Here is a 57,671-nt window from a genome sequence, read left to right on the forward strand (position 1 = left end):
AACTATCGCCGTTGCCACTCCGCCTCGAACCACTTGCCGCCTGCGCTGTTCGAGCAACAGGCGGCTTAATCCTCCTACGGGATGGTTTAAAAAAACTGAACCACTACACCGCAGGCTGCGATCTTTTCAATCAGGCGACGCTGTTTTTACGACCCAAAACAGTGGTCCAACGCTCCGAAAGAATCACCCCACCCAGCGTCAGCACGCCCCCCACCAGGTGATACATCGCCAGCTGCTCATGTAATACCACCGCCGCAATCAGCGCAGTGATCAACGGCAGCAGATTGAAAAACAGCGTGGTCCGGCTCGGGCCGAGACGCACAATCGCCTGCATCCACGCCAGTGGCGCCACCATCGACGCGAGCAGGCAGGCGTACAGCACCAGCGGGATGTTCTGCAGGGTCGGGCCGACCTTCGGCGAGGCGATGAACAACGGAAACAACACAATCACCGCCACCAGTACCTGCAAGTACAGCAACACCAGCGGTGGCAGGCGCAGCTGCCATTTTTTCAGCAACGTGCTGTAGATCGCATAGGCCAGGGTGGCGATCAACATCATCGCATCGCCCAGGTTCACGCCGTGTTCCAGCAATGCCGCCAGGCTACCGGACGACACCACCACCAGCACGCCGGCAAATGACAGTACCGCGCCGGTCAATGCGCCTGCGGTCAGGCGCTGGCCGAGGCTGGCAATCGCCATGGCGAGGGACATCAAGGGCATCAGCGACAAAATGATGCCCATGTTGGTGGCCGAGGTCAGGGTCGCGGCGAAGTAGGCCAGGCTCTGATAAACCGCCATGCCGAGCACGCCAAGGATAAAAATCTTGCCCAGATTGGGACGGATCAACGACCAATGGGCGATCACCGGTTTGAGCATGAACGGCGTGAACAGCAAGCCCGCCAGCAGCCAGCGATAGAAACCGATCTCGGCAGGAAAGATCGCCCCAACGGCGAGCTTGTTGATCACGGTGTTGCCGGCCCAGATAAAAATGGCGAGCAGGGGATAAGCGTATTGCATCAGGAACAACCAGAACGTTAATGAGGGACAATTATCGTCTGTCTGGATGAAAGCTTATACTTCGATCCAGACAACGGGCCCTTGATGACGGACAGCATGACCAGTAAACACATCGACTTGCTGGATTTCAGCGAATTGCCGTCTCCGGTCTACTTCCGGTATGCCGACTTCGACACGCACGAATATGCCGCGCCCCATCGTCATCCGTGGGGCACGCTCGAGTATTCGGCCAATGGCGTGCTGCACATGGAAATCGGCAGTAGCCGGTTCATGTCACCCCCGCAGTATGCGGTGTGGGTGCCGCCGCACATCGAACACAGCTTCTACAGCAATCAACCGGTCAACTACCGTGCGGTCTGCCTTGCGCCTTCGTTGTGCCTCGACCTGCCCACGCAGGCTTGCACGCTGGCGATCAGTGAAATACTCAAGGCGATCCTCAAGGATTTCGCCGCGAGGGACGTGAAGATTCCCGAAAACGCGGCGGACCAGCGCCTGGCCCAGGTGCTGGTCGATCAGCTGCAACAAGCGCCTGTCCATGAGTGCTATTTACCCTACGCCAGCAGTGCCGGGCTGCTCGCGATTCTTGAAGCGTTGCAGGCCGAGCCTGGGGATAACCGCCCGCTGTCAGCCTGGGCTGCGCAAATCCATGTCAGCGAGCGCACGTTGGCGCGGCAGTTCGTGCGTGAGTTGGGCATGAGTTTCGGGGAGTGGCGTCAGCGCTTGCGCTTCCTCTCGGCGATCGAAGCACTGGACAGCCATCGCAGCATCCAGGACGTCGCATTCGACATGGGTTACAGCACTGGTTCTGCGTTTATCGCGATGTTTCAACGGCAGGCGGGGTGCACGCCGGAGCAGTATCGGCGTAGCCATCTTGAAAGCAGGAAGGCGTAACAGGCGTTGTCTACACTCCTGAACAAGGCCGCGTCCCTCGGTGCGGCGACCAGGAGAAAACTCCATGAAGATGTTGCGTGTCCCTTTGCTGATGATCGGTTTGCTGCTCTGCTCTCAAGGCTTCGCGGCCACGGCCCAACAGAACAAGATGACCACCTGTAACGCCGACGCGACGGCTAAAAGCCTCAAGGGCGATGAGCGCAAGATGTTCATGAGCACCTGCCTGAAGGCGGCGCCGGCGGCAAACGATGACGCTAAAGCATTGACCCCGCAGCAAGAGAAAATGAAAACCTGCAACGCCGACGCCGCGACTAAAGCGTTGAAGGGCGACGAGCGCAAAGCGTTCATGAGTGATTGCCTGAAGAAATAAAGATAGGGCATGAAGATGTGGGGGCATTGAGGGCCTCATCGCGGGCAAGCCCGCTCCCACATTTGTCAGGTGTGCACATAACCACTGTGGGAGCGGGCTTGCCCGCGATGAGGCCCGCAAGCACCCTGAAAATCTTTCGAGTCTCCGACCAAGGTCGCCCTACACATTCCCTAGTGCTGCCCTCGGAACGCTGGCAGACTGCCCATCCTTTTACGCCGTTCGTTTTGAGGCTGTATGCCAACGTTTTCTCAACGCCATGTCTTGCTGCTTATCAGTTGGGTCATCATTTTTGGTGGTTTGCTGTTGGTGATTCCTCTGCGGTTGCTGCCGAGCCTGCTGGCCGGATTGCTGGTGTTCGAACTGGTCAACATGCTCACCCCGCAGCTGCAACGTCTGATCGAAGGCCGGCGAGCGCGCTGGCTGGCGGTGGCCTTGCTGGGCACCTTGGTGGTGAGCGCGCTGGCGCTGATTTTTGCCGGGGCGATCAGCTTTCTGTTGCACGAAGCGGAAAACCCCGGCGCCTCCCTCGACAAATTCATGCACGTGGTCGACCGGGCGCGTGGGCAATTACCGCCATTCATCGACGCCTATCTGCCGGCCAGTGCCGCGGAGTTTCGGGTGGCCATTGGCGAGTGGATGAGCAAGCACCTCAGCGACCTTCAGCTCGTCGGCAAAGACGCGGCGCACATGTTCGTGACGTTGCTGATCGGCATGGTGCTGGGCGCGATCATCGCGTTGCAGCGTGTGCCGGACGTGACCAAGCGCAAACCACTGGCCGCTGCACTGTTCGATCGTCTGCATCTGCTGGTCCAGGCCTTTCGCAACATCGTGTTTGCCCAGATCAAGATTTCCCTGCTCAACACGTTCTTTACCGGGATTTTCCTGGCGGTGATCTTGCCGATGTTCGGCATCAAGTTACCGCTGACCAAGACCCTGATCGTGCTGACCTTCCTGCTTGGTTTGTTGCCGGTGATCGGTAACCTGATGTCGAACACGCTGATCACCATCGTCGGCTTGTCGCTGTCGATCTGGGTCGCCGTGGCGGCGCTGGGTTATCTGATCTTTATCCACAAGCTTGAGTACTTTCTCAACGCGCGCATCGTCGGCGGCCAGATCAGTGCGAAGTCGTGGGAGTTGCTGTTGGCAATGCTGGTGTTCGAGGCCGCGTTCGGCCTGCCGGGGGTGGTGGCGGGGCCGATTTACTACGCGTATCTGAAGAGCGAGTTGAAGCAGGTGGGGATGGTTTGATCGGGCAGATGTGTTGACTGATCTGACGCCATCGCTAGCAGGCTAGCTCCCACACTGGTTTTGTGAACACCGCAGATCCAATGTGGGAGCTAGCCTGCTAGCGATGGGGGCACCCTGGTTTCAGATCAGTCCATCGTGCCGTAGCGCTTGCTGGCCTCAATGGCCAAACCGCTACCGATGCTGCCAAAGATGTTCCCTTCTACATGCCGTGCGTTCGGCAACATGTCCGAAACGCTGTTACGCAATGCCGGAATTCCGCTCGAACCACCGGTAAAGAACACCGTGTCCACCTGATCAACCCGCACATTGGCGTCGTTCAGCATCTTGGTCACGCTGTTGCGCACACGCTCCAGCAGCGCCTCGATGGCGGACTCGAACAGCGCCCGACTCAACTCCACGCTCAACCCCGGCTCGATACGGTCCAGCGGAACATGGCGGCTGTCGGCGCGGGTGAGCTGGATCTTGGTTTCTTCCACTTCCATGGCCAGCCAGTGACCGGCGCGCTGGTCGATCAGCTTGAACAGACGGTCGATGCCACCGGTGTCCTCGATGTCGTAACGCATGCTGCCCAGGGCCAGGGTCGACTTCTGCGAGTACACCGAGTTGATGGTGTGCCAGGTCGCCAGGTTCATGTGGTGGCTGGTGGGCATGTACGCACCACTCTTCATGCGGCTGCCGTAGCCGAACAGCGGCATCAGGCCTTGCAGGCTCAGCTGCTTGTCGAAGTCGGTACCGCCGATGTGCACGCCGCCGGTGGCAAGGATGTCATCGTGACGGTTGTCATTGGCCCGGCGATCCGGCGACAGGCGCACCAGCGAGAAGTCGGACGTACCACCGCCGATGTCGACGATCAGCACCAGCTCTTCCTTTTCGATGGTCGACTCGTAATCGAACGCCGCGGCAATCGGCTCGTACTGGAACGACACATCTTTGAAGCCAATGGCGCGGGCCACGTCCACCAGGGTGTTTTCCGCTTCCTGGTCGGCCATTTCATCGTCATCGACGAAGAACACCGGGCGACCCAGTACCACCTCTTCGAACTCGCGACCGGCGGCAGCCTCGGCGCGCTTCTTCAGCTGGCCGATGAACAGCCCGAGCAGGTCCTTGAAGGGCATCGCGGTGCCGAGGACGCTGGTGTCGTGCTTGATCAGCTTGGAGCCCAGCAGGCTCTTGAGCGAGCGCATCAGGCGGCCTTCGTAGCCTTCCAGGTACTCGTGCAGCGCCAGGCGGCCGTAGACCGGGCGGCGCTCTTCCATATTGAAGAACACCACCGACGGCAGGGTGATCTTGTCATCCTCCAGCGCGATCAGCGTTTCCATGCCGGGGCGAATCCAGCCGACGGTGGAGTTGGACGTGCCAAAGTCGATACCACAGGCACGAGCTGGAGATGCGTTTTTCATGTCTTTCAGGTTCCGGTTAAAAAACGGCCGCGCAGTGTATGTCAGTGCGGCACAGATTCGAAGGCCGACTATCCGCTAAATCTCGGCTAATAGCGCCTTGAAAGACTATCCTTCGCCCCAACCTTGTCTGCATTGGGCCTGGCAGCGCATGCTGCAGGTGGCTGAGCGATTTTGATAACGGATGGTGATCCTTAGATGGACTTCAAAGACTATTACAAGATTCTCGGTGTGGAGCCGACGGCGGACGATAAGGCGATCAAAGCTGCCTATCGCAAGCTCGCGCGCAAATACCACCCGGACGTCAGCAAGGAAAAGGATGCCGAGGAAAAGTTCAAGGACGCCTCGGAAGCCTATGAAGCGCTGAAAAGTGCCGACAAGCGCGCCGAATACGACGATTTGCGCAAATACGGCCAGCACGGCCAACCGTTCCAGGGCCCGCCAGGTTGGCAGGGGCGTGGTGCGGGCGGTTTCGGTGGTGGTCAGGACACGGGCGATTTTTCGGACTTCTTCAGTTCGATCTTCGGCAACCGTGGTCCTGGTTTTGGGGGTGGACAGTCGGGCCGCAGCGCCGGACGTCGAGGGCAAGACGTGGAAATGGAATTACCGGTTTTTCTGGAAGAAACCCTCTCGAACGAATCGAAGAAGGTCAGCTTCCAGGTCCCGCAGTACAACGCTGCCGGGCAACATGTCAGCAACACCAGCAAAAGCCTGAACGTGAAAATTCCGGCGGGCGTGACCGACGGCGAGCGCATCCGCCTCAAGGGTCAAGGGGCCCCGGGTGTGGGTGGCGGCGCCAATGGCGACCTGTACCTGATCATTCGTTTTGCACCGCACCCGAAATACGATGTTGAAGGCGAAAACCTGATCATCACCTTGCCATTGGCCCCATGGGAGCTGGCGCTGGGGACGGAAGTCGCGGTGCCGACCCTGACCGGCAAGATCAACCTCAAGGTCCCTGCCGGCAGTCAGAACGGTCAACGTATGCGCGCCAAGGGCCACGGTTTGATGAACAAGGCCGGCGAGCGCGGTTACCTGTTTGTGCAGCTCAAGGCGGTGATGCCGAAAACAGCCAGTGACGAGGTCAAGGCGCTGTGGCAGGAACTGGCCGAGAAAGCTGCGTTCAACCCTAGAGAGAACTTCTGAATCCAGAATCGGAGTAGCCCGTCATGAGCACACCCCTGATCGTTCACCTGGACCTGGCCGAATTCTGCGAGGCGACTGATTTATCGGACGTTTACGTGATCGAAATCGTCGAACACGGCATCCTCGAACCTCAGGGCAAGCAGCCCAAGGACTGGCGTTTCAACGATTACGAGCTGGCATTGGCCAAGCGTGCCGCCAAACTGCGGCGCGACCTGGAACTGGAGTGGGAAGGCGTCGCCCTGGCGCTGGACCTGCTTGAAGAGGTCCAGCAGCTAAGGGCGGAGAACCGGATGTTGAAGCAGCGGTTGGGGCGGTTGGTAGTGGAGTAGATTCATTGGAACGCGCGGTCCGGACTTACTTTCTTCTCACTGTGGTACTGGCTTCTACGGGTGAATTAAGACGGAGTCTTAGACCAATTGTTTGACCCTCTGGGTGCACAGTTGGAGGGTTTGGCATACCGCCCAGAGTTTCTGCTGCCGGGCGGTTCAAACTTATTCGCAGCTGACCGTTTTGGCCCATTACCAAGGTATGCCCACTTGTAGGATCGTTGTTGCTCGAGCGGACAGTAGGGAGGGACACAGGTGCGTGTTCTCGAGGACGATGATGACGCTCGATCCATTGTTGAAAAGGCATCATCCCTTCCTGGGGAGGGCTTGAGGACAGTGACTGCCCATTTTGCTGTCCTGTCACTGATTGTCGGTAGGCTACGTCGATGTCTCGACGACTTACTGGACCAGGTTGAGCGTCTGCTGTTGCCCGTGGCAATCTGACCATTACGTGGGTAGGAGTGTTCGGCTGCGGCAATACGACCATTACGTGGGTAGGTGTGGTCGCCGGGACAGGTGTTGCATTTGTGCCTATGAGCGTGCTCGTGGAAGACGAAGGAGACTGGATTGAAGCGGTTCTTAGATTGGTGTCAGGCACGGTGAGTGATTTGCGAAACCTGGAAAAAATCCCTTTAGGCATATGCCCCGTCGGATCCGAAAAATTCACCGGATCCCCTACGCAATACATATACGCATTCAACCCACCTCCCCCAAACGGGCTCCAACTGTCGGGGCTATGAAAGCGCATCAATGTCGGGTTGTAAGCGCGATAGCCATTCCCCAGCAGATACCACCCAACCTGCCTTTCTCGTAGCGCGCCATTGAATCCGAGCCCTGTCGCCACACCCTCCTGAGCGGACTGCTGACCGTAAGCCGAGTAAGCAACAGGATTGAGCTTGCCCCCGTCGATTTCCGCGAGGATGGAGTTTTTATTGTCTGTCGCCAGCAGAAGGGTGCGTGACGTTCGAGAGGATTTGGGGGCATCTGCATGAGAGCGAGTCATAACGGGCTTCCTTGTCGAGGTCGTGGGGCTTTAAAAATACTCGGTTCGTCAGCCATCGGGTACTAGCAGATCTGATAGGTACAAACGTTCCTGTCTGAGGCTGTATTTATGTATTTTAACTATGTTGTTTCTCGACTGTTTTGCGTTTGATTAGATAATTAACGGACAGTTATTTGATCTTTTGTTTTTTGAGTGTGTGAATAATCTAGTGGGTTCAAAAAACTGATTTAAGGTTGTTGAACCATGTCTGATTCGCAAGGAAGCCACCTGCTTGAACTTACCTCTACGGCCGTTAGTGGTATTCATTATGATCGAGTAGTAAATACTATTCCCGACGCGGTGCGTAACGCCTCATTGGCACAGTTGAAATCGCTCGTTAATACCGAAACAAAGATGCCGGGATGGTACCTGAGCTCAAGCAGCGCCGATCGCCATCACCTCAAACAATTACTCAATGATCATTGGCGTCTGCAGAGCGCGGTAGATCAGCTTTTCGAGGGGTTGCAGCACGATATCGATACCTTTGCCGAACCATTGCTCAAGGTCGCGTTGAAAGCACATTTCGATATTGACGAAGACCCGAAAAGCCTGACTTTGCAACTGACGGTGCCGAGCAAGATTATTTTCGGAATCGACACCGGAGCCAGTGTTATCAGGAGCTCGTCGTTGCTCGCGGCAGCGTTGCACAACTTCGAGGAGGCGGAAACCCAGGAAGGAACCTTTCGCGCAGGCTCCGGTGTGTTCCGCAAAGATGCTCAAGACACCCCCGTGCGGGACACACGTATAACGGTGCAAAAATTTGCTTCGTTATGTCGCACACTGGACATCGGTGCGCAATACCAGACCCACCTTAAAGAGCAACTACTGCCAGAGGACCTCAATGCCAGGCGCACACTGGCGCAGCGCTCGATCGCCAGTGAGAAAGCAGCATTCAGGTATTCAGCGTTGGTATCGCGCCTGAAACGGGACATCAGTACGGACGCCTATGACAGCCTTCAACATATTGTCGAGGGCAAGCGAAGTGTCAAGTTGTATGGCCGCCCACTGCTCAATCATCGTTTGTCGCTGATGGGTTTCAAACTGACGGGAATTACACTGTTCAGTGCCTTGAGCGAACCCTCGGAAATAAAGAAAGCGATCGAGGAGCTCACACCGCAAAGTTTATCTTTCTGGCTTGACTGGTCCCGCCGGATACCGGTGTTGTCGGGAAACCTGTATGAACGATACAAGTTACTGCAGAACTTCTTTGCCAACGGACCACAAGGCGTCCTCGATGAAACTCTGCGCAACGAAGATATTTACAATCAGAGTCGCTTGAACGGTCCGGTGATCGCTTATATCCCCGACGATCCAGAGCATCCGCTGAAGGAATACGCTTCGTTGACGGATTTCATGGCAACGTTGATCGGCCGCTTGTGCACCCCGGAGTATCAGGAGTTTTTCAGCCGGTTCGTGGAGCAGAAGGACAAAGGGCGATTTTTTACTCGCGTTAACGAACGTCTCAAGACCTTTACCTTGCAACAACCTGAACCATTGGACATGGGGCCATGGTGGCGGGAAACCGCAATAGAGAACCCTAATGCAGAGCCGATCACCAACCTGATAACAGGTGATCTGTGGGGCACACTTTTCCAGCAGCGACGGGACAAGGCAATCGCGGATGCCCGAAAAATTGCAGTGCCGACCGGCGATGAAGACGCGGCAGCCCGTTGGAAACGTCTGACCAGCATTCTGGAGATCGGATGGAATGTGTTCAATTTCGGCGCGTTGCTGGTCCCGGGACTCGGTGAAGCGGTGCTGGGAGTGATGGTGGCGCAGATGCTCGCGGACCTGGCTGAAGGCATTGAGGACTGGAGTAACGGCGATAAGGAGGAGGCATCGGGATACATCAATGGCGCCCTCATCAACTTTGCACAGCTGGCGCTGATGGGGGCGGGGCACTTACTGCCGACAAACGTCATTGCGATCAAACCGTCTTCTTTCGTCGATCAACTCAAACCGGTGCAAATCAACGGCGCAGAAAAGCTCTGGAATCCCGATTTGACCGCCTACGAACGCCCATCGGTATTGCCTGAGTCAGCCCATGCAAACGGGTTGGGTATCTACCAACATGAAGGTCAGCATTTTCTGCCGCTTGATGACAAGCATTTCGCGCTCGCCCAGGACGCTGAAACCGGGCAGCACCGTTTGCAGCATCCAACTCGACCGCAAGCCTATCAACCTGTGGTTGAGCATAACGGTGCAGGAGCCTGGAAGACCGAAGTCGACCAACCGTTGACCTGGAGCAAGGAGCGTTTGTTACGGCGACTGGGCACTTCAGTGAACGACTGGTCAACTGAAAAACTTGAACAAATCTGCACTGTGGCGGGTATTTCGGAAGGCGAGCTGCGTCGGCTGCATGTCGAACTCGACCCGCCGCCAATCATGCTCAGCGATTCGATCAAACGTTTCAGGCTGTATGCCGAAGCGGGCGAAACAGGTCGGCAAATAATTGCCAATCAGGTTTCCGAGCGTTTGGCGGACAATGTCACGCGCCTCATGACCGACTTGCCCCGCTGGCCGGAAGGCAGGGCCGTAGAAATTTTTGAGAGCCCTGATTTGAACGGCCCTTCAACGATCATCGGCAACATTGATGCAACCAGTGCCCGACGGATCAAGTTGAGCCGAGCCGAACTCCGTGCAGGAAAATTGCCACAGCGCACTGTGGAAACCCTTGATGAGCGGGAAGTCCATGAACTGCTTGGGCAATCAATTTCCAGTAAAAGGGAGCTGCGCGTTCAGGCTCTGAAGGAACAGTTGGCGAGCGAGGCGACCAAAAAACACAAGCAGCTGTTTGAAGCCCTGTACAAACAACACGAGGAAGCCGGCGCGGCCCAGGTCCATCTGATAACCGATGCCTATCCGCAATTGCCGAATGCTGTGGCCGAACGCCTGTTGCAGGATGCCACTGCAGCCGACCTCAAGCACCTGTCAGAGAAGCAGACCCTTCCCTTGCGCTTGCGCGAACAGGCACGCCAGGCTCAGCAACGGGTGCGCGTCAGTCGAGCCTATGAGGGGCTTTACCTTGAGGCGCTGGAGAACAACGATACGCGACGGTTGGAGCTGGCGTCGTTGGCTACATTGCCGGGTTGGTCGAACGATGTGCGTATCGAAATCCGCGAGTTTTCGTTTAACGGCAAGCTTTACGCCAGCATAGGCCCTGAAGAGGCCCCCATTCGCAAAGTGTTGATTCTTGAAGATGAGGGGGGCTATCAGGCGCGTGACGAGAGCAATCAGCATTTGCACGGGAATGATAATTTCTTTGCTTCGTTGTTGCGCGCATTGCCAGACAAAGAGCGACGGGCGCTGGGGTATGACATTTTCGAGGGGGAGCGACTCAAGCTTGACCTGCAACGCTCACCGCTTGATCGCGAGCAATTCGAATCGGTTTTAAGCGAGCACCCGGAGCGTAAACCGGCTTATGACCCTGAAACAATGCGTCTTCGTGGCGGCATGCCGGGGTATCGCGGGATCGCCGATGACCCGTTGTTGCGGCGTCGGGTCAGTACTCTTTATCCGGAGTATTCCGACGAACAGATTGCAGCCGTACTGGGACCCGTGTCCGGTGCAGCGCAAGCGCGAGTCATCGCCTTGGAGAACGAATTCAACGAGCTCAACGGCACGCTACAACGCTGGATGAACTCTCCGACCGTGTCCTTTCGCTTCAGTCCCGCCGGAGTGGCGGAATGGGAATCGCGAAACAGGCTCTACCGGGCGATCAGGCAATGTTGGCAAAGGACAGGGCCGGCGGGGGTCGATGCCCCTGGCATCGTTCGCGCGCAGCACCTTAATCTGGACGGTATGGCGATGAGCCGGCATCTTTCGAGCTTTCCCAGACTGAACGCCAATTTTGACCACGTTACGAGCCTGAGTATGCGCGAAGCCAGCATGCTCAGTAGCCAAGGAGAGTTTCTCGAGCATTTTCCCGGGCTTCGCACGCTGGATCTGGGCAGCAATACGTTAAACCGGTTGCCGCCGATAATCGGTGACCTGCGACATCTGACCAGTTTGTGCATGGATAACAATCAAATCGTATTGACCCGTCAGGCGGTGGCGCGACTGCGAGGCTTGACCCGGTTAGAGCTTCTTTCATTGCCTGGAAATCCATTAGGACTGGTGCCTGACATCAGCCAGATGCCAAGACTGGCGGTTCTCAATCTTGAGAGCACCGGCATCAAAGAATGGCCCATCGGACTGTTCGGCAAATCCCGATCGCGTCATATTCATCTGAATCTGAAATTCAACCGATTGACAGAGATCCCCGATATTGCACCGGGTTCGTTCCGCGCGGAGCTGCTCGCCCGCACCTTCGTCAGTCGTGAACCCGAGTGGATGCCGGCTGATGTCCTGGAAAAGCTCAAACGGTATACCGAATCTGTGGGCATGGACCCGGAGCGCCCTTACCCACCCCGAGGTTTGCTGGACAGCCTTAAATGGGCGCAGGGCATGCCTGATGCGGTGTTCAGGGAAAGGTTGATTCTTTGGGACGAGCTTGAGGATGAGTCAGGGTCCGAACAATTTTTCGATGTCATACGCCGGCTGACAGAATCGGCTGATTTCAGCTCTCCTGAAACGACCTATCGCAGCGCACTGACGGCCAAGGTCTGGCGACTGCTGGAGGCCATGTACGAGGATGCTGAATTGCGTGAGACGGCGTTCTCCGAATCGATTGTCGTGACTGAGTGTTCTGATGGGGCAAGTCAATTGTTCAACGCCCTGGGCGTCAAGGTGCTGGTCAAGGAGGCTTACGCTCTACAGAGCCCCGCCCTTGTCGAGGCCGAACTGGTGGAACTGGCCAGAGGCAAGTCCCGACTGGATGAGATCGGCGCGATTGCACGTCGGCGCATTGCCGATCGCTTGGCGAACGGAGAGACATTCAGGCGAGCAGGTCCCGACGGCACTGTTATCGGGACGATCGATGAAGTGGAAGTTCAGCTGGCCTACATGACTGATTTGGCCGAAAGCCTGGATCTGCCGTGGCAATCGCGTGGCATGCTGTTCAGGACAATGGCTGGCGTTGAGCCGGAAATGATCACCGCTGCTCGTCTCCATGTGTTGGGCCTGGAGCAGGGGGAGCTGCTTGCGGAGAGCATACTTGAGCAGCCTTTCTGGAGGTCGTACCTGGAAACAACGTATCGCAGTGATTTCGACGCGTTGAAACTGGCCATGCAGGATGCGGATGAAATGGACCAATTTATCGCAATCAAGAACCTGGAAAAGTCCTTGACCGAGCAAGCCATCGAGCGTGCAAAGCTGCGAAGGACGGAGATACCGTTTACGGTCCAGTCTGCCAGTTGATTGATGTTTGACGGGCCCCGAATGCGATGCTGCATTCGGGGCTTTTTACGTTCAGCGTCCGTTAGAACAGGAAGTAACGTTGTGCCATGGGCAAGGTTTCAGCCGGCTCGCACCACAACAAAACCCCGTCGGCTTTCACCTGATAGGTCTGCGGGTCGACATCGATCTGTGGCAGGTAATCATTGTGGATCAGGTCGGTTTTCTGCACGTCGCGACAGCCTTTGACCACGGCGATTTTCTTCTTCAACCCCAAGGCTTCCGGCAAGCCGGCCTCCTGCGCTGCCTGGCTGATAAAGGTCAGGCTGGTGGCATGCAGCGAGCCGCCGTAACTGGCGAACATCGGACGGTAGTGCACCGGTTGCGGTGTCGGTATCGACGCGTTGGCATCGCCCATCAGGCTGGCTGCAATCGCGCCACCCTTGAGAATCAGCGAGGGTTTTACGCCAAAAAATGCCGGACGCCACAGCACCAGATCTGCCCATTTCCCCACTTCGACCGAGCCCACTTCGTGGCTGATACCGTGAGTGATCGCGGGGTTGATGGTGTACTTTGCGATGTAGCGTTTGGCGCGGAAATTGTCGTTGCCTTCACCGTCACCCGGCAGTGGGCCGCGCTGCTTTTTCATCTTGTCGGCAGTCTGCCAGGTGCGCGTGATGACTTCGCCGACGCGCCCCATGGCCTGGCTGTCGGAGCTGATCATCGAGAACGCGCCGAGGTCGTGGAGGATGTCTTCGGCGGCAATGGTTTCCCGACGGATGCGGCTCTCGGCGAAAGCCACGTCTTCGGCAATACTCGGGTCCAGGTGGTGGCAGACCATCAGCATGTCGAGGTGTTCGTCGATGGTGTTGCGGGTGAACGGCCGGGTCGGGTTGGTCGAGCTTGGCAGCACGTTGGGGAAGCCGCAAGCTTTGATGATGTCCGGCGCATGGCCGCCACCGGCGCCTTCGGTGTGGTAGGTGTGAATGGTGCGCCCCTTGAACGCGGCGAGGGTGGTTTCGACGAAGCCCGATTCATTAAGCGTGTCGGTGTGAATCGCCACCTGAACATCGTATTGGTCGGCAACGGTCAGGCAATTGTCGATGCTCGCCGGCGTGGTGCCCCAGTCTTCGTGCAACTTCAGGCCGATGGCACCGGCCTTGACCTGCTCGATCAGCGGCTCCGGCAGGCTCGCGTTGCCTTTGCCGGTGAGGCCGATGTTCATCGGGAAGGCATCGGCGGCCTGAAGCATGCGTGCCAGGTGCCAAGGGCCGGAGGTGCAGGTGGTGGCGTTGGTGCCGGTCGCGGGACCGGTTCCGCCGCCGATCATGGTGGTGACACCGCTCATCAATGCCTCTTCGATCTGCTGTGGGCAGATGAAGTGGATGTGGGTGTCGATGCCGCCCGCGGTGAGGATCATGCCTTCACCGGCAATCACTTCGGTGCTGGCGCCGATCGCAATACTGACGTTCGGCTGCACGTCCGGGTTGCCAGCCTTGCCGATCCCGGCAATGCGCCCGTCTTTGAGGCCGACGTCGGCTTTGACCACGCCCCAATGGTCGATGATCAGTGCGTTGGTGATCACAGTGTCGACCACTTCGGCGGCGAGCAATTGGCTCTGGCCCTGGCCGTCGCGGATAACTTTTCCGCCACCGAATTTCACTTCTTCGCCGTAGGTGGTGAAGTCCTTTTCCACTTCGATCCACAGTTCGGTATCGGCCAGGCGGACCTTGTCGCCGACGGTGGGGCCGAACATGTCGGCGTAGGCTTGACGGGAAATCTTCATCGTAATTCCTTGCACAAATGTATTGTGGCGAGGGGATTTATCCCCGTTCGGCCGCGCAGCGGTCGTAAAACCTGGCACTCCGATCTCTCTGCAATAACGCATTCGCCAGATTGCGGGTTCTTTGCACCCGAACGGGGATAAATCCCCTCGCCACAGTCAGTCGAGGTCACCCATGATCCGCCCGGCAAACCCGAACACCCGGCGATGCCCGGCCAGGTCCACCAACTCGACTTCGCGGCTTTGCCCCGGCTCGAAGCGCACGGCGGTACCGGCGGGGATATTCAGGCGCATGCCGCGGCTGGCGGCGCGGTCAAATGTCAGGGCATCGTTGGTTTCGAAAAAGTGATAGTGCGAGCCGACCTGGATCGGCCGGTCGCCGCTGTTGGCCACTTTCAGGCTGACCGTGCGACGGCCGACATTGAGTTCGATGTCGCCGGGCTGGATCTGGTATTCACCGGGAATCATCAATGGGCTCCTTGCAGGATCTTGTAGTAGAGGGCGGTCGGTTTGTACTGGCCGCTCGGGTCGCAGGCGAAGTCGGGGATCTGGCCGGCGCGGGTGTAACCCAGGGCCTTGTAGAAGTCCTCTGCGGGTGAGCCGGCCTCTGTGTCGAGGTACAGCATGCCGCGCTTATGCTGAAGGGCGGCGGTTTCCAGAGCGCTCATCAATTGCTGGCCCAGGCCGCGCCGACGCGCGTGTTCACGCACCAGCAGTTTTTGCACTTGCGCGCGGTTCAGCCCATTGGCTTTCTGGCACAAGCTCAGTTGCACGCTTGCTTGAACCTGTTCGTCCTTGACCACCACCCAGAGCAGCACGTTGCCTTTGTTGAGGTCCTCCTGGACGTCATCGAAATAGGCGCGTGCCTGGGTAGTGTCCAGGTCAGCCATGAAGCCGACACTCGCGCCATAACCCACCGCGTCGAGCAGCAGGTCAATCAGCCCCTGACGGTAGTGCGCAAAACTGTCGACATTGACGCGACGCAGTTGGGCGGCATTCATCGGGTGTCACTCCTTGTGGGCGAGCGGTGGTGGCGCGCCAGGATTGAGGGTCAGTTGCATGAAGGTCAGGTCCAGCCAGCGACCGAACTTGGTGCCGACCTGGGGCATCTGTCCGGTCGTCACAAACCCGGCTCGTTCATGCAAACGAATGGAGGCGGCGTTACCACTCTCGATGGCGGCAACCATGATGTGCTTGTCACAGCTTTTGGCGCGTTCGATCAGCATCGTCATCAGTTGCGGTCCGAGGCCATTGCCACGCTGATCGCTGCGCACGTAGACCGAGTGTTCGACCGTGTGGCGAAAGCCATCGAACGGCCGCCAGTCGCCGAACGAAGCGTAGCCCAGTACGGTGTTATCACCGTCGACGATTACGAGGATGGGATACCCCTGGGACTGTCGCGCGCTGAACCAGGCCTGGCGGTTGCCCAGGTCGACGGCCTGCTCGTTCCAGATGGCCGTGGTATTGAGTACGGCATCGTTGTAGATATCGCGAATCGCCGGCAGGTCGGCGTGCAAGGCATCGCGGATGCGGTAAGTCATGGCGCTTCCTCAGGCGATGGGTTGATGGACGGTCACCAGTTTGGTGCCGTCGGGAAACGTCGCTTCGACCTGGATCTCCGGGATCATTTCCGGGATGCCTTCCATCACGTGTTCACGGGTGAGCAGGGTGGTGCCGAAGTGCATCAGTTCGGCCACGGTCCGACCGTCACGGGCGCCTTCAAGCAACGCTGCGGAGATGTAGGCCATGGCCTCGGGGTAATTAAGTTTCACGCCGCGAGCCAAACGCCGCTCGGCCACGAGGCCGGCGGTGAAGATCAGCAGCTTGTCTTTTTCACGTGGGGTCAGGTCCATCGCTTGGAATCCATCTGGGCAGATAAAAAGGTATTCGGATCTGTAAACACAAAACCCTGTAGGAGTGAGCCTGCTCGCGATAGCGTCGGCACATTCAACACATAAGTTGCCTGACACACCGCCATCGCGAGCAGGCTCACTCCTACAGGGGAGCGTGTTTCAGGTGCTCCATATTCTGGGTTGGACGGCTTCCCGGCCGAGCAACGCAGGGCGCAGCAACCGCCATAAATCGATCAACCAACCGCGTGCCAACAACGCTTCACTGGCCAGGCATCGTGCAACCAGCAGCCCCGGCAATTGCGTCAGATCGCCGCGCACGTCATGGGGCAGCGAGCGGCATTGCTCCAGCAAGTCACTATCGATTTCGCCCGTCACCAGCAACGTCGCAAACACCGGTTGGCCATCCAGACCTATTGGCGAATCAAGCAAACCATCAGCCCCGACAATGCGCTGACGTTCGTGCCAGAGCAACTGGCCATCGCGGCGGATGTCGAGCCGGGACTGAAAATGCCCGAGGTCGAAGCGTTCGCCGCTAGCCGGGCGCCCCAGTGCCACCACGTCCCAGTAGAACAGCCGGGCATCACCTTCAAGGTCGATGGCGGTGCTGAGTTCGGCCTGTGCTGCACTGAAAATGATCGTCTCCTGGGGCAACCATTCCAGGGTCGCACCGGCGGCCACGTTCAGTTGCAGCTGCTGATAGGCAGGCCCGGCTGCGCGGTACCACTTGGCCGCGCCGGGGCTGGTGATCTGCGCCCAGGCATCGCCGCCGACACTGGCCGAGATGTCCAGGCGATCGCCCCCGGCAATTCCGCCCGGTGGGTGCACGATGATGTGCTGGCACACTTCGGGACCTTCGGCGTACAGGTGTTTCTGCACCCGTAACGGGCCTTGGTGTCGGCGCTGAACCGGGCGCGTACTGTCACCGAAACGGGCGTAGCCCAGTTCCAGTTCGGCGTGCCAGCTGGGGGTAAAGGCGCCGGAAGCAGGAAGAGTCATGGTCAGTGCTTAGTGAGAAGTCATGAAGGCATTTGCAAAGGCTGTGCCGTCCGTTTCCCAAGCAGAAGGCGGTTGTTGTTTGTTGGGGGGGCACCAACATGGCGCACATCGTGGGTCGGGGTGCGGCAAATTGGTGCTGCGTGTGAGGTGAACAGCTCAGATTGTGACCAGACCTCGTACGCCCTCGGCTTCCATGTTTTCGCCGCGACCCTGCTGCACGATTTCGCCCCGGGACATCACCAGGTAGTGATCGGCCAGTTCGGCGGCGAAATCGTAGAATTGCTCCACCAGCAAAATCGCCATGTCACCACGGGCCGCGAGCTTCTTGATGACCGCGCCGATTTCCTTGATTACCGACGGCTGGATGCCTTCGGTGGGTTCATCAAGAATCAGCAGGCGCGGACGGCTGGCCAGCGCCCGGCCGATGGCAAGCTGTTGCTGCTGACCACCGGACAAGTCACCGCCGCGCCGCTGTTTCATTTGCAGCAACACCGGGAACAGTTCGTAAATGAAGGCCGGTACTTCCTTGGCCTCGGCCCCCGGGAAACGCGACAGGCCCATCAGCAGGTTTTCTTCCACGGTCAGGCGCCCGAAGATCTCGCGACCTTGCGGCACATACGCGATGCCTGCATGCACCCGTTGATGCGGCTTGAACGTAGTGATCGGCTTGCCTTCCCAATTCACCGCACCTTCTTTGGCGGGCAGCAAACCCATCAGGCATTTGAGCAGGGTGGTCTTGCCGACGCCGTTGCGCCCGAGCAGGCAGGTAACTTCGCCCACCTTCACGTCAAACGTCAGGCCGCGCAGGATGTGGCTACCGCCGTAGTACTGGTGCAGCTTGTCGACTTGCAGCATTTCAAATTCCTTCTGTTGCACACGGCTTGCTTTCCCCACCTAAACGTTCTGTAGGAGCTGTCGAGTGAAACGAGGCTGCGATCTTTTGATCCTGGTATGGGGTGCCTGATGAAGATCAAAAGATCGCAGCCTCGTTTCACTCGACAGCTCCTACAGGGGTAAGGCGTTTTTTTGCTAGCGACCGAGATATACCTCGATCACCCGCTCGTTATCCTGCACTTGTGCAAGCGACCCTTCGGCCAGGACGCTGCCCTGGTGCAACACCGTCACGTGGTCGGCAATCGAGCCGACAAAACCCATGTCGTGCTCCACGACCATCAGTGAATGTTTGCCGGCCAGGCGTTTGAACAGTTCGGCGGTGAACTCGGTTTCGGCGTCGGTCATGCCCGCCACCGGCTCATCGAGCAGCAACAGTTGCGGGTCCTGCATCAGCAACATACCGATCTCCAGGAACTGCTTCTGACCGTGGGACAGAAGACCTGCGGGGCGATTGACCGAGCTGGTCAGGCGAATGGTTTCCAGCACCTCGCTGATGCGATCCTTCTGTTCGCCACTCAACTTCGCCCGCAGGCTGGCCCATACCGATTTGTCGGCTTTCTGCGCCAGCTCCAGGTTTTCAAACACGCTCAGGGCTTCGAACACCGTCGGTTTCTGGAACTTGCGACCAATGCCCGCCTGAGCGATTTGCACTTCGCTCATCTGTGTCAGGTCGAGGGTCTCACCGAACCAGGCCTTGCCATGACTGGGACGCGTCTTGCCGGTAATCACGTCCATCAGGGTGGTCTTGCCCGCGCCGTTGGGGCCGATGATGCAGCGCAGTTCACCGACACCGATGTACAGGTTCAGATTGTTCAACGCCTTGAAACCATCAAAGCTGACGCTGATGTCCTCCAGGGTCAGGATGGTGCCGTGGCGAGTGTCCAGGCCAGGGCCGGCGCGTTGGCCGAGGCCGATGGCATCGCGACTGCTGCCGGCATCCTTGTTGGGCTCCACGGGAAAGAAGGCCGGTTCGAGCATGAATTCAGCCGTCGCAGTCACTCTCATTGTTCACCCCTTTTCTTCAGCAGACCGATCACGCCTTTGGGCAGGTACAGGGTCACGACGATGAACAGCGCGCCGAGGAAGAACAGCCAGTATTCCGGGAACGCGACGGTGAACCAGCTCTTCATGCCGTTGACCACACCGGCACCCAACAGGGGCCCGATCAACGTGCCGCGACCGCCCAGGGCTACCCAGACGGCGGCCTCGATGGAGTTGGTTGGCGACATTTCACTCGGGTTGATGATGCCGACTTGCGGTACGTACAAGGCGCCGGCCAAGCCGCACAACACCGCGCTCAATACCCAGACAAACAGCTTGAAACCACGCGGGTCGTAGCCACAGAACATCAGGCGATTTTCGGCATCGCGCAACGCAGTCAACACCCGGCCGAACTTGCTTTGCGCCAGCCTCCACCCGATGAACAGGCTCGCCACCAGCAACACCACGGTGGCAAAAAACAGCACGGCGCGAGTGCCTGGCTCGGTGATGCCGAAACCCAGAATGGTGCGGAAATTGGTGAAGCCGTTGTTGCCGCCAAACCCGGTTTCATTGCGGAAAAACAGCAGCATGCCGGCGAAGGTCAGGGCCTGGGTCATGATCGAAAAATACACGCCCTTGATTCGCGAGCGGAACGCGAAGAAACCGAACACCAGCGCCAACAGTCCCGGTGCCAGCACTACCAGGCACATCGACCAGAGGAAGCTGCTGGTGCCTGTCCAGTACCACGGCAATTCGGTCCAGGACAGGAACGTCATGAACGCGGGCAGGCCATCCCCCGAGGCCTGGCGCATCAGGTACATGCCCATGGCGTAGCCGCCGAGGGCGAAGAACAGACCGTGACCCAGGGACAGCAGGCCGGCGTAACCCCAAACCAGGTCCAGCGCCAAAGCGACGATGGCATAGCAAAGAATCTTGCCCACCAGTGTCAGCGTGTAGGCCGAAACGTGAAAAACGCTGAGGGGCGATAACAGCGACAGCAGCGGCAATGCCAACAGTAAAACAAGGATCACCGCACCAACGGCGATCGTGACTTTCGGGCCGGCTTTTTTTGTCGCGGTAACGAGCAGGGGCTGGTTCATCAGTCGATCACCCGTCCTTTCAGTGCAAAGAGGCCTTGCGGACGTTTCTGGATGAACAGAATGATCAGCGCGAGGATCAGGATCTTGCCGAGCACCGCACCGATCTGCGGCTCGAGAATCTTGTTGGCGATACCCAGCCCGAAAGCGGCCAGCACACTGCCGGCCAACTGACCGACACCCCCGAGCACCACCACCAGGAACGAGTCGATGATGTAGCTCTGGCCGAGGTCGGGGCCGACGTTGCCGATCTGGCTCAGGGCTACGCCACCGAGTCCGGCAATGCCTGAGCCGAGGCCGAATGCGAGCATGTCGACGCGTCCGGTGGGCACGCCGCAGCACGCTGCCATGTTGCGGTTCTGAGTGACGGCACGCACGTTCAGTCCCAAGCGTGTTTTGTTCAGCAGCAGCCAGGTCAGCACCACCACGAACAGCGCAAACGCGATGATCACGATGCGGTTGTACGGCAGCACCAGGTTGGGCAGTACTTGAATGCCGCCGGAGAGCCACTGCGGGTTGGCGACTTCAACGTTCTGCGCGCCGAACAGCAATCGCACCAGTTGAATCAACATCAGGCTGATGCCCCAGGTGGCGAGCAGGGTTTCCAGCGGGCGGCCGTACAAGTGACGGATGACCGTGCGTTCGAGCGCCATGCCGATGGCCGCCGTGACGAAGAACGCCACCGGCAACGCGATCAAGGGATAAAACTCGATGGCCTGTGGTGCGAAGCGCTGGAACATCAACTGCACGACGTAGGTCGAGTAAGCCCCCAGCATCAGCATCTCGCCATGGGCCATATTGATCACCCCGAGCAGGCCGAAGGTGATCGCCAGACCGAGTGCCGCCAGCAGCAGAATTGAACCGAGGGACATGCCGCTGAAGGCTTGCCCCAGGATCTCGCCGATCAGCAATTTGCGTTTGACCTGGGCCAGGCTGGTTTCGGCTGCCGTGCGTACCGTGGCATCGGTTTCGACGCCGGGCTCCAGCAGACTTTCGAGGCGGGTACGGGCCAGTGGATCGCCGGTTTCGCCGAGCAGGCGCACGGCGGCGAGACGCACCGCCGGGTCACTGTCCACCAGTTGCAGGTTGGCCAGTGCGAGACTCAAGGCCGCGTGAACACCCTCGTCCTGTTCGGCTGCGAGTTGCTGATCGAGAAATTTCAGCTGCGCCGGTTTGGCACTTTTCTGCAGTTGCTGCGCGGCGGCGAGGCGGATTTTTGCGTCGGCCGCGAGCAGTTGGTGACTGGCCAGCGCGGTGTCGATCAGACCCCGCAGGCGGTTGTTCAGGCGCAGGGTTTTGACTTGTCCGTCGACGGTCAGCGCGCCTTGTTGCAGGGCGTTGATCAGTTCGATACGGGCAGGGTCGGGCTGCGCAGCCCAGGATTCGAGCAGCTTTGCCTGTTGTACGGGATTGGCGGCGACGAAGTCTTCGGCGTCGCTGGCGTGGGTGGCCAATGGCAAAAGTAAAAAGGCAAAGGCGACAAGTAGACGATATAGGGACATAGCAACGTCCTGAAAGGCGACGATGGACCCTGTGGGAGCCGAGCTTGCTCGCGATGACGGTGTGTCTGATGCACCGCTATCGCGAGCAAGCTCGGCTCCTACAGGGTTAAGGGCTTGTTCCTGCTACTTAGTTGCTCTTCACCGCGTAATCCGGCTTCTTGTCGTTGCCGACAATGAACGGGCTCCACGGTTCGGCACGGATCGGGCCTTCGGTCTGCCACACCACGTTGAACTGACCATCAGCCTGGATCTCGCCGATCATCACGGGCTTGTGCAGGTGGTGGTTGGTTTTGTCCATGGTCAGGGTGTAGCCGGACGGGGCGGCGAAGGTCTGGCCGGCGAGGGCTTCGCGTACCTTGTCGACGTCGGTGGATTTGGCTTTTTCTACCGCTTGCGCCCACATGTGGATGCCGACGTAGGTGGCTTCCATCGGGTCGTTGGTCACCGCTTTATCCGCGCCCGGCAAATTGTGTTTCTTGGCGTAGGCTTTCCAGTCGGCGACGAACCGGGTGTTCGCCGGGTTCTGGACCGACTCGAAGTAGTTCCACGCCGCCAGGTTGCCTACCAGGGGTTTGGTGTCGATGCCGCGCAGCTCTTCTTCGCCGACGGAGAACGCCACGACCGGAACATCGGTGGCTTTCAAACCCTGGTTGGCGAGTTCTTTATAGAACGGTACGTTGGAGTCGCCGTTGACCGTGGAGATGACAGCTGTCTTGCCACCGGCCGAGAATTTTTTGATGTTGGCCACAATGGTCTGGTAATCGCTGTGACCGAATGGCGTATAGACCTCTTCGATGTCTTTGTCTGCCACGCCTTTGGAATGCAGGAACGAGCGCAGGATTTTATTGGTGGTACGCGGGTAGACATAGTCGGTGCCGAGCAGGAAGTAGCGCTTGGCACTGCCGCCTTCTTCGCTCATCAGGTATTCCACGGCCGGGATCGCCTGCTGGTTCGGTGCGGCGCCGGTGTAGAACACGTTCGGCGACATCTCTTCGCCCTCATATTGCACGGGATAGAAGAGCAGGCCATTGAGCTCTTCGAACACTGGCAATACCGATTTGCGAGACACCGACGTCCAGCAGCCAAAGACCACGGCAACCTTGTCCTGAGTCAGCAGCTGCCGGCCTTTTTCGGCGAACAACGGCCAGTTCGACGCTGGGTCGACCACCACAGGCTCCAGCATCTTGCCGTTCACGCCGCCCTTGGCGTTGATCTCGTCGATGGTCATCAACGCCATGTCTTTGAGGGAGGTTTCAGAGATCGCCATGGTGCCGGACAACGAGTGCAGGATACCGACCTTGATGGTCTCGGCGGCCTGGACAGTCCAGGTCATGCCCATCGCGGCAATCGATGCCGATAGTGTGAAAGCCTTGATCAAGCTGCGACGCTTCATTGTGCGATCTCCATGAACGTTAGATATTTTTCTTGGTTGGCAGATGCGGACTACTGAAGGGTCTTTAGCAAGGGCTGTGCCTGGTCGGCGAAAGGCGGAGAAATGACGTACTAGAGCGGTTGCGCTGCCTGGCGGCGCACTATGAAGGATCGCGTCTGGCGCGCTGGTGCGAGGTGGTGCGCCAGATTGGGGCGGGCGACCGTGGGATTAGTTGCAGTGTGTAGAAACTGTGTAGGAGCTGTGTAGGAGCTGTCGAGTGTAACGAGGCTGCGATCTTTTGATCTTGCTCTTGAAAAAACAACATCAAAAGATCGCAGCCTCGGTTCCCTCGGCAGCTCCTACAGAGGGTCTCCGGCATCATCAGTGACGGGCTTCAGATCAAATCATCTCGTGCGTTTCATGATGAAGATGAGGCCGATTCGGTGTGCCGATTGAAGCGCGAAAACAGCACCTTATCCAAAATCCACACCACCACGAGCGACGCACCTACCAGCGGGAACGCCACCGCCAGGGCGAACATGATGACCATCGCGGTTTTCCATTTCGGCAGGTCGTGACGCAGTGGCGGTACACCGAATTTGCCCTGCGGACGACGCTTCCACCAGATCACCACGCCACTGACGGCACTGAGCAGAATCATCAGGCAGATCAGCAGCACCATGATCTGGTTGAACACCCCAAACATTTTGCCTTCGTGCAGCATTACGCCGATTTCCGTCGCGCGGGCCACGGTACCGTAATGCTCGTAGCGCACGTCAGCGAGGACGTTGCCGGTGTATTGATCGACATGCAGGGTGGCGTCGTTTCGCGGGTCGTCGGCAAACACCGCGATGGTGAACACGCCCGTCGCGGTGGTCGGAAACGTGATGCTGTAGCCCGGCTCGACCTTGCGCTGCTGGGCGATGTTTTGCACCGCTTGCAAGCTGATGGTGGGTGCCGCAGGACCGGGTTTCGCGTCGCCGTGGTTCATGTGTTCGGCGTGGTCGCCGGACATCGGCATCGGCGTGTTTTCCATGGCCCAGGGCACGGTCTGGCGTATGGCGGTATTGAGGCTGCGAGCCTCGACGTCAGACTTGGGCATGTCATTCCACATCGCATCCGGGAAGACATTCCACACGCCCGCGTATTGTTTGCCCCAGAACCCGGTCCAGGTCATGCCGCTGAGCAACATCACCAACAGAAACGCGGCGCCCCAGAAGCCGGTGACGGCATGCAGGTCGCGCCACAGCACGCGGCCGCGACTAGTCAAGCGTGGCCAGAGAATGCCGGCTGCCTGACCGCGCGGCCACCACAGGAAGACGCCGGAGACCACCAGCACAATGCCCCAGCCGGCGGCCAGTTCGACCAGTCGATCCCCCACGGTGCCGATCATCAGCTCGCCGTGAATCGACCGCGCGATGGCCTGCAGATTCATCTTGGCGTCTTGCTCGCCAAGGATGTCGCCGTGATAGGGGTCGACGAACACGTTGAGCTCGGTGCCTTCGTTAACGACGACAAATTGCGCGCTGCGTTCTGCATTGATTGGCGGCAGGTATTGCTGGACCGTTGCTTGTGGATACGCCTCTTTGACCCGTTTAAGCAGGTCGTCGGCCGCCACCGTATGGTGGCCGGCCGGAACGTTCAGCAGGCTGCCGTACATCAACGGATCGAGTTGCGGTTTGAACAGGTAAATGACGCCGGTCAACGCCAGCATCACCATGAAGGGCGCGACGAACAGACCGGCATAGAAATGCCAACGCCAGGCCAGGTTGTAGAAATTCACTTTGGGCTGTTTCATTGGTTGTGCTCCGCTTGGCGAATCAGTCGTTTGTTAAAAGATCGCAGCCTCGTTTCACTCGACAGCTCCTACACAGCTGCGATCTTTTGACTTTTCTTGTTAGAAGCTCATGTCCACTTTGGTCCAGAGCGTGCGCCCCGGTTCTTTAATGGCTTGCGGGTCATTGGCCGGGTAGCCGAAACCCGCGTTCCCCGCCAGGTTCAGGTGCTCGGCGTAAGCCTTGCCGAACAGGTTGTCCACACCAGAACTGACCTTCCAGTTCTTGTTGATCCGGTAGGCACCATTGAGCGAGAACACCCCGAAGCCTGCCGTTTTGTCGAAGTCCTTGCCGACCACGTTGCCCTTGTTCTGGTCGATACGGTTTTGCGCGGCGACCACTCTCCACAGTGCGCCGGCGCTCCAGTTGTCTTCGCTGTAGGTCAAGCCGAAACGCGCATCCAGCGGCGGCATTTGTGGCAATGCGCTGCCGTCGCTGCTGTTCTTGCCCCAGGCGTAGGCCAGGGTTGCATCAGCCTTCCAGTGGCTGGTCAGCTTGTAGGCCGCGCCGAGTTCGCCACCCATGATCCGCGCGTCGATGTTCTCGGCCTGGGAGGTCATGCCCATCATTCCGGGCGTGTAGTTGAACAGGATGTAGTCGCGTACCTGCCCGATGTAGCCCGAGGCCCAGGCGTCGAGTTCTTCGGTTTTGTATTGCAGGCCGAAATCGAGCTGGGTGGTTTTTTCGGGTTTGATCGAATCGAAGGCGTTCACCGATCCGACAGGCCCGGAGTTGGGCGAGAACAGTTCCCAGTAATCCGGGAACCGCTGGGTGTGACCTAGGCCGGCATAGAGCGTGGTCGGGCTGTCCGCCAGGTCATGCTCGTAGCGGACGAAGCCGCTGGGCAGGGTGTCGGCGCGGGTGTCGTCGGCGGTCGGATTGGGGCGCGTCATCATCCCGGAGCCGGTGGTCTGTCGGAAATCCTTGGCCGAGGCGCGGTCCAGTCGCGCACCTGTGATCAGCCGGTCGTTGTCGGTGGCGTACCAGGTCAGCTCGCTGAACACGCCGTAGTTATGGAAGTCGGCGTCCTTGGTGTACGGCAGGTCCTTATAGGTGTCGATGCCCATGGCGCTGCGTTGGCGGTGTTCGTTGGTCTGCGCGTCGATGCCGCTGATCAACTGCACATCGGCCCAGCGCCAGGTCGCCTTGATCCGTGCGCCGAGGGTCCGGCGGTCGACGTTCGAGGCCATGGGGCCGGCCATCATCCCGGTGCCGGAAGGCGTGCGCAGGGTGTAGTTGTCCATCACGTGGTCGGCGTAGTTGTAGTAGACCTGCGCTTCGACCTTATCCAGCACCTCACCCATGTTCGACTTCTCGAAACGGAGGCCGAGGCTTTCACGCTTGAACTGTGAGCCGTCCATGCCGCGTCCAGCGTAACGCGCTTCGCCATCGCCCTTGCCGGCAGTCAACTCCAGCAGGGTATCGGCGTCCGGTGTCCAGCCCACCGCGACGTCGCCATTCCACTTGTCGTAGCGTGACGGCACGGTGTCGTTGTTGCCGTCCTTGTAGTCGTCGGCATGCGCGGTGTTGCCGATCACCCGAACGTAACCTAGCGGACCACCGGCAGCGGCATCCACCACCTTGTCGAAACGACCATTGGAGCCGGCCAGCACACTGGCGTTCACCCGGGTGCCGAGCTCGCCGAAGCGTTCAGGCTCGCGGTCGAACAGGATGGTGCCGGCCGATGCGCCCGGTCCCCATAACACGGTTTGCGGGCCTTTGATGACGGTGAGTTTGTCGTAGGTTTCTGGCGAGATGTAAGAGGTTGGTGCGTCCATCCGGCCAGGGCAGGCGCCCAGCATCATGCCGCCGTTGGTGAGGATGTTGAGCCGCGAACCGAACATGCCGCGCAACACGGGATCACCGTTGGTGCCGCCGTTGCGCACCAGGGCGAAGCCTGGAATGGTCTTCAGGTAATCGCCGCCGTCGCTGGCTGGTACCGGTTGGCGCGGGTCCTTGGGGTTGGTGACGATGGTCAGCGGGGAGCTGGGCGCGATGGCAGTGATCACCGTCGGGCTCAGTTCTTCGCCATGACCTGCGTGTTCATCGGCCAGCACCATGGGTGTCAGCAAAGCGCCACAAAGAAGGGCGGTGGCGTGCCTGAAACGAACACGGGATTCATTCAGGGCAAAAGTAGCTTGGGCAGCGCTCAAGCGTGTGTCAGCAGAAAACCTGGACATGACAATTTCCATCGAACAGTCGTAAACGACACGGCCGGCAGCGTTGGGCTGTCTTCGATACCGTGTGAGATCGGATGTGGGTGTTTACGCGACGACGGGCGGGGCTCGGGTGCGAGCACCGGGGAAGAAGGTTTGCCGGGCGTGGCCCAGGCGTGGAGAGGGCGTACTGAAGGTTGTGGCTGTGGGGGTATCGAATGCGACGAAAGACTGGCCGCCGGTCAGTGCCGGGCAGTTGAACAACAGGCTGCAGTAGCCGCATTTCTCCCAAAGGGCGTGGTGATCGGGTTGTGGCGGGCAATGCTCGGCGGCGGGTTGGGCGCCGTGGTCCATGGCCGACATGTCCATGGGCATGTCCATCGACATGTTCATGAAGCCGGACAGGCTCGCGCGTTGATCCATCGGCAACGACTGAGAAATCAGTGGGCCGATAAAGATCATCAACATGGCGAACAGGCTGATCCAGCTGCCGCGGGTCAGGCTTAAAGGCTGACGACGGGAGGCGGATGACCTGGCGCTAAGCGGGCGCATGGGCGGGCTCGGTACCGTCAGTTACTGGGTATGCTCGTGCGCTCGCATGCCGTCCGGCGCCTTCTTCTGCACCGTGACTTCAACGGTCACGTCACCGGACTTCTCGAAGTGCATCGTCAGCGGGAAGTGTTTGCCATCGGCCAGCAGGCTGCGGTCTTTCAGCTCCAGCAGCATCACGTGATACGCCATCGGCGCGAAAGTGATTTCGCCGCCGGCAGGTATTTCGACGCTCGGCACCTGCTGCATTTTCATCAGGTCGTTCTGCTTGATGTGCTCGTGCAACTGGGCCTCGCCAGCAATTGGCGAGTCGACACTGAGCAGGCGGTCAGCAGTTTTGCCTTTGTTGTGAATCACGAAATACGCCGCGACGGTCGGCGCATTGGGTGGCAGTTCCTGAGACCAAGGGTGAGCGATTTCCAGCTCGCCGGCCTTGTATTCATGGGCGGTGGCAAAGCAGGCAGGCAGCAGCAACGCAGCCAGAACGATGAGTTTGTTCAACATGGCAGTACTCCGGATGGATTCAAGACGCAGTCAATTGCGAGAGGGAATCACACCAGAGGGGACGCGCGGGGGTTCAGGCTCGGCCATTGCTGGCGCGGAGTGGGTGTGTCGAGTGCGGCGGGGGGCTGGCTTCGGTTGGCTTCGAAACGGGCGAAAAATGGTTGTGGTTCATGCCCGGGCAACGCCACAAGAGGCGAGGAACCGGAGCAACACCAGCAGTGCTGCATGTTGGAATGATCGTCGTTTTGCGGGGCTTTCTGCTCGATGTCGCCGATGGAAATTGCCACCATCTTCGTGCCGCCGGAGGTGCAGAAGCTGCCCCATAACAGTTGTTCGGCAGGCGACTTCGCCGACTGCGCCATCGCACCGGTCATCGGCATGGCGAGCATGTTGAACAGCACTGCGAAGCAGGCGATCCAGGCAATTGCGAGCCGTTGTCGGGACATGGGACAAATCCGGTGGGTGGGCGATCAGGCGCGGCTATTTAGCCTGATCAGGGCCGATAAGTAAAAACGTGGCATGCGGTGTGGTGTCGCAGCACTGCTCCTTGTTATGCATACCTTCAGCTCCAGCGTATCGCTTGAACCTGCATGTTTACTCCGAGCGTCACACGAATAACCGCAAATATTGCGGCGAGGTTATCCATGCTCGGGTTGCCCTTGGCAGACAACATTCTATGGAGACTTTTACTGGGCTTTGCCGTTTCTTTCGCCAGCGCTTCAAAACCTATAGTTGCGTTGACGAGGTCACGCAAAATGATTCGTGCCATTTCGGGTTCACCGTTAAGAAACAGCGTAGCAGCCTCATCCAATAATGCCTGGGCGAACTCGGGATCAGATTGTGCGCGCTCGGCGATGGTGTGTTTGTAACTTCGAGTGAGAGCCATGATTTATCTCCGCTGCCTTTCAGCTGTTTTCCGATCTCGAAATTCCGCTATCAAAGCTTTTGCGTGTTTGATGTCGTTTTTTTGGGTGGTCTTGTCGCCGCCACCAAACAGTATGATCAGACGTTTTCCTTCCTGGATCAGATAAATTCTGTAGCCAGGACCCCAATTTATTCGGTATTCGCCCAGGCCTTCGAACCACTTGATGTTGGACGTATTGCCCAGTTCAAGTCTGATCAGTGCGGTAGCCACTTTATGGGCTGCCTGCACATTCAGGGTAGAAAACCAGCGTCCAAAAGGGCTTGTTTCATTGGCCTGCAAATATTCTTCGAGTTCGATCATGACTGGCTCTGAAGGTAACAAATAGGTTACTTATCATGCAAGTTATTGATCCTGCGCTATTGAAGAAATTCCGCCAACGCAGCAAGTGTTTCTTTGCACGACAGGAGCTCTCGATCAACCCCCGGCAACACCGGCCGCTTCAACACCAGCACCGGCACCCCACGCTCGCGCGCCACTTCCAGCTTCGGCTCGGTGGCTGTACTGCCGCTGTTTTTGCTGATCAGCACATCGATCTGCCGACGCTCGAACAGTTCGCGCTCATCGTCGATCAGGAAGGGGCCGCGGGCGCCGATGACTTCGCAGCGCTCGTTACCCGGATACGCGTCCAGCGCACGCAGCGTCCAGAATTGCTCTGGCGGAATTTCATGCAGGTGTTGTAAGGGCTCGCGGCCGAGGGTGAACAATGGGCGCTTGAAGGGTTTCAGCGCTTCGATCAGTTCGCTCCAGTCACCGACTTCGCGCCAGTCATCGCCGGCCTGTGGCTGCCAGGCTAGACGTCGCAGTGCCCAGCAGGGAATCGCGCTCGCGCGAGCCGCAGTGGCAGCGTTCTGGCTGATTTGCGCGGCGTAGGGGTGGGTAGCATCCAGCAATAGCTCGACCCCTTCATCGAGAATGAATTGCGCCAACCCTTCGGCGCCGCCGTAACCGCCGACACGTACCTGACACTGCAAATCGGTGGGCACACGACCGATCCCCGCCAGGCTATAGATATGTTCCGGCCCCAGGGTGCGAGCGATGGCCAGGGCCTCGGTGACGCCGCCGAGCAACAAGATGCGCTTCATTGGAAAGCTCCCGCGTGGCCGACAACGCCGCCCTGACGATCAATGGCAAAGACTTCCACCTGAACCTGCGCCGGTACCACGCTGCGGGCGAAATCCAGGGCGTGCTGGCACACCGCATCGCCCAGCGCGATACCGGCGGCGCTAGCCATCGCCAGGGCTTGCTGACTGGTGTTGGCGTCGCGAATCGCTTGCTGCAGCGGTTCATCGGCACCTATTGCGGCGGCCCACTGCGCGAGTTGCGGCAAATCGATACTCGAATGTCGACTGTGCAGGTCCATGTGGCCGGCAGCCAGCTTGCTGATCTTGCCGAAACCTCCACACAGGCTGAGTCTGTCCACGGGCACTCTGCGCAGATGCTTGAGCACTGCGCCGACGAAGTCACCCATTTCGATCAGCGCGATTTCCGGCAGGTCATAGACCCGGCGCATGGTGTCTTCGCTGGCATTGCCGGTGCAGGCGGCGATGTGCAGGTAGCCGTTGGTCTTCGCGACATCGATGCCTTGATGGATCGACGCAATGTAGGCTGCGCAGGAAAACGGCCGGACGATGCCGCTGGTGCCGAGAATCGACAAACCGCCGAGAATTCCCAGGCGCGGGTTCATGGTTTTCAACGCCAGCGCCTCGCCACCTTCGACGTTGACCGTGACGTCGAAACCGCCGCGGTAGCCGAGTTCGTCTGCCAGCAGGGTCAGGTGGTCGCTGATCATTTTGCGCGGCACCGGATTGATCGCCGGTTCGCCGACGCCCAGTACCAGTCCTGGACGGGTCACGGTGCCGACGCCTTGGCCGGCGTTGAAGCGAATACCCGGTTGGGAATTCAGGCGTACCTGGGAATAGAGCAGGGCGCCATGGGTGACGTCCGGATCGTCACCTGCATCTTTGATCGTTCCCGCTTCGGCACCGTTGCCGATCAGCCGGCAGAACTCCAGGCGCATCTGTACGCGCTTGCCCTTGGGCAGGGTGATGTCCACCGCATCCGAACTCCCACCGCCGAGCAGCAATCGAGCGGCCGCCAGGCTGGTGGCGGTGGCGCAGCTACCGGTGGTCAGGCCACTGCGCAGGGGGGTGGGTTGTTCAGCAGTTTCGTCACGCATCGAAAGGTTTGACCACGTCCAGCAGTGTAATGGGCAGCGCCTGACGCCAGGTATCGAAGTCGCCCAGGGGTTGCGCTTGCGCTATATGGATGCGCGTGAGCTCCCCGCCGTGCAGCTCGCGCCAACCCATGAGGGTCATTTCACTTTGCAATGTCACCGCGTTGGCGATCAACCGACCGCCTGGCTTGAGTGCAGTCCAGCAGGCATCCAGCACACCCTCGCGGGTGACACCGCCGCCGATGAAAATCGCATCCGGGCGCTCAAGACCTTGCAGGGCTTGCGGCGCACTGCCGCGAATCAGCTGCAGCCCCGGCACCCCCAGTGCGTCGCGGTTGTGCTCGATCAAACGTTGTCGGCCTTCGTCGGCTTCGATGGCCAGCGCGCGGCAACTGGGGTGGGCGCGCATCCATTCAATACCAATCGAGCCGCTGCCCGCGCCCACGTCCCACAGGAGTTCACCCGGTGTCGGTGCCAGGCGCGCGAGGGTGATGGCGCGAACGTCACGTTTGGTCAGTTGACCGTCATGCTGGAAGGCGGAGTCGGGCAGGCCGGCCAGACGTGATAGACGCGCAGTGTCGGGCGCGGCAATGCAGTCGATGGCGATCAGATTGAGGTCGGCGATCAGCGGATCGTTCCAGTCATCGGCGACCCCATCGATGCGGCGCTCGTCTGCACCGCCCAAATGTTCCAGCACGCTCAGCCGACTCGGACCGAAACCGCGCTCGCGCAATTGCGCAGCGATCGCGGCAGGGCTTTGGCCGTCGTTGCTCAGTACCAGAAGGCGAACACCGCTGCCCCAATGCGCATTCAGCGCGGCAACTGGACGGGCAACCACTGACAGCGTCAGCGTGTCCTGCAACGCCCAACCCATCCGCGCGGCGGCGAGGGAGCAGGAAGACGGCGCGGGCAGGATCAGCATTTCATCCGCGGGTATTTGCCGAGCGAGGCTGGCGCCGACACCGAAGAACATCGGGTCTCCACTGGCCAGTACGCAGACGGGTTCGCCGCGACTTGCCAATACGGGTGCCAGGGAGAAGGGGCTGGGCCACAATTGCCGTTCGCCACGGATGCAGGCAGGCAACAAATCGAGTTGGCGCTGGCCACCGATAATTCGCGAAGCGCTTAGCAACGCGTGTCGGGCAGTTTTGCCCAGCCCCTTGAAGCCTTCCTCACCGATACCTACCACCGTCAGCCAGGGGGTCATGCTGTTCCTCATTAATCAAGCGAAGCCGAATCATTGCATTGCTCAGGCCTGAGTAGTCCTGTGCGGTTGCGCATCATAGCGCGGTGTTAAGGGTATTCGCGTGTCGATAGCGGTTGAATGGGGTCACTGATGGAGATTGTCAAAGCGATGGGTACGGGGGCGGGTTCTTATTGTTTGTTTTTTCGCAGATCAAACTTCTTCATTTTTATCTCCCGTACTTTCCTCTCAATGATTGCTCTATTGCTTTCAAGTTTCTTTTTATCCAGTTTGAGATACGCCCGTTGCTGAATGATGGCGGCGGCGTGTCCTTCCCAATCCCAGAACAGGAAACTGCTTTTTTTCGTATAAGCCACCAGTTCCAGATTGAACACTGCGATGGTAAGGACGCCCTTTTCATCGTACCGCGCAGGGATGGCCTGAAAGCGCTGTCCCATCAGACTTTGCTCGTCGAGAGAGAACAGCGCGGGCTCGTTGTATTTAAGCGCGTCGAGCGTGTCGATCATGGCGTTCCCTTGTCGGGTGTCCGGCATGGCTTGAGCACTTTGAACGAGAAAATCCGCAACGCTCCTCGAGAGCCCGGAACGCTTGCGTGTAACGATGGCGTCCTGAAAGACAGACCAGCCCAGGAAATGCAGCGTGGAGACATATTCGTCCAGCCATTCTGTCGAGTCGAGAAAGCGGCTGTAGACCATGTCGGCGGATCGGGTGGCGATCTGGGTGCTGTCAGTCAAATCATCGTGATCTTGCAGTGAGAGGTCACCAATGCACGAAACCAGACTGTGTCCGGTCAGCAAGCCAGGGGGGTTTTCATTATTCATGTGCGATTCCTGTTCATTAATCAAACTTCCGTTTTAAGTGTTGATTGAAAGTACAAGAGCAGGCACAGGGTTAAAACAAGAGAGGCTCAGGGAATTAATACTGGCTGTTAAGTGTTTGTGGCGACAGGGCACCAAGAGCGTTTCAGAATTCAAGTGCCTGAGGAACGGCGCGTTTCGTCGTCTATGTGCTTGAGCTTTTCATCCGGCCCGGCAAAGCAGGCATAATGCCGCCCTTGATCCCGTTAACGGCCATCCCGTGAAATCACGTCCGACCTCCAGTCCCTTGCGCCCTTCGGCTTGCCCCGGATTGTTGCGTGTCGTCCAGGCGCTGGACGGCGGGATCTGCCGGATCAAACTCGACGGTGGCTCGATCCGCACCGATCAAGCCCTGGCAGTGGCTGATGCCGCCGAGCGATATGCCGGTGGCGTGATAGAGGCCACCAATCGGGCCAACCTGCAAATTCGCGGTATTGGTGAACAGGCAACAGCGCTGATCGATCATATGCTGGCCGCCGAATTGGGCCCCACCACCGTTGCAGGCGACGACGTTCGCAACTTGATGCTGAGCCCTGCTGCCGGCATTGACCCCCAAATGCTGATCGACAGTCGTCCCCTGGCCCGACAGGTTCTGGACTGCCTGCAAATCCATCCGCGCTTCCATGAGTTATCGGCCAAGTTTGCCGTGCAACTGGATGGTGGTGAGGCGCTGGCAATGCTCGAACATCCGCACGATCTCTGGCTGAGCGCGACGCAGAGAAACGGCGAGCTGCTGTTTGCTTTCGGTTTCGCGGGATGCCCCACTGACACGCCCATCGCGGCGGTACGTCTAAAGGACGGGCATGCTCTGGTGGTGGCCGTCCTGGAGTTGTTTCTTGAGCTCGCGCGACCGGACCAGACCCGCATGCGGCACCTGTTGGCGGAGCGTTCTGCCGATTCACTGCTACATCTGTTGGCCGGTCGCGTGCCACTGATCTCCCTTGATCAATGGCGCCGCACGGCGACAGGTTTGGGCTTGCCGGTAGGTACCTACCCGCAGCTGCAGGAAGGCTTCGTGTATGTGGGCGTCATGCCGCCGCTGGGGCGTCTGGATCCTTCGATGCTCAGGGGCGCGGCTTACCTGGCTGCAGAATTCGCCGATGCAAGCCTGCGCCTGACCCCTTGGCAGAGTCTGCTGCTGCCCAACATTCGCCAGGCGGATGCATCGCTGGTCAGCCGGCGCTTGCAGGCGTTGGGATATCTGGTCGACACCCATCAGCCGCTGACTCATCTCGTTGCGTGCACCGGATCTGCCGGTTGCGGCAAAGGACTCTCCGACACCAAGGGTGATGCGCAACGGCTGTCCGTATTGCGACAAGGTCGACACGCACAGGAGCAGGTCCACCTGTCGGGCTGCCCGCGATCCTGTGCTTGCGCACACACCGCCCCCGTCACATTGCTGGCGACCCGTCAGGGTCACTACGACCTCTATTTTCGCGATGCAGCGCTGCCGGGTTTCGGCGCGCTGCAAGCACGCAATCTCACTATTGAAGCGGCGGGCGCATTGCTTGATGCCCGTCCACGGAGCCCCCTTGATGCTTGATTACATCCGCGACGGTCAGGAGATCTATCGCAACTCCTTCGCGATCATTCGTGCCGAGGCCAACCTTGAGCGAATCCCGGCCGATCTGGAAAAACTCGCGGTACGAGTGATCCACGCCTGCGGCATGGTCGATGCCATTGACGGCCTGCAGTTTTCCGAAGGCGCCGGCAAGGCCGGGCGCGATGCACTCGCCGCCGGCGCTCCGATCCTGTGTGATGCACGGATGGTGTCCGAGGGCGTTACCCGCACCCGGCTGCCGGCCAACAACTCGGTTATCTGCACGCTGCGTGACGACAGCGTGCCGGACCTCGCCCGTGAACTGGGCAACACCCGGTCCGCCGCAGCGCTGGAATTGTGGCGCCCGCACCTGGAAGGCAGCGTGGTGGTCATCGGTAACGCACCGACGGCATTGTTTTATTTGCTGGAAATGCTCGATGCCGGCGCCCCGAAACCGGCGCTGATTCTTGGTTTTCCCGTGGGCTTTGTGGGCGCCGCCGAATCCAAGGCAGCGCTCGCGGCTGACAGTCGCGGCGTGCCGTTTGTAATCATGCAAGGCCGCCTCGGTGGAAGCGCCATGGCCGCAGCCGCCGTCAATGCCCTCGCCACGGAGATCGAATGATGCAGCAACGTGGACGCTTGATCGGTCTGGGGGTCGGGCCCGGTGATCCGGAACTGATTACCGTCAAGGCATTGCGCCTGTTGCGCGAGTCGCCGGTGGTGGCGTACTTCGTCGCCAAAGGCAAAAAGGGCAATGCGTTCGGCATCATCGAGGCTCATTTGCAGGATGCGCAGACGTTGTTGCCGCTGGTGTATCCGGTGACCACCGAGGCGTTGCCGGCGCCGCTGTCGTATGAACAAGTGATCAGCGACTTCTACGACGCGGCAGGCGAAGAGCTTGCCGCGCATCTGGATGCCGGTCGCGATGTGGCGGTGATCTGCGAAGGCGATCCGTTCTTCTATGGCTCCTACATGTACCTGCACGATCGTCTGGCCGAGCGCTATGAAGCGCAGGTCGTACCGGGTGTCTGTTCGATGCTGGGAGGGGCTTCGGTACTGGGCGCGCCGCTGGTTTATCGCAATCAGAGCCTGTCGGTGTTATCAGGTGTCCTGCCCCATGAGGATCTCAAACGTCGCCTTGCCGACGCCGATGCAGCAGTGATCATGAAGCTGGGGCGCAACTTCCCCAAGGTTCGACAGGTCCTGGAAGAGCTCGGGTTGGCAGAGCGTGCGCTGTACGTCGAGCGCGCAACCATGGCCAATCAGAAAATCGTGCCGCTGGATCAGGTTGAGCCGATGTCTTCGCCGTATTTCTCGTTGATCATCGTTCCAGGTGAAAGGTGGCAGGGCTGATGACTCATCCAGTTCCGGCAATCGTCATCCTTGGTGATGGCAGCCTGGCGACCGCACGTGACATTCAACGACTGCTGCCAGGCGCACTGATCCACGGCTTGTCTGGACGGGTCGAAGACGTGGACGTCATCTATCACGAGTTCGGCTCCACCCTGCGCGAGCTCTATCAACAAAACACGCCCATCATTGCCCTGTGTGCAGCCGGGATCGTGATCCGCACGCTGGCGCCACTGCTCTTGGAAAAAGGCGCAGAACCGCCGGTACTGGCCGTTGCAGAAGACGGCAGCGCGGTGGTGCCGTTGTTGGGTGGGCTGGGCGGTGTGAACGTGTTGGCCCGCGACATTGCTCAAGGGCTGGGCGTGGCAGCCGCCATTACCACCAGTGGCGAATTGCGGTTTGGCACCTGTTTGCTGAACCCACCGGAAGGCTATTCACTGGGCGACCTTGAACTCGGCAAGCGATTCGTTTCCGATTTGCTCGGTGGCGAGCCTGTTCGTATCGAGGGTGATGCGCCCTGGCTGGCGCAAGCGCAGTTGCTGCAGGATCGACAGGCGCATCTGGCCATTCATATTGGTAGCGCCGAGCGTGAGCCTGTCGCGAATGAGCTGCTGATTTACCCGAAAAGTGTTCTGGTGTTGGTCAGTGCCGAGACTGCGGACCTGGCCGATGCGATTCGCCAGGCCCTGCAGCAGGCAAAAATTGCCGTGCAATCGTTGGCCTGTCTGTTGGCCAGTGATCAGCAGATGGCCAGTCAGGCGCTGCGTGATGCGGCTGATGAACTCGGTGTGCCGTTGCGGTTTTCTGCGGCTGGCAGTGTCAGCGATACGATCAGTGGGGCGGTTGGGGCGGCGACTGTTCACAGCCATAACGGCATCACTGTCGCGGTCGCCGAGCATCCGCTGGATCCGTTGCTGATCGGTCGTCCTCGCGGGCGCCTGGCCGTTATCGGTCTGGGGCCGGGCGCTGCCGATTTGATGGTGCCGGCGGTCAAAGCGGAATTGGCTCGCGCCAACGATGTGCTCGGTTACGAAACCTACGTGCGCATGGCAGGGCCTTTTCGCGCTGATCAAATTCTGCATTGCACCGACAATCGCGAAGAGATGCAGCGTGCGCGTCATGCTTTCGAACTGGCGGCGCAAGGCCGTTGCGTCGTCGTGGTTTCCTCCGGAGATCCGGGCGTTTTTGCCATGGCGGCGGCGGTGCTTGAAGCGCTGCATGAATCCAGTGACCCGGCGTGGCACAACGTCGACCTGGAGATTCTGCCTGGCGTCTCGGCATCGCTTGCGACCGCTGCCCAGGCAGGTGCACCCTTGGGGCATGACTTCTGTGTGCTGTCGCTGTCTGACAACCTCAAGCCCTGGGCGATCATCGAGAAGCGTCTGGATCTGGCCGCTCAAGCCGATCTGGCCATGGCGTTCTATAACCCGATCTCGCGCTCCCGTCCGTGGCAATTAGGCCGGGCGCTCGAGATAGTCGCGCAGCACCGTACACCTGAAACGCCCGTGGTATTGGGGCGTGATATCGGGCGTCCGGGGCAAACGTTGCGGGTCACCACACTGGGGCAATTGACCCCCGATCAGGTGGACATGCGAACGATGGTGTTGATCGGTTCGTCCACGACGCGTGTTTTCCCTCGCGCGGAAGGTCTGCCCTGGGTATACACCCCTCGAAGTTACGGCGATCAATTGCTCGATATAGCCAAGCCAATGATTGATTAAATCAACACCGGAATGTCCGGGCTTCAGGCTCGGAACACTCTGGCGGTTACTGCGCATCCTGCTCTCACATAAAAGGACATTTAATGGTGTTTGAAGAGCGGGATTCAGTGCGATAGGTTTATCGCGTGCACAGTCGCACTAAACGAAACTAACAAGGATTGTTGGAATGGAAGATCTGGAAGGTAAAGTCAGTGTTGAAGTCAGTCGGGCTTTAGTGGCGTGGCGTATTGCCAGACGTCAATTAATAATTCCCAATGTGGGGCGCGCAAGATCTTTAGTTGCGCCGGACAGTTCTAGCCCTACCAAAGAACTGGATGCCGTTGTTCTGGGTAATACGCTGGTCGGTTATGGCGATAACGTCTCGCTTGAAAATATGACCATCATTGAAAACATCATCAAATTCTCGAAGATGGAAGCAACGCTGGAAGTGCCGGGGGATAAAAAGCCCAGGGAGTGGCATCGTGCGTTCTTGAGCTGCATGGAAGATCTGGGCTGCTATGTTCCCGACAGTGGAACGATAGAGCACACTCGCAGCGCTTTGAATCTGACGATGTCCAATATTGTCGCTGATATTATCAAAGCGGGCGTCGACGCGGCCAAAGCCGCCATACCTGGCGCAACCGTATTAGGGGCTATCGCAGATTCCACATTGGAGTCGATAAAGAAAGAGCCTGACATCGTCAAAGTATTTAATTACGAGGTCACTAAGACAAAAGGCGTGAAGCTGGCGATCTTGCCCTGCGAGCAGCTGAAAAACGGTCTTATCATGATCATGTTGTCGTCCATCGACAGTAACGCTGACAAGGACGATGCCGGACTGCTCTTTTTTGATTTGAAAACAACGAGCCTCGAGGTGTTTCGTGCGGCGTCGTTCATTACCTTTAATCCACTGCGTTATGCGCAAGTGAAAGACGATATCGAACAGGTGCTCAATCAGCAGCAGGCCACACAGCTGAATAAAAGATTTAAGCGCCATCAGCGCATTCGATAACAATTACCCACCGAAGGAAAGTGCCTTGTTTATCAAGGCACCAGATACCCCTTCACGCCGGTAAATATGATTTGTGCCGCCAGTGCGCACACAAACAATCCCATCAACCGGCTGACAATCTGCAAGCCCTGGTCACCCAGAATTCGTTCGATGCGGTTTGACAGATAAAGCACCACGCCAACGGTGAAGCTGGCCAGGGCGATGCTGAGGATGGCGGTCAATTTGTCGTCCCAATGGGGCTGGCTCACACCCATCACCAGCAAGGCGCCGATAGTGCCGGGGCCTACCGTCAAAGGAATAGTCAGCGGGACGATGGTCACGTCCTGCTGAACGTTGTCAGTTTGCACCACCGATTTGCCTTGGGCCATGCCGAGCGCAGAGATAAACAATACGCTGCCGGCGCCGATGCGGAACGCGTCCACCGTGATGCCGAAAACATCGAAAATCACTCGACCGAACAGATACAACAGGACGCTTGAGACCAGGGTCGCGATCGCCACTTTCCAGGCCAGTCGACGTTGTTCTTTGCGCGAGTAGCCGCGGGTCAGGCTGATAAAGCAGGACAGGACGAAGAAGGGGCTGTAGAGCACCAGCATCTTCAAGTAAACGCTGAACAACACGTGGAGCATGGGGTGAGCTCACTGGCGATGGAAGTCGGGGGAGAGTCTATCAGGCGCTGTCGAGGCTGTCGGCTCAGGACGTTTGGGTCGCCGTCTGGTTCAGCAGATCGCGCTGGGCAACCCAATGTTCAATCAACTCGCGCAGCTGCGAAAGCTCGACCGGTTTGGCCATGTGCCCATCCATGCCAGCCTGCCGCGCACGTTCCTTATGCTCGGCGAGGATGTGCGCGGTCAATGCCACCACGGGGGTACGGATTCGCTTGTTGCCCACTTCCCAGGCACGCAATTGCTGGGTTGCCGAAAAACCGTCAAGTATTGGCATTTCGCAGTCCATCAGGACCAGGTCATAACGTTGGGCTTTCATGGCCTGCAGGGCTTCTTCGCCATTGCTGGCAGTGTCCGGTTGCAAGTTGAGTTTGCCCAGCATGCCGCGAATAACTTTCGTTGAGATGCTGTTGTCTTCCGCCACCAGGATGCGGAAATCGCCGGGAACCTTGATCGGTAGTGTCGGCCCGGTGGGCGGGCGGTGTGGTACGGCCACGCCTTTATTGCGCTGATTCAGTTCGTCGGCCAGGGTGGTCTTGAGTGTGTAACCAGCCACCGGTTTGGCCAGGATGCGCTTGATCCCGGAATTGCGCGCGATGATCTTGCTCGGCGCGTTGCTGATTCCCGTCAGCATGATCAGCAAAATGTCATGGTTGAGGCTTGGGTCTTCCTTGATCTTGGCCGCCAGTTGCATGCCGGTCATGCCAGGCATGTTCTGGTCCAGCAGGACCACGTCGAAATAATCACGCAGGTGCGCTTTGGTGCGCAGCAGCGCCAGTGCTTCTTTGCCCGAAGGGGCGGCACTGACATTCAAGCCCCAGGCCGTGCATTGTTGCACCAGCACTTTGCGACACGTGTCGTTGTCATCGACTACCAGTACACGTGCACCTTGCAGGGGGCCGTCCAGGTCGGAGGTCGGGTGCTCGAGACGGTCGGGGTCAAGCGGCAAGGTCAGCCACAACGTGCTGCCCTGGTTGGCACCGCTCTTGATCCCGAATTCGCCTTGCATCAGGCGAATCAATTGACGGGCGATGACCAGCCCGAGATTCCCGCCGAGACGGCTGGCCGAAAGGAAATTTTTACTGTGGAGTTCGGCATGCATCAGCGCGTCGCGCTCTTCGGCGTCCATCGGCTCGCCGCTGTCCTGGACGGCTATGCGCAACCGCGGCTTGGCGCTGCGCTCGTCGAGGGCAACGACGATCAGGATTTCGCCTTCGTCGGTTTTCTTCAGGGCGTTTTCCAGCAAGCTCAGCAGGGTTTGACGCAGGCGTGTCGGATCGCCGCTGATGACCCGTGGTACTTGCGGCTGGATAAAGCTGATCAACTCGACGTTTTGTTGTTCCGCTTTGGCGCGGAAGATGCTCAGGCAGTCTTCGATCAGCGCATTGAGATCGAACTGCACATCGTCCAGTTCGATCTGCCCGGACTCGAGCTTGGAAATGTCGAGAATCTCGTTGATCAGTGTCAGCAGCTCATTGCCGGCGCTGTGGATGGTTTGTACGTAGTCGCGCTGCTTGACCGAAAGTGGTGTGCCCAGCAGCAGCTCGGTCATGCCGAGGACACCATTCATCGGGGTGCGGATTTCATGGCTGATCTTGGCCAGAAACTCGGCCTTGGCGTTGATTTCGGCGTTGCTGGCGGCCAGGTCGCGGCTGACGCTGAACCGGTCTTCGGTGATGCTGCGCTGGCGTTCGCTCAGGGCGATGCTCATCAGCAGACCGCTGACGCAGATGAATGCCAGGAGTGTCGTGATCAATCCCTGGGGTTCCACCAGGGTCAGCCCCAGCAAGGCGGGCAGGATAATCAATGTGCCGAGATTGAACACCACCATGGCGGCCACGAACAGGCGCGCCGGACGATAGCCTTTTTGCCAGTGCCAGGCGCCCACGAACAGCATGCTGAGACCGGCGAGGGCGACCATTGCGTAGGTAATGATATTCAGCGGCAGCGTGTTGACGAATAGCAGTAGCAGGCCGCAAGCAATGATGAACAGGATGTCGCCCATCAGCAGCTTGTTCAGCGGGTGAGGGCCGAGCGGAGCGAAGAAGCGGTACGCAAACATGAGACCGCACGGAGCGGTCATCAGCAAGGCCACGTAAGCTCCCGGCGTCTGTAGCGCCTGCCAATTGGGCAGCCAGGGCCCCGCCAGATTCAGCAGCATCGCCAGGCTGAGCATCAGCAAGGCCTCACAACCTGCCAGCCATAAACTGCTGCGGGATCGGGTATAGGCATAGCGGATGAGGTTGTGCAGGATCAGCATCCCGATGCAGCCGAATAGCAGGCCATAGATCAGGGTCTGGGTCTGATTGGCAGCGGTGGTGACCGCCGATTGCAGCGTGATGTAAGGCCGCATCTGGTGATCGGAAACCAGGCGCACGTAAACGTCGAGAGGCTTGTCGCTTTGGGGCAGTGGCAGCATGAAATCGCTGCTGGGCAATGGGTGCTCGGCCTTGGGCTCATCCGTCCCGGAATTGGTTTGCTCGATGAGCTTGTCGCCCTCCAGCACGTAGAGGTTGAGGTGCGACAGGTCGGGTGCGAACACTTTCAGCACTTGCTCGTGCTTGCCGGGCGCAAGCCTGAAACGCAGCCATAAAGCGCCATCGGGCTCGGCCGCGGTGAGACGTTCGAGTTCGATGGGACTGAATTGATTGGTGTAGCGAACGGAACGGATGTCGCTCAGCTGCAGGTTGCCCTGTTCGTCGAGCAATACACTCCAGCCACTGCCTTGCGCGGCGTGGGCCGCAGGCATGCAGAGCAAGGTCAACAGAGTGACAGTGAGGCTTATGGCAATCCTGAGCCAGCGCACGGCGAAATCCCTTCGTAGGTTGATGCCAGATTATAACTATGCGCGGCGCCGGAATAGTCCGGCAAGAGCCTGTGGCCCTTGCCCGACCGAATGAATCGTTTATTCCTGATTTTCGCCACGCTCGCGGGCAATGGCGCGGTAGCCAATATCCTTGCGATAGAAACAGCCTTCCCAGTCTATTTTGGCCGCCAGCTTGTAAGCCTGCTGCTGAGCCGCATCGACACTGACGCCCATTGCGGTTGCGCACAGTACACGACCACCGGCGGTCACTACCTGACCGTCTTTCAGCGCGGTACCTGCGTGGAAGACTTTACCCTCCAGTGCCGCCGCTGCATCCAGACCGTTGATGGCAACACCTTTGGCGTAATCGCCGGGGTAGCCGCCGGCGGCGAGCACAATGCCGACGCTCGGACGTGGATCCCACTGTGCTTCGACTTTATCCAGCGCTTGCGCGAGTGCTGCTTCGACCAGCAATACCAGGCTCGACTGCAAACGCAGCATGACCGGTTGGGTCTCAGGGTCACCGAAACGGCAGTTGAACTCGATGACTTTTGGGTTACCAGCTTTGTCTATCATCAAACCGGCATAGAGGAAACCGGTGTAGACGTTGCCTTCCTCGGCCATGCCGCGAACGGTCGGCCAGATCACCAGGTCCATCACGCGTTTGTGCACTTCGCTGGTGACCACCGGGGCAGGGGAGTAAGCACCCATGCCGCCCGTGTTGGGGCCGGTGTCGCCGTCGCCGACGCGTTTGTGATCCTGGCTGGTGGCCATCGGCAGCACGTTCTTGCCGTCGACCATGACAATGAAGCTGGCTTCTTCGCCGTCCAGAAACTCTTCGATGACCACGCGGGAACCGGCCTCACCGAAGGCATTACCGGCCAGCATGTCGCGTACGGCGTCTTCGGCCTCGATCAGTGTCATGGCAACGATCACGCCTTTGCCGGCGGCCAGGCCGTCGGCCTTGATCACGATCGGTGCGCCTTTTTCATGCAGATAGGCCAGGGCTGGCTCGATCTCGGTGAAGTTCTGGTAGTCGGCGGTCGGGATCTTGTGGCGAGCCAGGAAGTCCTTGGTGAACGCTTTCGAGCCTTCCAGCTGGGCCGCGCCAGCCGTTGGGCCGAAGCAATCCAGGCCGCGGGTGCGGAACAGGTCGACAACGCCCGCCACCAGCGGTACTTCCGGACCAACGATGGTCAGCGATACGTTTTTCTCGGCGAAGTCAGCCAGCTGCTCAAGCGCCAGCACGTCGATGGCGACGTTTTCGCACTTGGCTTCAATGGCGGTGCCGGCGTTGCCTGGCGCGACGAAAACTTTCTGCACACGCGGATCCTGAGCCACTTTCCAGGCCAGTGCGTGTTCACGGCCACCGCTGCCAATGATCAAAACATTCATTTCAAAAACCTCGGATGACGCTAATTCTGTGGAGCACCGCAGAGATGCTTTTCTGTAGGAGTGAGCCTGCTCGCGATTGCGGTCTTTCAGTCACTGCTGCTTTGACTGATCAATAGCTATCGCGAGCAGGCTCACTCCTACAGTGGATCGTGTACTTAGTGACGGAAGTGGCGCATGCCGGTGAAGACCATGGCGATGCCGGCCTCATCAGCCGCAGCAATCACTTCCGCATCGCGCATCGAGCCACCTGGCTGGATCACTGCGGTGATACCCACCTTGGCTGCGTTGTCCAGGCCATCGCGGAACGGGAAGAACGCGTCGGAGGCCATTACCGAGCCTGCTACCTGCAAGCCGGCGTGTTCCGCCTTGATCGCGGCAATGCGTGCCGAGTTCACTCGGCTCATCTGGCCAGCGCCGACACCGATGGTCTGACGGTTCTTGGCGTAGACGATGGCGTTGGATTTAACGTACTTGGCGACTTTCCAGGCGAAGATCAGGTCGTTGATTTCCTGTTCGGTCGGGGCGCGTTTGGTCACGACTTTCAGATCTTCGCTGCCGATCATGCCGATGTCGCGGCTCTGTACCAGCAGGCCACCGTTGACGCGCTTGTAGTCCCACGCCGCAGCGCGATCAGCCGACCACTCGCCGCACGCCAGCAGGCGCACGTTGGCTTTCGCGGCCACGATGGCGCGGGCTTCTTCACTGACGCTCGGGGCGATGATCACTTCGACGAACTGACGCTCGACGATAGCCTTGGCGGTTTCAGCATCCAGTTCGCGGTTGAAAGCGATAATGCCGCCGAATGCCGATTCGGTATCAGTGGCGTAAGCCAGCTCGTAGGCCTGACGGATGCCGCCTTCGGCGTCCGGGCTCACGGCGACGCCGCATGGGTTGGCGTGCTTGACGATCACGCAGGCTGGCTTGACGAAGCTCTTCACGCATTCCAGCGCGGCGTCGGTGTCGGCCACGTTGTTATACGACAGCTCTTTGCCTTGCAGCTGGGTTGCGGTGGCGATGCCGACTTCGGCCGGCTTGGCTTCCACGTAAAACGCCGCGCTCTGGTGCGGGTTCTCGCCGTAGCGCATTTCCTGAGCCTTGACGAACTGGCTGTTGAAGGTGCGCGGGAATTCGCTGCGACCTTCAGTGCTGAGAGTGTCAGCGGCCTGGTTCACGGTGCCCATGTAGTTGGCGATCATGCCGTCGTAGGCAGCGGTGTGTTCAAAGGCCTTGAGCATCAGGTCGAAACGCTGAGCGTAGGTCAGGCCGCCGGCCTTGAGGCCTTCCAGTACATTGGCGTAGTCGCTGGCGTTCACCACGATGGCCACGTCTTTGTGGTTCTTGGCTGCAGAGCGAACCATGGTCGGGCCGCCGATATCGATGTTTTCGATAGCGGTCGGCAGGTCGCAGCCCGGCTTGTTGATGGTGGCTTCGAACGGGTACAGATTGACCGCTACCAGGTCGATCGGCTTGATGCCGTGCTCGTTCATGATGGCATCGTCGATACCGCGACGACCGAGGATCCCACCGTGGATTTTCGGGTGCAGAGTCTTGACCCGACCGTCCATCATTTCTGCAAAACCGGTGTAATCCGCGACTTCCACTGCGGCAACGCCATTGTCGCGCAGCAGCTTGAACGTTCCGCCGGTGGAGAGGATCTCGACGCCCAGGGCTTCAAGCTCCTTGGCGAATTCGAGGATCCCGGTCTTGTCGGAAACGCTGATCAAGGCGCGGCGGATCGGCAGGCGGGTAGTCTGGTCGGTCATTTCAATTTCCATCAAAAGCAAAGGAGTCAGCAAAAAAGGCGACCGTTTTTACGCGGGCGCCTTTCTGGTTTGATTGAATGCTTACAGCAAATCGTACTGCTTGAGTTTCTTGCGCAGTGTGCCCCGGTTGAGTCCGAGCAGCTCACTCGCCTTGGTCTGGTTGCCCTTGACGTAGTTCATCACGCACTCGAGCAGGGGAGCCTCGACTTCGGAGAGCACCAGGTTGTACACATCCGTGACGGCAGCGCCCTCAAGGTGGGCGAAATAATTGTGCAGCGCCTTCTCGACACTCCCGCGAAGGGTCTGACCTTCTTCGCTCGGCGTATTGAGGTGCTGTTTCAAATTCACGTTGTCGCTCACGGGTGTTGTTCCACTCACTAAAGTCTCGGTCATCATCGTCATGCGGCCACCCCTTCTCCGTCCCCTGTCAGGCTCTTATAACGTTCGGCGAAGAAGCCCTGAACGTTGGCGCATTGTGCTTCCGTATCTTCCAAACGATTGAAGTGGGCGCGAAATTCCCTGGCGCCCGGCAAGGTTGCGAGATACCAGCCCACATGCTTGCGAGCAATGCGCACGCCCATGACATCTCCATAGAAGACGTGCAGCGCGGCCAAATGCTCTAGCAGTATGCGTTCCACCTCGATCAATTCCAGCGCCGGAAGTTTTTCACCAGTACGCAGGTAATGATCGATCTCGCGAAAAATCCATGGCCGCCCCTGGGCAGCACGGCCAACCAGCAGGCCATCGGCACCGGTCGCGTCAAGCACGTACCGGGCCTTTTCCGGCGAATCGATATCGCCGTTGGCAAAGACCGGAATCGACACCGCCTGCTTGATCGCGGCAATGGTGTCGTACTCGGCTTCACCGGTGTACAGATCGGCCCGGGTGCGGCCATGGACCGCTAGCGCCGTTATGCCTGCCTGCTCGGCGATCTTCGCCACCGTCAGGCCGTTCTTGTTGTCCCGGTCCCACCCGGTCCGGATCTTCAGGGTGACCGGCACATCGACTGCGGCCACGACGGCCTGCAGGATCTCGGTTACCAACGCTTCATCTTTCAACAGCGCAGATCCGGCAGCCTTGTTGCAGACCTTCTTCGCCGGGCAACCCATGTTGATGTCAATAATCTGTGCGCCCAGTTCGACGTTGGCCCGAGCCGCATCCGCCAGCATCTGTGCATCCCCACCGGCGATCTGTACCGAGCGCGGCTCGGGATCACCTTCGTGGATCATGCGCATGCGCGATTTGCGGGTGTTCCACAAACTCATGTCGCTGGTCACCATTTCCGAGACTACAAGTCCTGCACCCAATCGCTTGCACAGCTGACGAAAGGGCTGGTCGGTGACGCCCGCCATGGGGGCGAGAATCAAGCCGTTGTGCAATGTATATGGACCGATGCGTACCGCCGACATAGGACTTCCCTGTTGTGGGGCCGGATCATGAGAGTTCGAAAAAGGGTTGGCATGATACCCGCTCTCGATGACTGGATAAAGGCTGAATTGAACAAAATCTGAACAACTATTCTGTTATCGCCAGCGGTTTGGTCCACGCGGGCAAAGTCAGAAATCCGTCGCCAATCCGGGATCAGTGAACCGTTTCACTCGGGAGAGTGGAAACTCAAGCTGTAGTTCACCGCTTTGGAGCCTGGATCCAGAATGTCCAGCGCGATGTGGATCGGTGTTTGTGGTGGCATTTCTGCCATGCCTTCGAGGTCGCCGCTCAGGTACTCGCCAGGTTTGAATCGACGGCTGGCGATCAGGTGACCGTTGAGGTCGGCAAAGCGCAACTCCAGCAGCGGAAACGGCTGGGAGAATGCGGCCCGGTTATAGATGATCGCATCGACTACCAGTGCGCCGCTGAAGTCCGGATGGCTACGAACCACCAGGTTGCTGCTCTTTATTTTGGCAATGTCGACTTTGGATGGCACGGTGCAACCAAACTGCGGGCACAGTTGCTGGAACCAAGGGCGGTATTGGTCCTGGCGCGCGAGTTCTTCGAAATGGTAAGCCACGTACTGGCCGGCGAGGGCGCCGGCGGCGAGCACGATCAACAGCAACCAGAAAAACCGTCGACCCCAGGGGGAGCGACGTTTTTGCCAGTCCAGTTGCAGCGGATCGTCGGTCAGATCCTGCAGGGCTTCGGCGCGGCCGTTCGGTTCGCTGCGCTTCTTGCGCAAGGGCTCTATGGAAGGCAGGTCGTCTTCAAGATCATCGACGTCGGCGGTTGCGGACAAGCGTTCGCGCGGTGGTGGCGAGTCGAGCACCAGGTCCTGACGCACCAAGGGCGGACGAGGTTCATCGTCGAGTTCCACCAGCTCCAGCGTCAACGACGGTTCGGTGCGTGCCGGTTTGAGCAGGACAGTCGGCGGTTTCGTGTCTTCTTCAATGTCGTCGGCCTGAGCGCGATCGGCTGCTGACTCACTGAACAGGCTGTCGGCCCACGGCGCTTCATCGTGATCGGTAGTGTCGCGACGAGCGCTCAACGTGTCTTCGCGATGGCGACCAAATTCGGTGGTCGGCTGTATTTCCCGTTGCTCAAGTCGGGCGAGTTCTTCGTCCAGGTCCAGGCTGTCGAGATCCAGCTCGGCGGCGGTCCACTGTTTCAGGCTGATCGCCCGTTGCTCTGGCGGCTCGACGGTGGCGGGAATCGCAGACGCCGCTTCCTGACCAAGACTCTGCTCCAGCAGCTGCTTGGCGGCATTGAATACTTGCAAGCACGAGCCGCAACGAACCACACCACGGGCCACGCTCAACTGAGCATGGCTGACGCGGAAGCTGGTTTGGCAATGCGGGCACTGAGTGACGAAGCTGTCGGTCATGCGGCGATCCGGATTATGCAGGCGCTCATTCTAGCGCCGACGGCCTGTGATGCGCACCCAGCCATCGCGATTGGCGATCGGGTCCAGATCGAAGTCCTGGGCGTAGGCTTTGGCGACGTCTTCACCTTGTTCGGCAAGAATGCCGGACAGAGCCAGGCGGCCACCTGGTTTGACCAGGCTGGACAGCTGCGGAGCCAGGTAGACCAGCGGGCCGGCGAGAATGTTGGCAACCAGCACGTCAGCCTGAACCTGTGGCAGGTCTTCTGGCAGGTAAAGCGGGAAGAGCGCTTCAGCGATGTTGTTGCGCCCGGCGTTGTCGCGCGACGCTTCCAGCGCCTGCACGTCGATGTCGGTACCGACCGCTTCCTTGGCACCCAGCAACAGGGCGGCAATTGCCAGAATTCCCGAGCCACAACCGAAATCCAGCACGTTGCAGTCTTTCAGGTCCTGACCGTCCAGCCATTCAAGGCACAGCGCGGTGGTGGGGTGAGTGCCAGTGCCAAACGCCAGGCCCGGGTCCAGCAGAATGTTCACGGCGTTTGGTTCGGGCGCAGCGTGCCAGCTTGGCACGATCCACAGGCGTTGACCGAAGCGCATTGGCTGGAAATCGTCCATCCAGCTGCGTTCCCAATCCTGGTCTTCAATGATTTCGCTGTGATGCTCGGGCAGCGGGTTGCCGGTCAGCAATTCAAGGTGGGCCAGAACGCTGGCGGCTTCGGTGCCATCTTCGAACAGGGCCAGCAAATGTGTATGCGACCAGAGAGGCGTGGTGTTGAGTTCCGGCTCGAAGATCGGCTGATCTTCGGCGTCCATGAACGTTACCGACACGGCGCCCACTTCAAGGAAAGCGTCTTCGTAGGTTTCGGCTTGTTCTGGGCTGATGGCGAGACGGACTTGCAGCCAAGGCATGGCGGGCACCTTTGAAAAATATTGATTGCAGCCTAGCGGGCTGCGAGAAGCGCGCAAGTTTACGCGAGCGCGGGGCGTTTGTGGGAGCGGACAGCGCCGAACGCCGCTCAGTTGAACCGTGACACCCCCGTAGCAGCTGGCGAAGCCTGCGTTCGACTGCGCCGTGGCGAGGGGATGGATCCCCGTAGGGTCGCGCAGCGGCCCCAATTCTTCACGACTGCTGCGCAGCCGGACGCAGGCTTCGCCAGCTGCTACACGGGTGTGTTGCAGGTCGGAAGAGGTGTCCCAGAAACAACAAAGCCGCCCGAAGGCGGCTTTGTTGATCAGGCTTAAGCTTAGTGCTTGTCGCCAGCCAGCTTGTGTTCCAGGTAGTGGATGTTGATACCACCTTTGCAGAAGCCTTCATCGCGGACCAGGTCGCGGTGCAGCGGGATGTTGGTCTTGATCCCGTCGACCACGATTTCGTCCAGCGCATTGCGCATGCGCGCCAGCGCTTCGTCACGGGTTGCGCCGTAGGTGATCAGCTTGCCGATCAACGAATCGTAGTTCGGCGGAACGGCATAGCCACTGTACAGGTGCGAGTCGACGCGAACGCCGTTGCCGCCTGGAGCGTGGAAATGCTTGACCGTGCCCGGGCTTGGCATGAAGGTTTTCGGGTCTTCGGCGTTGATCCGGCATTCCAGCGCGTGACCGCGGATGACGACGTCATCCTGGGTGTACGACAGCTTGTTGCCAGCGGCGATGCTGAGCATCTCCTTGACGATGTCGATGCCGGTGACCATTTCAGTGACCGGGTGCTCAACTTGAACGCGGGTGTTCATTTCGATGAAATAGAACGCCCCGTTCTCGTACAGGAACTCGAAAGTGCCCGCGCCACGGTAATTGATGTCGATGCACGCCTTGACGCAGCGAGCGAGCACTTCCTGGCGAGCCTTCTCGTCGATGCCCGGTGCCGGCGCTTCTTCGAGAACCTTCTGGTGACGACGTTGCAGCGAGCAATCGCGGTCGCCCAGATGGATGGCGTGGCCCTGGCCGTCGGAAAGAACCTGGACTTCCACGTGGCGTGGGTTGGTCAGGAATTTTTCCAGATAGACCATCGGGTTGCCGAACGCCGCGCCAGCTTCGGAGCGGGTCAGTTTTGCCGAGGAGATCAGGTCTTCTTCTTTATGCACAACGCGCATACCGCGACCACCACCGCCGCCAGCGGCTTTGATGATCACCGGATAACCGACTTCGCGACCAATGCGCAGAGCGGTTTCTTCGTCTTCAGGCAGCGGGCCGTCGGAACCCGGAACGGTTGGAACGCCAGCAGCGATCATGGCGTGCTTGGCCGATACCTTGTCGCCCATCAGGCGGATGGTGTCGGCTTTCGGACCAATGAACGCGAAGCCGGAGTTCTCGACCTGTTCAGCAAAATCAGCGTTTTCCGCAAGGAAACCGTAGCCTGGGTGAATGGCGGTAGCGCCGGTCACTTCAGCAGCGGCGATGATTGCCGGAATGTGCAGGTAAGAGTGCGCGGCCGATGCCGGACCGATGCAAACGGATTCGTCTGCCAGGCCCAGGTGCATCAGCTCTTTGTCAGCTTTGGAGTAAACAGCGACAGTCTTGATGCCCATCTCTTTGCAGGCACGCAGAATCCGCAGGGCAATCTCACCGCGGTTGGCGATCAGAACTTTTTCCAACTTCGCAGTCATCAAAGTTTCTCCGCGGTTCAAACGATGGTGAACAGCGGTTGGTCGTACTCAACCGGCTGGCCGTCTTCGACGAGGATGGATTCGATCACACCGCTGGTTTCAGCTTCGATGTGGTTCATCATCTTCATCGCTTCAACGATGCACAGGGTGTCGCCTTTCTTCACGGTCTGGCCAACTTCAACGAAGGACGGCGAGCTTGGCGAAGATTTGCGATAGAAGGTGCCGACCATAGGCGAACGGGCAACAGTGCCGTTCAGAACTGGCGCGGCCGGAGCAGCAGGCGCGGCAGCGGCAACCGGAGCAGCAGCAACTGGCGCAGGCGCCGGAGCATGCATGGGAGCCGGTGCGTAGTACTGCTGAGCTGGAGTCTTGCTGTGGCGGCTGATACGTACGGACTCTTCGCCTTCTTTGATCTCGAGCTCGTCGATGCCGGACTCTTCCAGCAATTCGATCAGTTTCTTAACTTTACGGATATCCATGAATCATCAACTCCCAAGGGTCGGTCAGGGGCGTATAGCTTGTTGTTCAAGCTGCTCTAGGGCGGCCTCCAGGGCCAGTCGATAACCGCTGGCGCCAAGGCCGCAGATCACTCCCACCGCTACGTCGGAGAAGTAAGAGTGATGGCGGAAAGGTTCGCGTTTGTACACGTTAGACAAATGCACTTCGATGAATGGGATGCTCACCGCCAGCAACGCGTCACGTAATGCGACGCTTGTGTGTGTAAAAGCTGCTGGGTTGATCAAAATGAAGTCCACACCTTCGCCTTTCGCGGCGTGGATGCGGTCGATCAATTCGTACTCGGCGTTGCTTTGCAGGTAGAGCAGATGGTGACCGGCTTCGCGAGCATGGCGTTCCAGGTCCTGGTTGATCTGCGCCAGCGTCGTCGCGCCATAGGTGCCCGGTTCGCGGGTGCCGAGCAAGTTCAGGTTGGGTCCGTGCAGAACCAGTAAGGTTGCCATCTGCTGTTCCTTGTTATCTGTGAGCAATTGTCAGAACTCGGCGACTATGCCGCAAAGCCTTTGTGACTGTCCAGTTCTATGCAATAGCCAGCACGATGGCCGATGTTTGCGCGAAATATATGACCGTGTAATTAATTCCGGTCATTCGCCTTCTGAACACGTTCGGCGAAGTCTCACGCGGTGACCTCGTCGATGACTCGCAGATCGGCGCGCCAACAGTGGAATACTGGAAGATCTGGCTCCGGCGAGAACCCGGTCCAGGTACTGCGGAGCAACCCGGAGGCACGGGCCGGCAGGGCGAGCACAAAAAACAGCCGGCAGAGAGAGCGGCGCATGACGAACAAGCGTATCGAAGGTGAGGGCATGATAGCGGTCTCTCAGACGCGGAAGGCCTGAACGGCCGTGTGCAACCGTCCACCGAGCACCAACAGATGCTCCCCTTGCTCACGTCCTTCGCCAATCCGCAGCAGGTTATCCCCACCCAATTGATGAATTCGCTCACTGTGATCGCGGATCTCACTGACAGCACCACTTTGCTGAGCGGTGACATCGGCGATGCGCACTGCCGTGTCGGAAATGGTTTGAATCGCACCGACGATTTTATCCAGCGCACCGTCGGCTGCCTGGGCCTGGTGAGCGGTGGCTTCGGCGTGTTCGACCTGAGCGCGCATGCCCTCCACCGATTGACGCGCCGCGGTTTGCAGGCCGGCAATCAGCGTCTGAATCTCTGCCGTAGCGCCCGCCGTGCGTTGCGCCAACGAGCGGACTTCCTCGGCCACCACCGCAAACCCCCGACCCATTTCCCCTGCGCGAGCCGCTTCGATGGCGGCGTTCAGGGCCAGGAGATTGGTCTGGTCGGCAATCGAGCGGATCACGGTCAGGACACCGCCGATGGTGGCGGACTCCTCGGCCAGGTGTTCGATCATCTGCGCGTTGCCTTGCACTTCCCCGACAAGCGAATGCAGCCCGGTGAGGCTCAAGCCGATGACTTTCTGCCCGTGCGCCACCGCCAATCCGGCATGGCGGCTGGCGTCGGCAGCCTGGCTGGCATCGCCAGCGACTTGTTGGATGGTCGCTTCCAGTTCCCCCAGCGAATCGCGGATCAGCGCCGTGTCACCTGCCTGATGTTCAGCGCCACTGTGCAAATCATTGCTTAACTCGGCCAAGGTTCGACTGCTGCCGGCGACTTGTTCGGCGTTGAGGCGGATGGTTCCCACCAGGTCAACCAGGTAGGCGCGCAAGCGGTTGAGCGACAATTGAATGTCATGCAGTTCGCGGTTGGTGTTGCCCAGCTCGATGTCCCGGCTGAAGTCGCCTTCGGCCCAGGTCGACAGGGCTGGTGCCAGATTGGTCAGCGTACGCGCCAGGCGGCGCTGCAGCGTATCGATGAGCAAGGCGATCAACAGGATCAGCCCGATCATCACCCCTTGCATCAGCCGCACTTCACTCTGGATTTGCCCATGTTGTGCGCGCACCACGGGTTCCAGGCCGGCAATTGCGTGTTGTACGTCCGTGATCTTCTGGTGCGTGGCCGCGCCGAGTTCGCTGCGTTTGTGAATCTGTTCGCGGGTGCGCTCAAGCTCCGACGGATAACGGCTCAGCAAGCTGTTGAGTTCGCGTTTGAGCCCGACACCCGCATCTTCAGCCACGGCTTTCTCGGTGTTCTCCAGCCCCATCAATGCGGCGAAATCATCGGTGTTCGACTCGCTGCTGCTGGTCACGCCCAACAGTGGCAAGGCATCCAGCCGTTCAGCCTGAGTGCGGATGTTGGCGACTTCGCGTTCGACGTCGGCGGCCAGTTCACTGCGGCCGCTGCTCACCAGTTTTTCCCGTGCCAGCGACAGCTTGCCCAGGTGTTGAGAGGCGGCGAGTAGCGGCGTCAGGTAGGCCGCATTCGTGCTGGCGTACTGGCTGAGCTGGTCGAGACTGGCCCCCAGTTCGCGTTCGGCTTGCAATAGCAAGGCCTGTGGGTCGCCCGCGAGTTTTCCGGCGGCGAGCAAGTCGGTTTTGCTGAATGCCTCGAGGTTCGACAGGCTTGGACGCAAGGTGTCGGCCAACGCCGGGGGTAACTCACCGAGTTCTTTATTCAGGTCGTCGATCGCCTGGCTGGCGCTGCTGAGGCGCAGGGCATCGCCGCTGGCGAGGTAATCCTCAACGTTACGCACAACGCCATTCTGAAATTGCTGGGACAGGCCCAGGTAACGCTCCATTAATAGATAAGGGCGTTCGAGGGCTTTTTGCGACCACCACAGCGTGGCGCCAAGGGCCAGGCACACGGCGACTAAAAGGAGGGTGTTGAGATTGGTCAGCAGCTTCAGGCGCATCGCGGGACTACCAACGGCAGAATGGTAAGCGCCTGAAGTTATTGCGTTTCTGTTACAGGGTTATGACCAGTTCGCTGGATTCCGATGAAAAGATGGCACTTTGCTTTGATGCCCGCGCGGACTGCACGCGGTTGCGCCCGGCATGCTTGGCCCGGTACAGCGCCTCATCTGCCTGACTCGCCATCATCAGGCTGTCGCAGTCATCATCAAGGTCCACAACCCCGGCGCTGAACGTGCACCAAAGATCCTGCGGCTGGGCTGGGTAGTGAATCTCGGCAAAACGCTGGCGAATTTCATCGAGCACTTTATGGGCCGACTCAAGATCGGTGTCCGGCATCACGATAGCGAACTCTTCACCGCCGTAACGGCCAATGAAGTCTGTCTTGCGCAAGCGCTGCTTCAAGAACAACGCCAGGCTTTTGATCACCCGGTCGCCCATGGGGTGGCCATGGCTGTCGTTGACCCGTTTGAAATGGTCGATGTCGAGCATTGCAAAGCTCAATGGCTTGTTCTCGCGGCGGGCGCGGAAGCTGCAGTCTTCGAGCAATTGCAGGATGTGTGTGTGGTTATACAGACCGGTCAGGCTGTCGCGGACCATCCGTGCTTTCAAATTGCGCGCCCGTGCTGCGCGGTTGCGCACGGTGGTGATCAGATGGCGCGGTTTGATCGGTTTGGTCAGGAAGTCGTCGCCGCCTTCGCTCATGGCGTCGAGTTGCTTGTCCAGGTCGTCTTCGGCCGAGAGGTAAATGATGGGCACGCTGACATAACGGTCGTTGTGGCGAATCACTTTGGCCAATTCGGTGCCGGTGCAGGCGGGCATGTACATGTCGAGGATGATGAGGTCTGGCTGGAAATCGGCCAGTTCGGCCATGGCCTGAATCGGTTCGATCAGGGTGCGCGTGACGATCCCGGCGCTGTTGAGCAGGCGCTCGGTGTGCAACGCCTGGGCGCGTGAATCGTCGATGATCAGCACTTTAAAGGGTTCGTACTGGGCGACGCAGGTCAGGACTTCGATCTTCTCCAGCAGGCTCGAGGCTTCGAGGGTGCCGGTCAGAAACTCCTGGCCACCGGCACGCACGGCGGCGAGGCGGGTAGGGGTGTCGGTTTCGTTCAGGCTGAAAAACAACAACGGCAATTGATGGTCCAGGCCTTCCTGGGCCTCGGCCGCGAGTTTCAAACCGATACCGGCTCCGCAGAAATCCACGTCCATGACAATCGCCGCAGGCAATCGCTCGACCATTGAAGAGCGAAACGCCGCCACACTGTCGAGGGATTGGGCGCTGAGGCCGAAGAACTCGAGCTGTTTGGCCAGGCGCTCGGCGCGCTCATGATCCTGCAGCAGCACATAGATCGGTTTGCGCAACGGAGGCAGGAACGTTTGGTCGAGTTGATCGCCATGCCGCAAGCCGGTGCGCGACAGGCGCTGCATCAAGCGATTTAGGTCGGTGATCAAGCCGCTGCTCAGGCGTCCACGGTTGGCGTCGACAGCGTCCAGCGCCTGGCCGATGTGGCGCGCCAGATGAGTGTGTTCCGGTTGTTCGAAACGCTCGGCGAACCGTAGCAGGCGCAAGTTGGCTTCGCTCAATTCCGAGAGGTCGGTCGTGGACCACTCGCTGCGTTGCAGGCGCTGCCATATCTCAAGAATTTGACGTGCCTGATGAATTACCCGCTGGGCAAAGTGGTGCTTGAGGCGCTCACGGCTGGGGTCTTCTGGCTCGGTCATATCCTGACTACTAGTTAGGGTGCATGCTGAGATCGACTGGTGGCTCTATGCTAGCATCTCTTTTCATTTGGATGAGTGTCGTGCATCAATAATCTGGAAAGTGGCTCTATTCAGTTTATGACTGGTTGGTCGGATGCAATCGGGGCAGGCGTAATACCTGTAGCAGCTGGCGAAGCCTGCGTCCGGTTGCGGCGTGGCGAGGGGGTTTATCCCCGTTGGGTCGCGCAGCGGCCCCAAATCTTTACGACTGCTGCGCAGCCGAACGGGGATAAATCCCCTCACCACCGGCTTCGCCAGCTGCTACAGGGTGCTTTGTTCTGGATGAGAGCGTACGAGAGGTATGCTTCGCTTGCTCCAACAAGGTGTGCGCTTCATTTATAGTGGCGGCTCGATCAGATTCTGCGCGGCAAACGAGGCACGATGGCGTAGGGTTGTGGTCGAACCGATGAACTCAAGTGATTGAAAGGATATCGCCATGCTGGACTGGAAGAACCGCGCGGGCAGTGCGCCTGAACGTGCCGCTGAACCTAAATCGGCTGCCCGCAGCTATATCGGTGGCCTGCTGTTCAGCCGGGCGCTGGCCACTCTGATCGCCATCTACCTGATTGTGACGATTGCCCTTGGCTGGTACTGGAGCCAGGAGCCGGCGCTGTTTCCGGTTCAACAAAATGCCCAGGTCGCTGCCGAGAAAGAAGGCAAGCAGATGGTGATCGGCTACACCACGGTTGAAACCCTTAAAACCGTTGCCGGGACCCTGCTGAACAAACCGGGCGGCTACATTTCCAACGATCGTTTCCCGCCAGGCCTGTGGATGGACAACACGCCAAGCTGGGAATATGGCGTGCTGGTACAGGTCCGCGATCTGACGCGCGCCTTGCGTAAAGACTTCGCCCGTTCGCAATCGCAGTCGGCGGAAGACTCTGATCTGGCCAAGGCCGAGCCGCGTTTCAACTTTGACAATAAAAGCTGGGTGCTGCCCTCCAGTGAATCCGAGTATCAGGAAGGCATCAATTCCCTGAGCCGTTACCAGGCTCGCCTGTCCGATCCTTCGCAGAAAAACGCACTGTTCTACGCCCGTGCCGACAACCTGAACAACTGGTTGGGCGATGTGGGCACCCGCCTGGGTTCGCTGTCGCAACGCCTGTCGGCCAGCGTTGGCCGGGTCAAGCTGAACACGGCGTTGAAAACTGAAGTCGTGGCGCCGGGTCAGGTGCCGCAGGTCGACGAAGAAATCGTCGAAACCCCGTGGATGCAGATCGACAACGTGTTCTACGAAGCTCGCGGCCAGGCCTGGGCCTTGTCTCACCTGTTGCGCGCTATCGAAGTCGACTTCGCTGACGTACTGGCCAAGAAGAATGCCACCGTGAGCGTGCGTCAGATCATTCGTGAACTGGAAGCGTCGCAAGAACCGGTCTGGAGCCCGATGATCCTCAACGGTAGCGGCTTCGGTGTGCTGGCCAACCACTCGCTGGTCATGGCCAACTACATTTCCCGAGCCAACGCTGCGGTGATCGATTTGCGTCAATTGCTCAATCAGGGCTGAGTCATGTCCGACAGCGACAAAGAGGCCGCCCACCGCGTGGCCTCGGATGCCGAACAGATCGCCTGGGTCGACGAGCAGGA

The 57,671-nt window shown here is 59.1% G+C and carries 51 protein-coding genes (1 of these 51 running past the window's edge); 13 read left to right on the top strand and 38 right to left on the bottom strand.

Features of this window, described 5'->3' with window-relative positions; translation table 11 throughout:
* Positions 1-130 precede the first annotated feature (130 nt).
* Entirely contained in the window at positions 131-1,018 is an 888-nt protein-coding gene (locus tag GBC55_RS20575; protein WP_162439168.1) for a DMT family transporter, read from the bottom strand.
* A gap of 96 nt (positions 1,019-1,114) precedes the next feature.
* Here GBC55_RS20575 and GBC55_RS20580 point away from each other — a divergent pair, with 96 nt between their 5' ends.
* The 3 genes from GBC55_RS20580 (at position 1,115) to GBC55_RS20590 (ending at position 3,527) form a co-directional block, all read left to right on the top strand.
* Positions 1,115-1,909 carry a helix-turn-helix transcriptional regulator gene (locus GBC55_RS20580; RefSeq protein ID WP_178114318.1) on the top strand — a complete coding sequence of 265 codons (795 nt, stop codon included), beginning with the start codon at positions 1,115-1,117 and terminating at the stop codon, positions 1,907-1,909.
* Between the two features lie 64 nt (positions 1,910-1,973).
* Positions 1,974-2,279, top strand: coding sequence for a PsiF family protein (locus tag GBC55_RS20585; RefSeq protein WP_162439166.1), 306 nt, complete (start codon positions 1,974-1,976; stop codon positions 2,277-2,279).
* Between the two features lie 234 nt (positions 2,280-2,513).
* Positions 2,514-3,527: a hypothetical protein gene (locus GBC55_RS20590; RefSeq protein WP_162439165.1), complete on the top strand. Its 1,014-nt coding sequence runs from the start codon at positions 2,514-2,516 to the stop codon at positions 3,525-3,527.
* Between the two features lie 125 nt (positions 3,528-3,652).
* Here the strand turns inward: GBC55_RS20590 and GBC55_RS20595 are convergent, their stop codons facing one another.
* The gene (locus GBC55_RS20595; RefSeq protein ID WP_162439164.1) at positions 3,653-4,927 is read right to left on the bottom strand and encodes an Hsp70 family protein; all 1,275 of its coding nucleotides are present in this window, start codon (positions 4,925-4,927) and stop codon (positions 3,653-3,655) included.
* Positions 4,928-5,122: 195 nt separating this feature from the next.
* Between GBC55_RS20595 and GBC55_RS20600 the strand changes: the two genes are divergently transcribed.
* Positions 5,123-6,070 carry a DnaJ C-terminal domain-containing protein gene (locus GBC55_RS20600; protein ID WP_162439163.1) on the top strand — a complete coding sequence of 316 codons (948 nt, stop codon included), beginning with the start codon at positions 5,123-5,125 and terminating at the stop codon, positions 6,068-6,070.
* A 23-nt stretch (positions 6,071-6,093) separates the two neighbouring features.
* Positions 6,094-6,399, top strand: a complete 306-nt coding sequence (locus tag GBC55_RS20605; RefSeq protein WP_140669669.1) for a chaperone modulator CbpM — start codon at positions 6,094-6,096, stop codon at positions 6,397-6,399.
* A gap of 25 nt (positions 6,400-6,424) precedes the next feature.
* Here GBC55_RS20605 and GBC55_RS20610 read toward each other — a convergent pair whose 3' ends face one another.
* On the bottom strand, positions 6,425-7,399 hold the full coding sequence (locus GBC55_RS20610; protein ID WP_162439162.1) for an RHS repeat-associated core domain-containing protein: 975 nt from the start codon (positions 7,397-7,399) through the stop codon (positions 6,425-6,427).
* A 243-nt stretch (positions 7,400-7,642) separates the two neighbouring features.
* On the opposite strand from GBC55_RS20610, the gene GBC55_RS20615 reads away from it, so the two are divergent.
* Positions 7,643-12,736, top strand: coding sequence for an NEL-type E3 ubiquitin ligase domain-containing protein (locus GBC55_RS20615; protein ID WP_162439161.1), 5,094 nt, complete (start codon positions 7,643-7,645; stop codon positions 12,734-12,736).
* Between the two features lie 61 nt (positions 12,737-12,797).
* On the opposite strand, the gene ureC is transcribed toward GBC55_RS20615, so the two are convergent.
* From ureC to GBC55_RS20725, 22 genes are all read right to left on the bottom strand, one after another.
* A complete protein-coding gene (gene ureC / locus GBC55_RS20620) occupies positions 12,798-14,498 on the bottom strand; it encodes an urease subunit alpha (protein WP_162439160.1) in 1,701 nt (566 codons plus the stop codon).
* Between the two features lie 156 nt (positions 14,499-14,654).
* Positions 14,655-14,963, bottom strand: a complete 309-nt coding sequence (locus GBC55_RS20625; RefSeq protein WP_109627750.1) for an urease subunit beta — start codon at positions 14,961-14,963, stop codon at positions 14,655-14,657.
* The gene (locus GBC55_RS20630) at positions 14,963-15,496 is read right to left on the bottom strand and encodes a GNAT family N-acetyltransferase (RefSeq protein ID WP_162439159.1); all 534 of its coding nucleotides are present in this window, start codon (positions 15,494-15,496) and stop codon (positions 14,963-14,965) included. Before GBC55_RS20630 ends, GBC55_RS20625 begins: the two co-directional genes overlap by 1 nt.
* Before the next feature lie 6 nt (positions 15,497-15,502).
* On the bottom strand, positions 15,503-16,036 hold the full coding sequence (locus GBC55_RS20635; protein WP_162439158.1) for a GNAT family N-acetyltransferase: 534 nt from the start codon (positions 16,034-16,036) through the stop codon (positions 15,503-15,505).
* A gap of 9 nt (positions 16,037-16,045) precedes the next feature.
* Positions 16,046-16,348: an urease subunit gamma gene (gene ureA / locus GBC55_RS20640; protein ID WP_162439157.1), complete on the bottom strand. Its 303-nt coding sequence runs from the start codon at positions 16,346-16,348 to the stop codon at positions 16,046-16,048.
* A gap of 159 nt (positions 16,349-16,507) precedes the next feature.
* Positions 16,508-17,344 (bottom strand): urease accessory protein UreD, encoded by an 837-nt coding sequence (locus GBC55_RS20645; RefSeq protein ID WP_162439156.1) that lies wholly within the window; start codon positions 17,342-17,344, stop codon positions 16,508-16,510.
* 156 nt (positions 17,345-17,500) lie between these two features.
* On the bottom strand, positions 17,501-18,199 hold the full coding sequence (urtE, locus tag GBC55_RS20650; protein WP_162439155.1) for an urea ABC transporter ATP-binding subunit UrtE: 699 nt from the start codon (positions 18,197-18,199) through the stop codon (positions 17,501-17,503).
* A gap of 174 nt (positions 18,200-18,373) precedes the next feature.
* Positions 18,374-19,243 (bottom strand): urea ABC transporter ATP-binding protein UrtD, encoded by an 870-nt coding sequence (gene urtD, locus GBC55_RS20655; RefSeq protein ID WP_162439154.1) that lies wholly within the window; start codon positions 19,241-19,243, stop codon positions 18,374-18,376.
* Positions 19,240-20,319 (bottom strand): urea ABC transporter permease subunit UrtC, encoded by a 1,080-nt coding sequence (gene urtC / locus GBC55_RS20660; protein WP_162439153.1) that lies wholly within the window; start codon positions 20,317-20,319, stop codon positions 19,240-19,242. The genes urtD and urtC overlap by 4 nt, the downstream gene beginning before the upstream one ends.
* On the bottom strand, positions 20,319-21,818 hold the full coding sequence (gene urtB, locus GBC55_RS20665; protein ID WP_162439152.1) for an urea ABC transporter permease subunit UrtB: 1,500 nt from the start codon (positions 21,816-21,818) through the stop codon (positions 20,319-20,321). Before urtB ends, urtC begins: the two co-directional genes overlap by 1 nt.
* 127 nt (positions 21,819-21,945) lie before the next feature.
* A complete protein-coding gene (urtA, locus tag GBC55_RS20670; protein ID WP_162439151.1) occupies positions 21,946-23,211 on the bottom strand; it encodes an urea ABC transporter substrate-binding protein in 1,266 nt (421 codons plus the stop codon).
* Between the two features lie 397 nt (positions 23,212-23,608).
* The gene (locus GBC55_RS20675; RefSeq protein WP_162439150.1) at positions 23,609-24,988 is read right to left on the bottom strand and encodes a PepSY domain-containing protein; all 1,380 of its coding nucleotides are present in this window, start codon (positions 24,986-24,988) and stop codon (positions 23,609-23,611) included.
* A 99-nt stretch (positions 24,989-25,087) separates the two neighbouring features.
* Entirely contained in the window at positions 25,088-27,205 is a 2,118-nt protein-coding gene (locus GBC55_RS20680) for a TonB-dependent copper receptor (protein ID WP_162439149.1), read from the bottom strand.
* A gap of 84 nt (positions 27,206-27,289) precedes the next feature.
* The gene (locus GBC55_RS20685; protein WP_162439148.1) at positions 27,290-27,733 is read right to left on the bottom strand and encodes a DUF2946 domain-containing protein; all 444 of its coding nucleotides are present in this window, start codon (positions 27,731-27,733) and stop codon (positions 27,290-27,292) included.
* A 21-nt stretch (positions 27,734-27,754) separates the two neighbouring features.
* Entirely contained in the window at positions 27,755-28,234 is a 480-nt protein-coding gene (locus GBC55_RS20690) for a copper chaperone PCu(A)C (protein ID WP_162439147.1), read from the bottom strand.
* A 47-nt stretch (positions 28,235-28,281) separates the two neighbouring features.
* A complete protein-coding gene (locus tag GBC55_RS20695; protein ID WP_162439146.1) occupies positions 28,282-28,680 on the bottom strand; it encodes a DUF2946 domain-containing protein in 399 nt (132 codons plus the stop codon).
* Between the two features lie 116 nt (positions 28,681-28,796).
* Positions 28,797-29,120, bottom strand: coding sequence for a transcriptional regulator (locus GBC55_RS20700; RefSeq protein WP_162439145.1), 324 nt, complete (start codon positions 29,118-29,120; stop codon positions 28,797-28,799).
* Positions 29,121-29,123: 3 nt separating this feature from the next.
* Positions 29,124-29,459: a type II toxin-antitoxin system RelE/ParE family toxin gene (locus GBC55_RS20705; RefSeq protein ID WP_162439144.1), complete on the bottom strand. Its 336-nt coding sequence runs from the start codon at positions 29,457-29,459 to the stop codon at positions 29,124-29,126.
* Between the two features lie 56 nt (positions 29,460-29,515).
* Entirely contained in the window at positions 29,516-30,241 is a 726-nt protein-coding gene (locus GBC55_RS20710) for a cobalt-precorrin-6A reductase (RefSeq protein ID WP_162439143.1), read from the bottom strand.
* The gene (locus GBC55_RS20715; RefSeq protein ID WP_162439142.1) at positions 30,238-31,335 is read right to left on the bottom strand and encodes a cobalt-precorrin-5B (C(1))-methyltransferase; all 1,098 of its coding nucleotides are present in this window, start codon (positions 31,333-31,335) and stop codon (positions 30,238-30,240) included. Before GBC55_RS20715 ends, GBC55_RS20710 begins: the two co-directional genes overlap by 4 nt.
* Complete coding sequence (gene cbiE, locus GBC55_RS20720; RefSeq protein WP_162439141.1) at positions 31,328-32,539, bottom strand: precorrin-6y C5,15-methyltransferase (decarboxylating) subunit CbiE; 1,212 nt, start codon at positions 32,537-32,539, stop codon at positions 31,328-31,330. Before cbiE ends, GBC55_RS20715 begins: the two co-directional genes overlap by 8 nt.
* 167 nt (positions 32,540-32,706) lie before the next feature.
* A complete protein-coding gene (locus tag GBC55_RS20725) occupies positions 32,707-33,357 on the bottom strand; it encodes a hypothetical protein (RefSeq protein ID WP_162439140.1) in 651 nt (216 codons plus the stop codon).
* A 256-nt stretch (positions 33,358-33,613) separates the two neighbouring features.
* On the opposite strand from GBC55_RS20725, the gene cobG reads away from it, so the two are divergent.
* From cobG to GBC55_RS20750, 5 genes are all read left to right on the top strand, one after another.
* Positions 33,614-34,936 carry a precorrin-3B synthase gene (cobG, locus tag GBC55_RS20730; RefSeq protein ID WP_162439139.1) on the top strand — a complete coding sequence of 441 codons (1,323 nt, stop codon included), beginning with the start codon at positions 33,614-33,616 and terminating at the stop codon, positions 34,934-34,936.
* Positions 34,929-35,555: a precorrin-8X methylmutase gene (locus GBC55_RS20735; protein ID WP_162439138.1), complete on the top strand. Its 627-nt coding sequence runs from the start codon at positions 34,929-34,931 to the stop codon at positions 35,553-35,555. Before cobG ends, GBC55_RS20735 begins: the two co-directional genes overlap by 8 nt.
* Complete coding sequence (locus GBC55_RS20740) at positions 35,555-36,286, top strand: precorrin-2 C(20)-methyltransferase (RefSeq protein ID WP_162439170.1); 732 nt, start codon at positions 35,555-35,557, stop codon at positions 36,284-36,286. The genes GBC55_RS20735 and GBC55_RS20740 overlap by 1 nt, the downstream gene beginning before the upstream one ends.
* On the top strand, positions 36,286-38,004 hold the full coding sequence (cobJ, locus tag GBC55_RS20745) for a precorrin-3B C(17)-methyltransferase (protein ID WP_162439137.1): 1,719 nt from the start codon (positions 36,286-36,288) through the stop codon (positions 38,002-38,004). The genes GBC55_RS20740 and cobJ overlap by 1 nt, the downstream gene beginning before the upstream one ends.
* Positions 38,005-38,170: 166 nt before the next feature.
* The gene (locus GBC55_RS20750; RefSeq protein ID WP_162439136.1) at positions 38,171-38,995 is read left to right on the top strand and encodes a hypothetical protein; all 825 of its coding nucleotides are present in this window, start codon (positions 38,171-38,173) and stop codon (positions 38,993-38,995) included.
* A gap of 32 nt (positions 38,996-39,027) precedes the next feature.
* Here the strand turns inward: GBC55_RS20750 and GBC55_RS20755 are convergent, their stop codons facing one another.
* From GBC55_RS20755 to GBC55_RS20815, 13 genes are all read right to left on the bottom strand, one after another.
* Positions 39,028-39,624: a MarC family protein gene (locus GBC55_RS20755; protein ID WP_019582263.1), complete on the bottom strand. Its 597-nt coding sequence runs from the start codon at positions 39,622-39,624 to the stop codon at positions 39,028-39,030.
* 64 nt (positions 39,625-39,688) lie between these two features.
* Positions 39,689-42,466, bottom strand: coding sequence for a hybrid sensor histidine kinase/response regulator (locus GBC55_RS20760; protein ID WP_162439135.1), 2,778 nt, complete (start codon positions 42,464-42,466; stop codon positions 39,689-39,691).
* Between the two features lie 99 nt (positions 42,467-42,565).
* Positions 42,566-43,861 carry a phosphoribosylamine--glycine ligase gene (purD, locus tag GBC55_RS20765; RefSeq protein ID WP_162439134.1) on the bottom strand — a complete coding sequence of 432 codons (1,296 nt, stop codon included), beginning with the start codon at positions 43,859-43,861 and terminating at the stop codon, positions 42,566-42,568.
* Between the two features lie 155 nt (positions 43,862-44,016).
* A complete protein-coding gene (gene purH / locus GBC55_RS20770) occupies positions 44,017-45,624 on the bottom strand; it encodes a bifunctional phosphoribosylaminoimidazolecarboxamide formyltransferase/IMP cyclohydrolase (protein ID WP_162439133.1) in 1,608 nt (535 codons plus the stop codon).
* Between the two features lie 81 nt (positions 45,625-45,705).
* The gene (gene fis / locus GBC55_RS20775) at positions 45,706-46,026 is read right to left on the bottom strand and encodes a DNA-binding transcriptional regulator Fis (protein WP_007907419.1); all 321 of its coding nucleotides are present in this window, start codon (positions 46,024-46,026) and stop codon (positions 45,706-45,708) included.
* Positions 46,023-47,033 carry a tRNA dihydrouridine synthase DusB gene (gene dusB / locus GBC55_RS20780; protein ID WP_162439132.1) on the bottom strand — a complete coding sequence of 337 codons (1,011 nt, stop codon included), beginning with the start codon at positions 47,031-47,033 and terminating at the stop codon, positions 46,023-46,025. The genes fis and dusB overlap by 4 nt, the downstream gene beginning before the upstream one ends.
* Before the next feature lie 185 nt (positions 47,034-47,218).
* On the bottom strand, positions 47,219-48,439 hold the full coding sequence (locus tag GBC55_RS20785) for a DUF3426 domain-containing protein (protein WP_162439131.1): 1,221 nt from the start codon (positions 48,437-48,439) through the stop codon (positions 47,219-47,221).
* Positions 48,440-48,469: 30 nt separating this feature from the next.
* Positions 48,470-49,348: a 50S ribosomal protein L11 methyltransferase gene (gene prmA, locus GBC55_RS20790; protein WP_162439130.1), complete on the bottom strand. Its 879-nt coding sequence runs from the start codon at positions 49,346-49,348 to the stop codon at positions 48,470-48,472.
* A gap of 335 nt (positions 49,349-49,683) precedes the next feature.
* Complete coding sequence (gene accC / locus GBC55_RS20795; protein ID WP_162439129.1) at positions 49,684-51,042, bottom strand: acetyl-CoA carboxylase biotin carboxylase subunit; 1,359 nt, start codon at positions 51,040-51,042, stop codon at positions 49,684-49,686.
* Between the two features lie 17 nt (positions 51,043-51,059).
* The gene (accB, locus tag GBC55_RS20800) at positions 51,060-51,521 is read right to left on the bottom strand and encodes an acetyl-CoA carboxylase biotin carboxyl carrier protein (RefSeq protein ID WP_054044024.1); all 462 of its coding nucleotides are present in this window, start codon (positions 51,519-51,521) and stop codon (positions 51,060-51,062) included.
* A 24-nt stretch (positions 51,522-51,545) separates the two neighbouring features.
* The gene (aroQ, locus tag GBC55_RS20805; RefSeq protein ID WP_162439128.1) at positions 51,546-52,001 is read right to left on the bottom strand and encodes a type II 3-dehydroquinate dehydratase; all 456 of its coding nucleotides are present in this window, start codon (positions 51,999-52,001) and stop codon (positions 51,546-51,548) included.
* A 377-nt stretch (positions 52,002-52,378) separates the two neighbouring features.
* Complete coding sequence (locus GBC55_RS20810) at positions 52,379-54,325, bottom strand: methyl-accepting chemotaxis protein (protein ID WP_162439127.1); 1,947 nt, start codon at positions 54,323-54,325, stop codon at positions 52,379-52,381.
* A gap of 52 nt (positions 54,326-54,377) precedes the next feature.
* Entirely contained in the window at positions 54,378-56,048 is a 1,671-nt protein-coding gene (locus GBC55_RS20815; RefSeq protein ID WP_162439126.1) for a PleD family two-component system response regulator, read from the bottom strand.
* A gap of 475 nt (positions 56,049-56,523) precedes the next feature.
* Here GBC55_RS20815 and GBC55_RS20820 point away from each other — a divergent pair, with 475 nt between their 5' ends.
* Positions 56,524-57,591, top strand: a complete 1,068-nt coding sequence (locus tag GBC55_RS20820) for a DUF2333 family protein (protein ID WP_162439125.1) — start codon at positions 56,524-56,526, stop codon at positions 57,589-57,591.
* Positions 57,592-57,594: 3 nt separating this feature from the next.
* Positions 57,595-57,671: the start of an NUDIX hydrolase gene (locus tag GBC55_RS20825; protein WP_162439124.1), read on the top strand. Its footprint extends 472 nt past the window's final position; only the first 77 of its 549 coding nucleotides appear in the window; it begins with the start codon at positions 57,595-57,597; the stop codon falls past the right edge of the window.

Origin of the sequence: Pseudomonas sp. TNT3 (genome assembly GCF_010095445.2) — a bacterium.
GTDB lineage: Bacteria > Pseudomonadota > Gammaproteobacteria > Pseudomonadales > Pseudomonadaceae > Aquipseudomonas.

Excerpts from the sequence above, each read along its gene's own strand:
- GBC55_RS20735 (WP_162439138.1), top strand. The coding sequence starts at position 34,929 with ATGCTTGATTACATCCGCGACGGTCAGGAGATCTATCGCAACTCCTTC.
- GBC55_RS20645 (WP_162439156.1), bottom strand. The coding sequence starts at position 17,344 with ATGACTCTTCCTGCTTCCGGCGCCTTTACCCCCAGCTGGCACGCCGAA.
- GBC55_RS20675 (WP_162439150.1), bottom strand. The coding sequence starts at position 24,988 with ATGAAACAGCCCAAAGTGAATTTCTACAACCTGGCCTGGCGTTGGCAT.
- GBC55_RS20740 (WP_162439170.1), top strand. The coding sequence starts at position 35,555 with ATGCAGCAACGTGGACGCTTGATCGGTCTGGGGGTCGGGCCCGGTGAT.
- purH (WP_162439133.1), bottom strand. The coding sequence starts at position 45,624 with ATGACCGACCAGACTACCCGCCTGCCGATCCGCCGCGCCTTGATCAGC.
- GBC55_RS20820 (WP_162439125.1), top strand. The coding sequence starts at position 56,524 with ATGCTGGACTGGAAGAACCGCGCGGGCAGTGCGCCTGAACGTGCCGCT.
- dusB (WP_162439132.1), bottom strand. The coding sequence starts at position 47,033 with ATGTCGGCGGTACGCATCGGTCCATATACATTGCACAACGGCTTGATT.
- GBC55_RS20710 (WP_162439143.1), bottom strand. The coding sequence starts at position 30,241 with ATGAAGCGCATCTTGTTGCTCGGCGGCGTCACCGAGGCCCTGGCCATC.
- ureA (WP_162439157.1), bottom strand. The coding sequence starts at position 16,348 with ATGGACCTGACCCCACGTGAAAAAGACAAGCTGCTGATCTTCACCGCC.
- urtD (WP_162439154.1), bottom strand. The coding sequence starts at position 19,243 with ATGAGAGTGACTGCGACGGCTGAATTCATGCTCGAACCGGCCTTCTTT.
- GBC55_RS20680 (WP_162439149.1), bottom strand. The coding sequence starts at position 27,205 with ATGTCCAGGTTTTCTGCTGACACACGCTTGAGCGCTGCCCAAGCTACT.
- GBC55_RS20690 (WP_162439147.1), bottom strand. The coding sequence starts at position 28,234 with ATGTTGAACAAACTCATCGTTCTGGCTGCGTTGCTGCTGCCTGCCTGC.
- cbiE (WP_162439141.1), bottom strand. The coding sequence starts at position 32,539 with ATGACCCCCTGGCTGACGGTGGTAGGTATCGGTGAGGAAGGCTTCAAG.
- GBC55_RS20585 (WP_162439166.1), top strand. The coding sequence starts at position 1,974 with ATGAAGATGTTGCGTGTCCCTTTGCTGATGATCGGTTTGCTGCTCTGC.
- GBC55_RS20575 (WP_162439168.1), bottom strand. The coding sequence starts at position 1,018 with ATGCAATACGCTTATCCCCTGCTCGCCATTTTTATCTGGGCCGGCAAC.
- GBC55_RS20615 (WP_162439161.1), top strand. The coding sequence starts at position 7,643 with ATGTCTGATTCGCAAGGAAGCCACCTGCTTGAACTTACCTCTACGGCC.
- ureC (WP_162439160.1), bottom strand. The coding sequence starts at position 14,498 with ATGAAGATTTCCCGTCAAGCCTACGCCGACATGTTCGGCCCCACCGTC.
- GBC55_RS20610 (WP_162439162.1), bottom strand. The coding sequence starts at position 7,399 with ATGACTCGCTCTCATGCAGATGCCCCCAAATCCTCTCGAACGTCACGC.
- urtA (WP_162439151.1), bottom strand. The coding sequence starts at position 23,211 with ATGAAGCGTCGCAGCTTGATCAAGGCTTTCACACTATCGGCATCGATT.
- GBC55_RS20810 (WP_162439127.1), bottom strand. The coding sequence starts at position 54,325 with ATGCGCCTGAAGCTGCTGACCAATCTCAACACCCTCCTTTTAGTCGCC.
- GBC55_RS20785 (WP_162439131.1), bottom strand. The coding sequence starts at position 48,439 with ATGACCGACAGCTTCGTCACTCAGTGCCCGCATTGCCAAACCAGCTTC.
- accC (WP_162439129.1), bottom strand. The coding sequence starts at position 51,042 with ATGACTGCGAAGTTGGAAAAAGTTCTGATCGCCAACCGCGGTGAGATT.
- GBC55_RS20815 (WP_162439126.1), bottom strand. The coding sequence starts at position 56,048 with ATGACCGAGCCAGAAGACCCCAGCCGTGAGCGCCTCAAGCACCACTTT.
- urtB (WP_162439152.1), bottom strand. The coding sequence starts at position 21,818 with ATGTCCCTATATCGTCTACTTGTCGCCTTTGCCTTTTTACTTTTGCCA.
- GBC55_RS20715 (WP_162439142.1), bottom strand. The coding sequence starts at position 31,335 with ATGCGTGACGAAACTGCTGAACAACCCACCCCCCTGCGCAGTGGCCTG.
- GBC55_RS20635 (WP_162439158.1), bottom strand. The coding sequence starts at position 16,036 with ATGACTTACCGCATCCGCGATGCCTTGCACGCCGACCTGCCGGCGATT.
- GBC55_RS20750 (WP_162439136.1), top strand. The coding sequence starts at position 38,171 with ATGGAAGATCTGGAAGGTAAAGTCAGTGTTGAAGTCAGTCGGGCTTTA.
- GBC55_RS20605 (WP_140669669.1), top strand. The coding sequence starts at position 6,094 with ATGAGCACACCCCTGATCGTTCACCTGGACCTGGCCGAATTCTGCGAG.
- GBC55_RS20590 (WP_162439165.1), top strand. The coding sequence starts at position 2,514 with ATGCCAACGTTTTCTCAACGCCATGTCTTGCTGCTTATCAGTTGGGTC.
- GBC55_RS20755 (WP_019582263.1), bottom strand. The coding sequence starts at position 39,624 with ATGCTCCACGTGTTGTTCAGCGTTTACTTGAAGATGCTGGTGCTCTAC.
- GBC55_RS20595 (WP_162439164.1), bottom strand. The coding sequence starts at position 4,927 with ATGAAAAACGCATCTCCAGCTCGTGCCTGTGGTATCGACTTTGGCACG.
- GBC55_RS20685 (WP_162439148.1), bottom strand. The coding sequence starts at position 27,733 with ATGCGCCCGCTTAGCGCCAGGTCATCCGCCTCCCGTCGTCAGCCTTTA.
- GBC55_RS20600 (WP_162439163.1), top strand. The coding sequence starts at position 5,123 with ATGGACTTCAAAGACTATTACAAGATTCTCGGTGTGGAGCCGACGGCG.
- accB (WP_054044024.1), bottom strand. The coding sequence starts at position 51,521 with ATGGATATCCGTAAAGTTAAGAAACTGATCGAATTGCTGGAAGAGTCC.
- urtE (WP_162439155.1), bottom strand. The coding sequence starts at position 18,199 with ATGCTGCAAGTCGACAAGCTGCACCAGTACTACGGCGGTAGCCACATC.
- fis (WP_007907419.1), bottom strand. The coding sequence starts at position 46,026 with ATGACGATGATGACCGAGACTTTAGTGAGTGGAACAACACCCGTGAGC.
- cobJ (WP_162439137.1), top strand. The coding sequence starts at position 36,286 with ATGACTCATCCAGTTCCGGCAATCGTCATCCTTGGTGATGGCAGCCTG.
- urtC (WP_162439153.1), bottom strand. The coding sequence starts at position 20,319 with ATGAACCAGCCCCTGCTCGTTACCGCGACAAAAAAAGCCGGCCCGAAA.
- GBC55_RS20705 (WP_162439144.1), bottom strand. The coding sequence starts at position 29,459 with ATGATCGAACTCGAAGAATATTTGCAGGCCAATGAAACAAGCCCTTTT.
- GBC55_RS20695 (WP_162439146.1), bottom strand. The coding sequence starts at position 28,680 with ATGTCCCGACAACGGCTCGCAATTGCCTGGATCGCCTGCTTCGCAGTG.
- prmA (WP_162439130.1), bottom strand. The coding sequence starts at position 49,348 with ATGCCTTGGCTGCAAGTCCGTCTCGCCATCAGCCCAGAACAAGCCGAA.
- GBC55_RS20625 (WP_109627750.1), bottom strand. The coding sequence starts at position 14,963 with ATGATTCCCGGTGAATACCAGATCCAGCCCGGCGACATCGAACTCAAT.
- GBC55_RS20700 (WP_162439145.1), bottom strand. The coding sequence starts at position 29,120 with ATGGCTCTCACTCGAAGTTACAAACACACCATCGCCGAGCGCGCACAA.
- GBC55_RS20725 (WP_162439140.1), bottom strand. The coding sequence starts at position 33,357 with ATGAATAATGAAAACCCCCCTGGCTTGCTGACCGGACACAGTCTGGTT.
- purD (WP_162439134.1), bottom strand. The coding sequence starts at position 43,861 with ATGAATGTTTTGATCATTGGCAGCGGTGGCCGTGAACACGCACTGGCC.
- GBC55_RS20630 (WP_162439159.1), bottom strand. The coding sequence starts at position 15,496 with ATGAATGCCGCCCAACTGCGTCGCGTCAATGTCGACAGTTTTGCGCAC.
- aroQ (WP_162439128.1), bottom strand. The coding sequence starts at position 52,001 with ATGGCAACCTTACTGGTTCTGCACGGACCCAACCTGAACTTGCTCGGC.
- GBC55_RS20580 (WP_178114318.1), top strand. The coding sequence starts at position 1,115 with ATGACCAGTAAACACATCGACTTGCTGGATTTCAGCGAATTGCCGTCT.